Source organism: Erythrobacter sp. W302b (genome assembly GCF_046452395.1).
Lineage (GTDB): Bacteria > Pseudomonadota > Alphaproteobacteria > Sphingomonadales > Sphingomonadaceae > Erythrobacter.
The window spans coordinates 1-52,021 of sequence record NZ_JBKFDH010000004.1 but is presented as its reverse complement, the minus strand read 5'-3'; the positions used below and the strand labels follow the sequence as shown (position 1 = coordinate 52,021).

General features: G+C 62.7%; 66 protein-coding genes and 1 pseudogene. 24 read left to right on the top strand and 43 right to left on the bottom strand.

Translation table 11 applies throughout. From position 1 onward, the window contains the following. Positions 1-59: 59 nt before the first annotated feature. The 3 genes from ACLBKT_RS16230 to ACLBKT_RS16220 all read left to right on the top strand — a co-directional run bounded on the left by ACLBKT_RS16230 (position 60) and on the right by ACLBKT_RS16220 (position 1,341). Positions 60-233, top strand: coding sequence for a hypothetical protein (locus tag ACLBKT_RS16230; protein WP_410184025.1), 174 nt, complete (start codon positions 60-62; stop codon positions 231-233). 476 nt (positions 234-709) lie between these two features. Next, the gene (locus ACLBKT_RS16225) at positions 710-955 is read left to right on the top strand and encodes an AbrB/MazE/SpoVT family DNA-binding domain-containing protein (protein ID WP_410184024.1); all 246 of its coding nucleotides are present in this window, start codon (positions 710-712) and stop codon (positions 953-955) included. After that, complete coding sequence (locus tag ACLBKT_RS16220) at positions 952-1,341, top strand: type II toxin-antitoxin system VapC family toxin (protein WP_410184023.1); 390 nt, start codon at positions 952-954, stop codon at positions 1,339-1,341. The genes ACLBKT_RS16225 and ACLBKT_RS16220 overlap by 4 nt, the downstream gene beginning before the upstream one ends. A 229-nt stretch (positions 1,342-1,570) precedes the next feature. Here the strand turns inward: ACLBKT_RS16220 and ACLBKT_RS16215 are convergent, their stop codons facing one another. Continuing rightward, positions 1,571-2,320 carry an SDR family NAD(P)-dependent oxidoreductase gene (locus ACLBKT_RS16215; RefSeq protein ID WP_410184022.1) on the bottom strand — a complete coding sequence of 250 codons (750 nt, stop codon included), beginning with the start codon at positions 2,318-2,320 and terminating at the stop codon, positions 1,571-1,573. Between the two features lie 90 nt (positions 2,321-2,410). On the opposite strand from ACLBKT_RS16215, the gene ACLBKT_RS16210 reads away from it, so the two are divergent. The 5 genes and pseudogenes from ACLBKT_RS16210 to ACLBKT_RS16190 form a co-directional block, all read left to right on the top strand. Next, positions 2,411-2,761, top strand: a complete 351-nt coding sequence (locus ACLBKT_RS16210) for a winged helix-turn-helix transcriptional regulator (RefSeq protein ID WP_410184021.1) — start codon at positions 2,411-2,413, stop codon at positions 2,759-2,761. Positions 2,762-3,064: 303 nt separating this feature from the next. After that, the gene (locus ACLBKT_RS16205) at positions 3,065-3,637 is read left to right on the top strand and encodes an RNA polymerase sigma factor (RefSeq protein ID WP_410184020.1); all 573 of its coding nucleotides are present in this window, start codon (positions 3,065-3,067) and stop codon (positions 3,635-3,637) included. Continuing rightward, positions 3,609-4,595, top strand: coding sequence for a FecR family protein (locus ACLBKT_RS16200; protein WP_410184019.1), 987 nt, complete (start codon positions 3,609-3,611; stop codon positions 4,593-4,595). Before ACLBKT_RS16205 ends, ACLBKT_RS16200 begins: the two co-directional genes overlap by 29 nt. Positions 4,596-4,681: 86 nt before the next feature. After that, positions 4,682-7,156, top strand: coding sequence for a TonB-dependent receptor domain-containing protein (locus ACLBKT_RS16195; protein ID WP_410184018.1), 2,475 nt, complete (start codon positions 4,682-4,684; stop codon positions 7,154-7,156). 302 nt (positions 7,157-7,458) lie between these two features. After that, positions 7,459-7,677, top strand: a pseudogene (locus ACLBKT_RS16190) (integrase); the annotation flags it as partial. A 173-nt stretch (positions 7,678-7,850) separates the two neighbouring features. On the opposite strand, the gene ACLBKT_RS16185 reads toward ACLBKT_RS16190, so the two are convergent. Beyond that, the gene (locus tag ACLBKT_RS16185) at positions 7,851-8,579 is read right to left on the bottom strand and encodes a protein-S-isoprenylcysteine O-methyltransferase (RefSeq protein ID WP_410184017.1); all 729 of its coding nucleotides are present in this window, start codon (positions 8,577-8,579) and stop codon (positions 7,851-7,853) included. Positions 8,580-8,730: 151 nt separating this feature from the next. On the opposite strand from ACLBKT_RS16185, the gene ACLBKT_RS16180 reads away from it, so the two are divergent. The 6 genes from ACLBKT_RS16180 (at position 8,731) to ACLBKT_RS16155 (ending at position 15,587) form a co-directional block, all read left to right on the top strand. Further along, entirely contained in the window at positions 8,731-9,186 is a 456-nt protein-coding gene (locus ACLBKT_RS16180; RefSeq protein WP_410184016.1) for a hypothetical protein, read from the top strand. Between the two features lie 85 nt (positions 9,187-9,271). Continuing rightward, complete coding sequence (locus ACLBKT_RS16175; protein WP_410184015.1) at positions 9,272-11,437, top strand: TonB-dependent receptor; 2,166 nt, start codon at positions 9,272-9,274, stop codon at positions 11,435-11,437. 7 nt (positions 11,438-11,444) lie between these two features. Next, complete coding sequence (locus ACLBKT_RS16170; protein WP_410184014.1) at positions 11,445-11,714, top strand: hypothetical protein; 270 nt, start codon at positions 11,445-11,447, stop codon at positions 11,712-11,714. 19 nt (positions 11,715-11,733) lie between these two features. Then, complete coding sequence (locus ACLBKT_RS16165) at positions 11,734-13,335, top strand: PepSY-associated TM helix domain-containing protein (RefSeq protein ID WP_410184013.1); 1,602 nt, start codon at positions 11,734-11,736, stop codon at positions 13,333-13,335. Further along, entirely contained in the window at positions 13,332-13,646 is a 315-nt protein-coding gene (locus ACLBKT_RS16160; protein WP_410184012.1) for a DUF3325 domain-containing protein, read from the top strand. The genes ACLBKT_RS16165 and ACLBKT_RS16160 overlap by 4 nt, the downstream gene beginning before the upstream one ends. Further along, positions 13,647-15,587, top strand: a complete 1,941-nt coding sequence (locus ACLBKT_RS16155; RefSeq protein ID WP_410184011.1) for a TonB-dependent receptor domain-containing protein — start codon at positions 13,647-13,649, stop codon at positions 15,585-15,587. A gap of 12 nt (positions 15,588-15,599) precedes the next feature. On the opposite strand, the gene ACLBKT_RS16150 is transcribed toward ACLBKT_RS16155, so the two are convergent. Further along, positions 15,600-16,442, bottom strand: coding sequence for a LytTR family DNA-binding domain-containing protein (locus ACLBKT_RS16150; protein ID WP_410184010.1), 843 nt, complete (start codon positions 16,440-16,442; stop codon positions 15,600-15,602). 183 nt (positions 16,443-16,625) lie between these two features. On the opposite strand from ACLBKT_RS16150, the gene ACLBKT_RS16145 reads away from it, so the two are divergent. Next, the gene (locus tag ACLBKT_RS16145; protein WP_410184009.1) at positions 16,626-17,915 is read left to right on the top strand and encodes an acyl-CoA thioesterase/BAAT N-terminal domain-containing protein; all 1,290 of its coding nucleotides are present in this window, start codon (positions 16,626-16,628) and stop codon (positions 17,913-17,915) included. Here ACLBKT_RS16145 and ACLBKT_RS16140 read toward each other — a convergent pair. Beyond that, positions 17,876-18,325, bottom strand: coding sequence for an Lrp/AsnC family transcriptional regulator (locus tag ACLBKT_RS16140; RefSeq protein WP_410184008.1), 450 nt, complete (start codon positions 18,323-18,325; stop codon positions 17,876-17,878). The genes ACLBKT_RS16145 and ACLBKT_RS16140 overlap by 40 nt on opposite strands. A 111-nt stretch (positions 18,326-18,436) precedes the next feature. Here ACLBKT_RS16140 and ACLBKT_RS16135 point away from each other — a divergent pair, with 111 nt between their 5' ends. Together ACLBKT_RS16135 and ACLBKT_RS16130 are read left to right on the top strand one after the other, a co-directional pair. Further along, the gene (locus ACLBKT_RS16135) at positions 18,437-18,919 is read left to right on the top strand and encodes a toxin-antitoxin system YwqK family antitoxin (protein ID WP_410184007.1); all 483 of its coding nucleotides are present in this window, start codon (positions 18,437-18,439) and stop codon (positions 18,917-18,919) included. A gap of 3 nt (positions 18,920-18,922) precedes the next feature. Then, positions 18,923-19,882 carry a hypothetical protein gene (locus tag ACLBKT_RS16130; RefSeq protein WP_410184006.1) on the top strand — a complete coding sequence of 320 codons (960 nt, stop codon included), beginning with the start codon at positions 18,923-18,925 and terminating at the stop codon, positions 19,880-19,882. Between the two features lie 629 nt (positions 19,883-20,511). Here the strand turns inward: ACLBKT_RS16130 and ACLBKT_RS16125 are convergent. The 13 genes from ACLBKT_RS16125 to ACLBKT_RS16065 form a co-directional block, all read right to left on the bottom strand. Further along, positions 20,512-20,982, bottom strand: coding sequence for a hypothetical protein (locus tag ACLBKT_RS16125; RefSeq protein ID WP_410184005.1), 471 nt, complete (start codon positions 20,980-20,982; stop codon positions 20,512-20,514). Beyond that, positions 20,979-22,172, bottom strand: a complete 1,194-nt coding sequence (locus tag ACLBKT_RS16120) for an NERD domain-containing protein (protein WP_410184004.1) — start codon at positions 22,170-22,172, stop codon at positions 20,979-20,981. Before ACLBKT_RS16120 ends, ACLBKT_RS16125 begins: the two co-directional genes overlap by 4 nt. Continuing rightward, positions 22,153-22,989: a CsgG/HfaB family protein gene (locus tag ACLBKT_RS16115; RefSeq protein ID WP_410184003.1), complete on the bottom strand. Its 837-nt coding sequence runs from the start codon at positions 22,987-22,989 to the stop codon at positions 22,153-22,155. Before ACLBKT_RS16115 ends, ACLBKT_RS16120 begins: the two co-directional genes overlap by 20 nt. Then, on the bottom strand, positions 22,982-23,287 hold the full coding sequence (locus ACLBKT_RS16110; protein ID WP_410184002.1) for a hypothetical protein: 306 nt from the start codon (positions 23,285-23,287) through the stop codon (positions 22,982-22,984). The genes ACLBKT_RS16115 and ACLBKT_RS16110 overlap by 8 nt, the downstream gene beginning before the upstream one ends. A gap of 39 nt (positions 23,288-23,326) precedes the next feature. Beyond that, complete coding sequence (locus ACLBKT_RS16105; RefSeq protein ID WP_036802364.1) at positions 23,327-23,530, bottom strand: hypothetical protein; 204 nt, start codon at positions 23,528-23,530, stop codon at positions 23,327-23,329. 53 nt (positions 23,531-23,583) lie between these two features. Continuing rightward, entirely contained in the window at positions 23,584-24,228 is a 645-nt protein-coding gene (locus ACLBKT_RS16100) for a hypothetical protein (RefSeq protein ID WP_410184001.1), read from the bottom strand. Next, positions 24,225-24,557, bottom strand: a complete 333-nt coding sequence (locus ACLBKT_RS16095) for a helix-turn-helix transcriptional regulator (RefSeq protein ID WP_410184000.1) — start codon at positions 24,555-24,557, stop codon at positions 24,225-24,227. Before ACLBKT_RS16095 ends, ACLBKT_RS16100 begins: the two co-directional genes overlap by 4 nt. Then, on the bottom strand, positions 24,554-24,910 hold the full coding sequence (locus ACLBKT_RS16090; RefSeq protein ID WP_410184094.1) for a DUF2726 domain-containing protein: 357 nt from the start codon (positions 24,908-24,910) through the stop codon (positions 24,554-24,556). The genes ACLBKT_RS16095 and ACLBKT_RS16090 overlap by 4 nt, the downstream gene beginning before the upstream one ends. A gap of 104 nt (positions 24,911-25,014) precedes the next feature. Beyond that, positions 25,015-25,788: a hypothetical protein gene (locus ACLBKT_RS16085; protein WP_410183999.1), complete on the bottom strand. Its 774-nt coding sequence runs from the start codon at positions 25,786-25,788 to the stop codon at positions 25,015-25,017. Next, positions 25,788-26,069, bottom strand: coding sequence for a hypothetical protein (locus tag ACLBKT_RS16080; RefSeq protein WP_410183998.1), 282 nt, complete (start codon positions 26,067-26,069; stop codon positions 25,788-25,790). Before ACLBKT_RS16080 ends, ACLBKT_RS16085 begins: the two co-directional genes overlap by 1 nt. Before the next feature lie 2 nt (positions 26,070-26,071). Next, the gene (mobF, locus tag ACLBKT_RS16075) at positions 26,072-29,185 is read right to left on the bottom strand and encodes a MobF family relaxase (RefSeq protein WP_410183997.1); all 3,114 of its coding nucleotides are present in this window, start codon (positions 29,183-29,185) and stop codon (positions 26,072-26,074) included. Positions 29,186-29,187: 2 nt separating this feature from the next. Next, complete coding sequence (locus tag ACLBKT_RS16070) at positions 29,188-31,647, bottom strand: type IV secretion system DNA-binding domain-containing protein (protein WP_410183996.1); 2,460 nt, start codon at positions 31,645-31,647, stop codon at positions 29,188-29,190. Beyond that, positions 31,634-31,930: a ribbon-helix-helix protein, CopG family gene (locus ACLBKT_RS16065; protein WP_410183995.1), complete on the bottom strand. Its 297-nt coding sequence runs from the start codon at positions 31,928-31,930 to the stop codon at positions 31,634-31,636. The genes ACLBKT_RS16070 and ACLBKT_RS16065 overlap by 14 nt, the downstream gene beginning before the upstream one ends. A gap of 495 nt (positions 31,931-32,425) precedes the next feature. Here ACLBKT_RS16065 and ACLBKT_RS16060 point away from each other — a divergent pair, with 495 nt between their 5' ends. Next, entirely contained in the window at positions 32,426-32,644 is a 219-nt protein-coding gene (locus tag ACLBKT_RS16060) for a hypothetical protein (RefSeq protein ID WP_410183994.1), read from the top strand. A 103-nt stretch (positions 32,645-32,747) separates the two neighbouring features. Here ACLBKT_RS16060 and ACLBKT_RS16055 read toward each other — a convergent pair whose 3' ends face one another. From ACLBKT_RS16055 to ACLBKT_RS16045, 3 genes are all read right to left on the bottom strand, one after another. Beyond that, a complete protein-coding gene (locus ACLBKT_RS16055; RefSeq protein WP_410183993.1) occupies positions 32,748-33,308 on the bottom strand; it encodes a hypothetical protein in 561 nt (186 codons plus the stop codon). A 532-nt stretch (positions 33,309-33,840) separates the two neighbouring features. Continuing rightward, a complete protein-coding gene (locus ACLBKT_RS16050; protein ID WP_156440675.1) occupies positions 33,841-34,071 on the bottom strand; it encodes a hypothetical protein in 231 nt (76 codons plus the stop codon). Positions 34,072-34,410: 339 nt separating this feature from the next. Continuing rightward, positions 34,411-35,439: a DUF2493 domain-containing protein gene (locus ACLBKT_RS16045; protein WP_066542480.1), complete on the bottom strand. Its 1,029-nt coding sequence runs from the start codon at positions 35,437-35,439 to the stop codon at positions 34,411-34,413. A 672-nt stretch (positions 35,440-36,111) separates the two neighbouring features. Here ACLBKT_RS16045 and ACLBKT_RS16040 point away from each other — a divergent pair. Then, the gene (locus tag ACLBKT_RS16040; protein ID WP_410183992.1) at positions 36,112-36,597 is read left to right on the top strand and encodes a hypothetical protein; all 486 of its coding nucleotides are present in this window, start codon (positions 36,112-36,114) and stop codon (positions 36,595-36,597) included. Between the two features lie 136 nt (positions 36,598-36,733). Here ACLBKT_RS16040 and ACLBKT_RS16035 read toward each other — a convergent pair whose 3' ends face one another. Together ACLBKT_RS16035 and ACLBKT_RS16030 are read right to left on the bottom strand one after the other, a co-directional pair. Then, positions 36,734-37,102, bottom strand: coding sequence for a hypothetical protein (locus ACLBKT_RS16035; protein ID WP_410183991.1), 369 nt, complete (start codon positions 37,100-37,102; stop codon positions 36,734-36,736). Positions 37,103-37,112: 10 nt separating this feature from the next. Continuing rightward, complete coding sequence (locus tag ACLBKT_RS16030) at positions 37,113-37,517, bottom strand: VOC family protein (RefSeq protein ID WP_410183990.1); 405 nt, start codon at positions 37,515-37,517, stop codon at positions 37,113-37,115. A 40-nt stretch (positions 37,518-37,557) separates the two neighbouring features. Between ACLBKT_RS16030 and ACLBKT_RS16025 the strand changes: the two genes are divergently transcribed. Then, a complete protein-coding gene (locus tag ACLBKT_RS16025) occupies positions 37,558-37,857 on the top strand; it encodes a helix-turn-helix domain-containing protein (protein ID WP_410183989.1) in 300 nt (99 codons plus the stop codon). Between the two features lie 576 nt (positions 37,858-38,433). Then, positions 38,434-38,673: a hypothetical protein gene (locus ACLBKT_RS16020; RefSeq protein WP_410183988.1), complete on the top strand. Its 240-nt coding sequence runs from the start codon at positions 38,434-38,436 to the stop codon at positions 38,671-38,673. A 32-nt stretch (positions 38,674-38,705) separates the two neighbouring features. Here ACLBKT_RS16020 and ACLBKT_RS16015 read toward each other — a convergent pair whose 3' ends face one another. From ACLBKT_RS16015 to ACLBKT_RS15975, 9 genes are all read right to left on the bottom strand, one after another. Further along, complete coding sequence (locus ACLBKT_RS16015) at positions 38,706-39,050, bottom strand: hypothetical protein (protein ID WP_410183987.1); 345 nt, start codon at positions 39,048-39,050, stop codon at positions 38,706-38,708. Then, positions 39,047-39,313, bottom strand: a complete 267-nt coding sequence (locus tag ACLBKT_RS16010; RefSeq protein ID WP_410183986.1) for a hypothetical protein — start codon at positions 39,311-39,313, stop codon at positions 39,047-39,049. Before ACLBKT_RS16010 ends, ACLBKT_RS16015 begins: the two co-directional genes overlap by 4 nt. A 59-nt stretch (positions 39,314-39,372) precedes the next feature. Next, positions 39,373-39,708, bottom strand: a complete 336-nt coding sequence (locus ACLBKT_RS16005) for a single-stranded DNA-binding protein (protein ID WP_196490270.1) — start codon at positions 39,706-39,708, stop codon at positions 39,373-39,375. 646 nt (positions 39,709-40,354) lie between these two features. Continuing rightward, a complete protein-coding gene (locus tag ACLBKT_RS16000) occupies positions 40,355-40,597 on the bottom strand; it encodes a hypothetical protein (protein ID WP_410183985.1) in 243 nt (80 codons plus the stop codon). Between the two features lie 85 nt (positions 40,598-40,682). Continuing rightward, positions 40,683-41,411, bottom strand: a complete 729-nt coding sequence (locus tag ACLBKT_RS15995; RefSeq protein WP_410183984.1) for a hypothetical protein — start codon at positions 41,409-41,411, stop codon at positions 40,683-40,685. A gap of 50 nt (positions 41,412-41,461) precedes the next feature. Continuing rightward, positions 41,462-41,875, bottom strand: a complete 414-nt coding sequence (locus ACLBKT_RS15990; RefSeq protein ID WP_410183983.1) for a hypothetical protein — start codon at positions 41,873-41,875, stop codon at positions 41,462-41,464. Next, positions 41,862-42,137 (bottom strand): hypothetical protein, encoded by a 276-nt coding sequence (locus ACLBKT_RS15985; protein ID WP_410183982.1) that lies wholly within the window; start codon positions 42,135-42,137, stop codon positions 41,862-41,864. The genes ACLBKT_RS15990 and ACLBKT_RS15985 overlap by 14 nt, the downstream gene beginning before the upstream one ends. 116 nt (positions 42,138-42,253) lie before the next feature. Then, positions 42,254-42,502 carry a hypothetical protein gene (locus ACLBKT_RS15980; RefSeq protein WP_410183981.1) on the bottom strand — a complete coding sequence of 83 codons (249 nt, stop codon included), beginning with the start codon at positions 42,500-42,502 and terminating at the stop codon, positions 42,254-42,256. A gap of 139 nt (positions 42,503-42,641) precedes the next feature. Then, positions 42,642-43,094, bottom strand: a complete 453-nt coding sequence (locus ACLBKT_RS15975; RefSeq protein ID WP_410183980.1) for a DUF736 domain-containing protein — start codon at positions 43,092-43,094, stop codon at positions 42,642-42,644. Positions 43,095-43,491: 397 nt separating this feature from the next. Between ACLBKT_RS15975 and ACLBKT_RS15970 the strand changes: the two genes are divergently transcribed. The 3 genes from ACLBKT_RS15970 (at position 43,492) to ACLBKT_RS15960 (ending at position 45,030) form a co-directional block, all read left to right on the top strand. Then, positions 43,492-44,076: a hypothetical protein gene (locus ACLBKT_RS15970; RefSeq protein WP_410183979.1), complete on the top strand. Its 585-nt coding sequence runs from the start codon at positions 43,492-43,494 to the stop codon at positions 44,074-44,076. Between the two features lie 114 nt (positions 44,077-44,190). Then, entirely contained in the window at positions 44,191-44,406 is a 216-nt protein-coding gene (locus tag ACLBKT_RS15965) for a hypothetical protein (protein WP_410183978.1), read from the top strand. 42 nt (positions 44,407-44,448) lie between these two features. After that, positions 44,449-45,030, top strand: coding sequence for a hypothetical protein (locus ACLBKT_RS15960; RefSeq protein ID WP_410183977.1), 582 nt, complete (start codon positions 44,449-44,451; stop codon positions 45,028-45,030). A 20-nt stretch (positions 45,031-45,050) separates the two neighbouring features. Here ACLBKT_RS15960 and ACLBKT_RS15955 read toward each other — a convergent pair whose 3' ends face one another. From ACLBKT_RS15955 to ACLBKT_RS15900, 12 genes are all read right to left on the bottom strand, one after another. Further along, positions 45,051-45,569 carry a hypothetical protein gene (locus tag ACLBKT_RS15955; protein WP_410183976.1) on the bottom strand — a complete coding sequence of 173 codons (519 nt, stop codon included), beginning with the start codon at positions 45,567-45,569 and terminating at the stop codon, positions 45,051-45,053. A gap of 247 nt (positions 45,570-45,816) precedes the next feature. Continuing rightward, complete coding sequence (locus ACLBKT_RS15950; RefSeq protein WP_410183975.1) at positions 45,817-45,984, bottom strand: hypothetical protein; 168 nt, start codon at positions 45,982-45,984, stop codon at positions 45,817-45,819. After that, entirely contained in the window at positions 45,981-47,144 is a 1,164-nt protein-coding gene (locus tag ACLBKT_RS15945) for a phosphoadenosine phosphosulfate reductase family protein (RefSeq protein ID WP_410183974.1), read from the bottom strand. The genes ACLBKT_RS15950 and ACLBKT_RS15945 overlap by 4 nt, the downstream gene beginning before the upstream one ends. After that, a complete protein-coding gene (locus tag ACLBKT_RS15940) occupies positions 47,141-47,833 on the bottom strand; it encodes a hypothetical protein (RefSeq protein WP_410183973.1) in 693 nt (230 codons plus the stop codon). Before ACLBKT_RS15940 ends, ACLBKT_RS15945 begins: the two co-directional genes overlap by 4 nt. 24 nt (positions 47,834-47,857) lie before the next feature. Further along, positions 47,858-48,202 carry a hypothetical protein gene (locus ACLBKT_RS15935; RefSeq protein WP_410183972.1) on the bottom strand — a complete coding sequence of 115 codons (345 nt, stop codon included), beginning with the start codon at positions 48,200-48,202 and terminating at the stop codon, positions 47,858-47,860. Continuing rightward, positions 48,192-48,584 (bottom strand): DUF6915 family protein, encoded by a 393-nt coding sequence (locus tag ACLBKT_RS15930; RefSeq protein WP_410183971.1) that lies wholly within the window; start codon positions 48,582-48,584, stop codon positions 48,192-48,194. The genes ACLBKT_RS15935 and ACLBKT_RS15930 overlap by 11 nt, the downstream gene beginning before the upstream one ends. 3 nt (positions 48,585-48,587) lie before the next feature. Beyond that, positions 48,588-49,046 carry a DUF6878 family protein gene (locus ACLBKT_RS15925; protein WP_410183970.1) on the bottom strand — a complete coding sequence of 153 codons (459 nt, stop codon included), beginning with the start codon at positions 49,044-49,046 and terminating at the stop codon, positions 48,588-48,590. Next, complete coding sequence (locus tag ACLBKT_RS15920) at positions 49,043-49,549, bottom strand: hypothetical protein (protein ID WP_410183969.1); 507 nt, start codon at positions 49,547-49,549, stop codon at positions 49,043-49,045. Before ACLBKT_RS15920 ends, ACLBKT_RS15925 begins: the two co-directional genes overlap by 4 nt. A 52-nt stretch (positions 49,550-49,601) precedes the next feature. After that, on the bottom strand, positions 49,602-49,952 hold the full coding sequence (locus ACLBKT_RS15915) for a hypothetical protein (protein ID WP_410183968.1): 351 nt from the start codon (positions 49,950-49,952) through the stop codon (positions 49,602-49,604). A gap of 267 nt (positions 49,953-50,219) precedes the next feature. Next, on the bottom strand, positions 50,220-50,579 hold the full coding sequence (locus tag ACLBKT_RS15910) for a DUF3768 domain-containing protein (RefSeq protein ID WP_410183967.1): 360 nt from the start codon (positions 50,577-50,579) through the stop codon (positions 50,220-50,222). Further along, on the bottom strand, positions 50,573-51,538 hold the full coding sequence (locus tag ACLBKT_RS15905; protein ID WP_410183966.1) for a hypothetical protein: 966 nt from the start codon (positions 51,536-51,538) through the stop codon (positions 50,573-50,575). Before ACLBKT_RS15905 ends, ACLBKT_RS15910 begins: the two co-directional genes overlap by 7 nt. Then, on the bottom strand, positions 51,535-51,864 hold the full coding sequence (locus ACLBKT_RS15900) for a hypothetical protein (RefSeq protein WP_410183965.1): 330 nt from the start codon (positions 51,862-51,864) through the stop codon (positions 51,535-51,537). Before ACLBKT_RS15900 ends, ACLBKT_RS15905 begins: the two co-directional genes overlap by 4 nt. Positions 51,865-52,021 lie beyond the last annotated feature (157 nt).

Sequence of the window (52,021 nt, the reverse complement as noted above, 5' to 3'; positions counted from 1 at the left end):
GATGCCATGCTTAGTGAGTATGCCTTTTGGCGTCATCGCTCTCTTGGTTTCCACCTTGGTTGCTCGGACTTTCCGCGGCCATGTCTTTGCAGCAACAACAACCGTTGCCCTTCGCCATCATTTCGCAGCATGCCATCTTCTTTTCGGCTGCAGGGGCAGGCGAGCTTTTTGATGCCGGTGCCGATTGGGTAGCAACGCTCACTGCGATAATGGTAGATAAAATCATTACCTGACTCCTAGCCCTTTACGGATATCGCACGCGCGAACTTCTTCGGCAACAGGTCGTTTCCTGGTTGGCGTGTTTCAGGAAACGAACCAATAGCCGCCAACTTCAGTGCCCAGCAGGCGCCTGTCCCCTTCCGGCAATACCGGTCATTCGGCATGCCGTTTAGCAACGACGGCTTTGTCCCAGATCAAGCCATTCCGAGCCTTATCCAAGTGCGCGCGGGTGCTCAGTTTAGCAGATTGACTTGCCGGTATGCGGACGCGTGGTTGACTTCCGAAAAGGTGTCCGCACGGCGATATTGTCATCTCGGGGGGCGGATTTCTGCCAAAAGCGCCACACTGAGGCGCGTTGTAGCACTTATGGCATGCGAGCCTGAAAATAGCTCGGTTGATGAACTGTATCCCACTTGTCATTTCATTGAAAAATGTAGGTCTGATGGCTATGGTGCGCTCATCGGGCAATCTAGCTGGCGTAGGATCTCATATGACCGTTCAGGTCAACATAACGCCCAATGGTCGGACGAGTCTCCCGGCTGACATCCGCAAGCGGCTCGGGCTCGTCGGCGGCAGCGCGGTCTATCTGGTCGAGACGCCGGAGGGTCTGGTTCTCCGAACAGCCGCACAGGCGGTTGCCCGCGCTCAGGCTTTGGCGAAGCGGTACACCGAAGGGAAGCCGGACGGATCCGTCGAGGCGTTCCTTGCCAAGCGCCGCGAGGACAGCGGAGAGTGAGCGAGATCGAATTGGATGCGTCCGCCCTGATTGCCATGCTGAAAGGGGAGAAGGACGCTGACAAAATCGCTGCCGCGATAGCAGATGCCCGGATCTGCACGATCAACTACGCCGAGGTGCTCACCCACTTCATCCATCTTGGCATGCCGGAGCGTGAGGTCGACGCCATGCTCGATCCGTTGCCGATGACAATCGTGCCGGCCGATAAGGCCTCGGCGCAGATGGCCAAGCGGCTGCGCGCCGCCACAGCCGGTCACGGGCTATCGCTCGGCGACCGTTTCTGCCTTGCGCTGGCGAAGCGTGACGGCCTTCCGGCGCGGACCAGCGACCAGAGCTGGAAGGCGGTCGCTGATGCCGCGAAAACCAAGGTCGCTGCTATTCGATGATGCTCAGAAACGAGGGCGGGGTGGTTGCCATCCCGCTGGAGTTCCACCAACATGATCCTGTCTGGCGGCTTCAACGGGTATCTCGCCAAAAGCGGAAATTCGCAAAGCGACCCCAAGTTAGACAGCGAGGCCGACGACGCTGTCGTTTCCCATTTCGTCTCAAGCGGTCACACTCTTGGCAGCGTTACAATCGCTAGCTGTGACGCCACCAAGAGAGAGACGCGGTTGTTCAAACCTGTGCCGAACCTCCGTCAACGAAGACCTCAGTGCCGGTCATGAAGCTGCTGTCGCCGCTCGCTAAGAACAGTGCGACACCTGCGATCTCTTCAGGATTACCAAGTCGGCCGAGCGGCGTTTGCGCTACGAGGCTTGCAATGAACGCCTCTTCCTGATCGGACGTGCTAGCGATGCCGTGAAGACCGGGTGTCGAGGTCGCCCCCGGCGAAAGCACGTTGACGCGGATGCCACTATCTTTGAGATCAAGCGCCCAGCTTCGCGTGAAGTTACGGATTGCAGCTTTGCTTGCACTGTAGACACTGAACGCCGACGTGCCCTTTGATCCGGTCGTCGAGCCAGTGAGAATTATCGATCCTCCCGCCTTCATCAGCGGTAGTGCCTTCTGCACAGTGAACAGCGTGCCGCGGACATTGGTGTCGAAGATGCGGTCGAAATGCTCTTCCGTAATCAATCCTAGTGGTGCCACGTCGCCGATGCCAGCATTCGCAAACAATATGTCCAGACCGCCACGCTGGTCGCGCACGACGGTGAACAGTCGTTCGAGGTCTTCCAAGTTGGCAATGTCACCTTGAAGCCCCTCGATAGACCCGCCGATCTCGGCCACTGCTTTATCTAATTCGGGTTTTCGACGCCCGGTGATGAAGACGTGTGCGCCTTCCGTCACAAACCGCTTGGCGGTCGCAAGTCCGATGCCGCTGTTGCCGCCGGTGATGACAGCCGTCTTACCCTGAAGCCTACCCATGTGTTTCTCCTACAATTGCGAACGACGCTGAGGTAGACATTCACTGCCCTACGTTCCAGTATGCACCTTTTGGTAAGTACCGGAGGGAATATGCAAGACATTGTGTTCAGTTGCGGTCTGGATGTCGCGCTGTCGGTGATAGGCGGGAAATGGAAGCCCCTCATCCTGTACCATTTGGCACATGGAGCGTGTCGCTATGGCCAACTCAAACGTATGGTCGGTAGCGTAAGCGACAAGGTGCTTATTCAGCAGCTTAAGGAGCTTCAAGCGGATGGCGTGATAGACCGCCGCGACTATCAGCAAGTTCCCCCAAAGGTTGATTACTCACTGACGCCATTCGGGATGACTCTGGCCGATGCGCTTGCTCCACTATGCATTTGGGGCACCGAACACTCCGCAAAGGTTGGGCAACTCATCGCAAGTCGGACCGCCGCGAAATGAACGTCGCGGCGAGCTCAATCACAGTTGAAGGTCGGACACACATGGACCTCTAAGCAAACGCTTGTGAGCCAGTCGGGCGCCGGATGTGAATTCTTCGCAAGACCCGCCCTCCCGCTCGCCACCCACGAGCGGTCGTACACGACCGCGCTGCGCGGTCCCGAAAGCTGTCCGGCAGGTCCAAGGGGTTTCTCGCCAAAAGCCGAATTTCTCAAAGCGACCCCAACGCGGTCATTACGCTGCTCGCAGCGTTCATGTCATGAAGAATTCTTTCCACCGCGCCAACGCTAGGGGCGGAGGCTGTTTTTGAGCGCAAATCCTCATGATCGTATCAAATGGGTCGCCCGTTACATCATCCCGGCCGAACCGCAGGTGCGCGCCAGCCTGAGGGCTTCTGGCACGGCGCCGGATGTGATCGACGATCTGATCCAGGACGCTTATTGCCGGATCGCCGGTCTTGCCGGCTACGCACAGATCGAGAAACCCGCCGCCTACTTCATGCAAACCGTCAAGAACCTGCACCGGGATCGGTTGAGGCGGGACAAGATCATCCGGTTCGAACAATTTACGGAAACCAGCGATCCGTTCGTCAGTCATGTTGGTCTGGATATGGAGGCGGAGATCGGCGCGCGCTGCGAACTGCGGATGGTGGATGACGTTCTGAACTCCCTGCCGATACGGTGCCGCGAAATCTTCCGGCTCAAACGGATCGATGGGCTGAGCCAGAAAGAGATTGCCCGGACCTTGAACGTGACTGAAACGATCGTGGAGAACGACGTGCGAAAGGCGGTAAAGGCCTTGCAGGCGGTGTTGCGCGGTGATGACATGATGGAGGGAGCCGGACGATACCGTGCAGCCGACCGAGAACGAGCAGGATAGCGACTTGGACAGCGAAGCCGCCGCGTGGGCCGCGCGCCTTGACGCCCGTCCGGGCGAAGCCATGCCAGAGCTGGAGGCATGGCTCGCCCGGGACCCGCGCCGGACCGGCGCCTTGCTGCGCGCGCAGGCCATTCTGGCCGCGCTGGCGGGCGAAGCTGAAGACGCCGAGCGTGCTGTTCAACCAGGCAGCGACAGCATGGCACCACCCGCCATGCACGGGATCGCGGGACGGCGGTGGCGTGCTGCGGTCGTCGGCGGCCTGACAGCGATCGCGGCGGCGGTGGCGTTGTTCCTGATATGGCCTGGCACGATGCAGGTGTATGAGACCGAAACCGGCGAGATTAAGCAGATCGCGCTCGCCGATGGATCGGCGATGGCGATCGATGCGCGCTCGCGGCTTGAGGTTGCCTTCGATAGCAACGTGCGCCTGATCCGCCTGAACAATGGGCGCGCGATCTTCCGTGCGACCAAGGGCGATCGGCGCCCCTTTGTGGTCAAGGTAGGCACGGTAACGATCACCGACATCGGCACAGAATTCCAGGTGCTGGACGATCCTCTTTCCGACACGATTGAAGTGCTGGTGACCGAAGGCGTGGTGGAGGTCGACAACGGCGCGCAGCGCATGAACATCGTGGCGGGCCAGCGCCTGCGGGTTGGCCGAAGCACGCAGCAGACTGCGCGCCTCAGCCCTGAAGTGCTTGCCTCCCGCGACATCGTCCGCATGATCGCGTGGCGCGAAGGCCGTCTTGAACTGGATGGCGAGACGCTGGCCGAAACGGTCGTCCATCTCAATCGCACCAATCGGGTGCAGATCAGGATTGCCGATCCTTCACTTGGCAAGAAAGCGCTGTTCGGGACATTCCTCGCCAGCGATCCGCGCGGTTTTGCGGAGGCGGTTGCAGTCAGCCTCGACACCCGCATGTCCGAGAAGGACGGGGTGATCGTACTCGGTTCCTGATTTTTTGCCGGGCGGCATACGGAAATCGCATCGTTGCCCGTCAGGTGGGCAGAGACGGCTCGTCTCTGTCACCAAAAGGGGGAACCATGATCAACCTCGCCCGCGCGCTGTGCATCAGCGCCGCCGTTGTCGCTTGCACCGTGCCCGCAATCGCTGCAGCCCAGACCGCCGAATTTAACGTCCCACGCGAACCGGTCTCGCGCGCGATCCGCAAGATCGGCCAGCAATCAGGTGTGCAAATCATCGTGTCAGGCGATGCCGCGCGCGGCAAGACCGGTAATGCGATCAGCGGAACCATGGGCGTGGAACAGGCGCTCGCCCGGCTGCTCGCCGGGACCGGGCTTGAGGCGCGCAAGACCGGCGATCGTACCTTCGTTCTGGTTCCGGTGGCGGTAGGTGCAGAGAATGCCAAGACACCCGAAGTCGGGGAAATCATCGTCACCGCCGAAAAAAGAGAGCAGAAGATCGAAGACGTGCCGATCGCAGTCAGCGTGATCAGTGGAAGCGAGGCGGCTGATCGCGGGGTTGCCAGCTTTTCCGATTTGGTCAACGAGATACCCGGCCTCTCGATCAATTACGCGTTCGGCGGGGTAAATTACCCTTTGCTGACGATCCGCGGCATCGGCGGCGCGGATGACTACAAGCCCAACGGCAACCCATCGGTGGCGTTGCATGTCGACGGGGTTTACCAGACCTCGAACCTCTATCTGTCCACCCCCCTGTTCGATCTGGAACGGGTCGAAGTGCTCAAGGGCCCGCAGGGCACGCTTTACGGGCGCAACACCACGGCGGGCGTCATCAACGCCATCACCCGTACCGCCGGGGACACCTTCGAGGGTGAGGTGCAGGTTGAAGGCGGCCGGTTCGATTTCTGGAGCGTGCGGGCGGCGGCCGGCGGTCCGCTTACCGATCGGATCGGGCTGCGTGTTGCGGTGCTTGCCCAGGGCGGCGGCGGTTTCATGGAAGGCCAGGGTGCAGGATTGCTGAGCGGCTTCCAGCTTGCCGTGGGCGGCGTGCCGCAGCTGCAGGTTCCCCGGATTACCGATCCTGGCCGCCGTTCAGGCTGGGGCGATACCGATATCTTTGCCGGACGCGTCACGCTTGATGCGCAGGTTACTGACAGCACGCTGTTGACGCTCCGGCTGTTCGGCAGTCGCAACCGCGGCGAAACCCAGCCCTATGACCGGATCGAACGCGCGCGCGACAACACCGTGTTCAATGCAGGCGAGGACAGCGATCCGTTTGCGTTTTTCACCAACCGCTATGTGCGGCACGCGATCGATATCTACGGGGCCTCGGGAACGCTCGAACAATCGATCGGGGACAATGTGCTCTTGACCGTGCTGGCCAACACGCAGCGCGCCGAACAGCAATCGGGCGGCAATGGCGATGGCACGCCGTTTCCGCAGTTCCAGTTCGATTTCGACGAGCAGCTGCGGCAGTCATCGGTCGAGGCGCGTCTTTCCAATCGCAGCGGCGGGCCGATCGACTGGGTGGTGGGGGCATTCCATGTTGACGACACGATTGATTTCGACAGTCTCTGGACCAGCTTCTCAGTGCGATCCGTCTACACCTCGCCCTATCGCCAAACCCGGCAGAGCAGCGCTGCATTCGGCCAGATCGACGCCGATATCACCGATTGGCTGCGCGTGGGCGGGGGGCTGCGGTATACGCGCGACCGCGCCAGTTTCGAAGGGGCGAACATCGATCTGAACCCGTGGGGGATCAGCACATTCAACCGGACCTTCGCGACCACCAGTCCGTTTCGCTGGAGCGAACGGTTCGCGGATGACGATTTGTCGGGCCGTGGGACAATCCAGCTCAGGCCGACTGACACGATCCGGGTGTTCGCCTCGGCAGGCAACGGCTATCGCGGGGGCGGGTTTGACGGGACTTCGATCTTTACCCCTGAGGAAACCCTGCCATTTCGTTCGGAACGGGTCCGCGCGTTCGAAGCCGGCGCGCGCTACACCATTGACCGGTTGCGACTGTCATTCGACGCCTTCGATTACCGCTTCCGTGATCTTCAAGCGACCACCCGGTTGTCCAACGACACCAACGGTCGGACAAACGTGGGCCGGGCGCTGGTGCGGGGCCTTGAAGGCAGCATCGCGGCAACCCTGTTCCGCAGCGAGACTCAGACGCTCGATCTCAACGTGGGGGTGACCTATCTGGACACACAAATCCTCTCGTTCATCTCGAACAGGGTTGCGGATGTGACCTCGACCGTGGGGGATCCGCTTCCCGGCGCGCCCGAATGGACGCTCAACGCCGCGCTTGAGGCCGCAAACGACTGGGGCAATGGCTGGCGCAGCCGGGCGCGGTTCAACATCGCCTATCGCGACGAGGAATCGAACCGCCTCAATGCGCAGCCGAATAATATCTCGCCCGCCTTCACCCTCATCAATTTAAGGGTCGACTTGACCACGCCCGCCGGTTTCGATGTCTTCGCGTATGGTCGCAATCTGACCGATGCGGTCTATTTTCCCGAACTCAACGGTGCCTCGCGACTGGTCGGCGCGCCGCTGACGTGGGGCGTTGGTGCGACGGTCCGATTCTGACGAAAAAGTTCAGAGAAGGAACTTCTGATTGGGAAAAGGCACATCGCTGGAGGCAGGGCAATATCTGCGCTGTCTCCAGCGACCATCCATAGCAGGCACCGGAGCTTGAAGTGGACGCGCGGCTTCCCAGCCAGACCTGGTCATGAGCGGGCGCGCGCCGGGATCCCGAAAGCTGCCCTTTTGCCTGCGCTGGCCTGAGGTGGCGGAGCCTGCTTTCAAGCTGCCTAGGCACGGCAAGGGCGACGTTGCTGGGGCGACACCCGTTCTTTCTCCTTGGCCAATCAAGGCTATGGAGAATGATGATGACCTACTCTCACCTCGACCCTGCCATGCAGAATCGGGTCTCGTGGAATGCTGGCAAGACCGTCGGCACCAAGCGGCTGCTGACACAAAAGCAGATTTGGGCGATCCGCTTCTTCCTCGACCGCGAGGAGCGGCTCCGGGACCGTGCCCTCTTCGACCTTGCGATCGACAGCAAGCTGCGGGGGTGCGATCTGGTCAAGCTCAAGATCGGCGACCTCGGGGCCCAGCGGTTTGAGCGTGGCGTAGAGCGCTGGCTGCGCATTCCCCTCTGCCGTGCGCGCTGCATGCCAGCGCCGCAGCAGCCGCGCGATGGTCAGCGGACTCGACGGTGCGACGGGCAGTGCGGCCGGGCTCACGACCACATCGCCTTGGGAGAACGCGGCGCAATACATCACCGGCGCGCCCCTCGTGGCCACAGCCTCCCGGTGCGCGCCATGTAGGCCTGGTAGGCCTCGCCGAACTCGCGGTTCAGCATCGCCTCCTCGCGCGGCACGCGGATGATATACATCGCGGCGAAGGCGAGCAAAACGAGCGCACCGCCAAGCCAGTTCTGGATCAGCAGGGGTTGCGACAGCGCATTCAGCCAGATCGCGGCATACATCGGGTGCCGGATGCGGGCGTAGATGCCGGTCTCGACGATGGCGTGATCCTCGCGCGTTTCCAGCCCAGGCGACCAGTTGCGACCGAGATCGCGGTGCGAGCGCCAGAACAGCCACCAGTAGCCGATCTGCAAGGCAAGCCCCGGGGCGATCACCCATGCAGGCAGACGATAGGCAGCGAAGTCGAGCAGCGGGGTCGCGATGGCGATCAGCGGCGGCACCATCATGGCGAGGAACATACCCGGAAGCAGGATCCGCTCGGACAGGTCATGCGCGCTTGCGGCGATGCGATTGGCCCGGTTCGCCTGCGCGTGCGGCCAGCGGATCGCGAAGGTGATCGCAAAGCCGGCGAGCCAGACGAGCTCGCCCAGCGGCGGGACCGCGCCGCCGAGCACCAGCGCGCCTAGCGCTGTAAGGGTGATGATGCCGAGCGCCACCGGCCAGGGGCCGCTCGATCCGATGATGCCGGTGGGCGAAGGGGCAGGAGCGGTGGCAGGGGCAGGGGGCTGTTCGGTGGGCATGGCGTTCTCCCGTCGCTGGCAGGGCGGCCGAGCGGCTGCCTGCGCTGCACATTGGGCATAGCTTATTCGCTATTGCGAGTCGATTGCATAAATGCCATGCCGTGCACAGCCAGTGTGGGCACGCCCCGCACCTTTATCCGGAGAGCCCGCCATGTATGCCTATTGCGATCAGCCTGTGCGACACCTCGACAGCGGCAGTCGCTTCGTCCTTCACGCCATGCGGGTGTGGGTCGATGCCGTGCAGCACAGGACCTGCCCGCCGCGCGCGCTGATGATCGCGATGCCGCAGCGCGAACTGGTGCCGGTGATCGGCGATCTGCATGGCATGATGCTGCGGCTCCACAGCCACGGTAGCACCCCTATGCCGTTTGGCGAACTCAAACACCCCGCCATCACCGAAGGCGAGGCGATGATGCTCTCGCTCTGGGCAATGATCGCCGCCGACGAACCTGAACACAGCCGCGCGTCGATCGAGGCGCTGGTCAGCGAGACCGCCGCTTCCCCGATGCAGGCGGCGATGGTTCGGGCGGCAGCGTGCCTGTCAGCGGTGGGGCTGGCGCCGGTCGGGCGGATGGCGGTGGGCACGGCGAGCGGAGCGGGGGAGTGATGTTGTGCAGAATAATTGCGATTGACTCGCAAATGATACGTTGTAGTGCGCGGTGCAAGTAATTCTTAAGAACAGGGACGATTTCATGAACCGGGCCATCCACGCCGTCTCCACCCTCGCCATCACCGCTTTCATCGCTTGGAGCGCGCCGGGAAGGGCGCAAGAGCCCGAGCGCGAAGAGAAACGCGACGAAAGGACCGCCGCAGAACAGATTGTCGTTACCGGCGTGCGCGAAGGCAGCTTTCCTAACGGGATTTCCAAGGACGCCACCATCGGCGTGTTGGGCGAGCTCGCGCTGATCGACACGCCGATTTCAGCCAAGTCTTTCAACGACACCTTCATCGCCAACCAGATCGCCCTGACCTCGAACGATCTCGCGGCGCGCGACGCCTCGTTCTCGGCGACGACGGCCACGGGCCTGACCGGGTCTGACAGCGGCACGATCCGCGGGTTCCGGGCCGCGGTGTTCGAAAGCAGCTATGACGGCTTTGCCAACGTCATCGGCCGTCGCCTGCCGCTCGAGATCGTCGATCGTGTGGACATTCTCAAAGGCCCAGCCACCTTCCATTCCGGCGTGCGCTTCTTCGGCGGCGTTGGGGGGACGATCAACTACATTTCTAAGAAGCCGGTTGATGCACCGCTGACCCGCGCGCAGGCGCTGTTCAGCGGCAGGGGGCAGTTGGGCGGCCTTGTCGATGTCAGCCGCCGTTTTGGCGCGGATGACGGCTTCGGCGTTCGGGCGACGCTTGCCTACCGCGACGGCGAGACCGCGATCGCGGGCGTAGACGAAGAGAACCGCGTCGCACACCTGTCGTTCGGATGGCGAAGCGATGCCTTCGACGTCAATCTGCAATATGGTCACACCAGCGGCCGGGTGGACGGCTACACCGACGGGATAAGCTGGGCACGCGGCGTTGCAATCGGTGAGGTGCCGGACACCAGCACATTCCGGGGCCCGGACTGGTCCTTCGGTCTTTACGACTATGACTTCGTGCGAGCGACCGCCAATGCCAGACCGACCTCGTGGCTGACGCTGTTCGCCTCCGCGGGCGCAAGTGCCTATGAGGAAGAGTTCCTCAACCTTCAGGTGCAGGCGATCAACACCGCCGGGGATTTGGAGGCGACCTATTATCCGCAGTTCGGACGCGCCGATTGGGGCGATGTCTGGAACCTCGATGCCGGTGCCCGCGCCAAGTTCGCAACCGGCGGTATCGCGCATACGCTGACGATCGCTTACGGCTATCAACGTTTCCAGGAAGATTTTCGCGGGGTCGCCTTCCCTGAGGAGGTGGTGACGGGGAATATCTACACCGATGATCTGCTGCGCGTGCCGCCTCCGACCCTGGTCGATGACCAAACCTACTATCTGCTCTATATCAACGAGGCGAACGGGCTTCTGATCGCCGATGAATTGGCTCTGTTTGACGACCGCGTTCTGGTGACGGCGGGCCTGCGCTACACGCAGATCAGCCAGGAGAACTTCAATTTCGCCGCGCCCACTCCGGGCGGCATCCCGCTCAGCACCTATGACGATAGCCGCTGGACGCCCAATTTCGGGATCGTCGCCAAGCCGGCCAAGAACATCTCGCTCTACGCCAATTACCTCGAAGCGGTCGAGCGGGGCGCGGTGGCGCCGGGCAATGCGGTGAACGCGGGCGAGGCGACGCCTCCCGGCGTTTCGCGGCAATACGAGATCGGTGCCAAGGCTGAATTCAATGGCTGGGGCGCAACCATGGCGTTGTTCGACATCGAACGGCCTTCAGCGTTCCTCGACCCCGACACGCGGGTGTTCGGCCTGTTCGGACAGGCGCGCCACCGGGGTATGGAAGCCGACATCTTCGGTGAGCCGCTGACCGGCGTGAGGCTGTTTGCGAGCGTCATGGTTCTCGATGCGACAATCGAAGCGAGCGCTGGAGGCGTGCTCGACGGCAATCGGCCGATCTCGGTTCCGGATTGGTCGCTTGCCGCCGGGTTTGATATCGACGTGCCGCCCCTGCCGGGGCTGGCGGTGCTTGGCAATGTCCGGCACACGGGCGAACAGTTTTTCGATGCGACCAACCTGCGTGCTATCGACCCGTTCACGGTGTTCGACGTCGGTTTGCGTTACGCCTTCAAGGCAGGCGAGACACCGCTGGTAGCGCGCATCAACGTCAACAACGTGTTCGACAATGATTACTTCCAGTCGGCGTTCTTCACCACGGCGACGGGCGCGCCGCGCACGGTGAGGGCCACGCTGACTGCCGAGTTCTGACGCGGCTGTGTCGGCGCCGATCCCCCGCATCCTGCTCGCCATTTTCGGCGGCTACGCCTGCGCGGCGCTGGGCGTCGCGGCCGTCGGTGCGGTGGTGCCGGGGAGTGCGGATGCGTTGCTGGCGGCGGTGCTGCTTGCCTTTCCCTTGTGGGTGGCGCTGGTCGTGTGGGTGTTCGCGGCGCGCGACGTGCGGCGGGTGGCGGTGGTCATGGCGGGAGCGTGCGCGGTGTGCGCGGCGATCATCTTTGCGCTTCCCGTGGCCGGACCTGTGAGCTAATCCTGCAAGGCATTCGCACATGACCACCGCCCCCGCATCCCTCCCGTCCCCGCACCTTACGCTGCGGCAGTCGATGGCCGTGCTCCACACCTGGGTGGGGGTGGCGGTCTCGGCGATCCTCTTCGCGATGTTCTGGATGGGCACGCTCTCGGTGTTCGACCGCGAGATCGATCGCTGGATGATCCCCCAGACCCGGCTCGAGGCGAGCGCCGCACCGGCCTCCTTCGACCGGCAGGCGCTCCCCGCCTTCCGCGCCGAAGCGCCCGATGCGGCGCGGTGGAACTGGCAGCCCCCGCGCGAGCGCCAGCCCTTGGCCACGTTGGGGTGGGACGATCCGGCAAAGGGCTACCAGACCCGCCATCTCGATCCTGCCACCGGAACGCTGCTCCCGCCGCCCGAGAGCCTTGCGGGGACCGGGTTCATCTTCCCGTTCCACTTCAGCTTTCACGCGACGTGGATGGATATCGGCTACTGGATAGTTGGGTTCGCCGCGATGGCGATGCTGGTGCTGATCGTCTCGGGCGTGATCATCCACCGCAAGCTCTTCGCCGAATTCTTCGTGTTCCGCCCCAGGAAGCACGCGCGGCGATCGACGCTCGATCTGCACAACATGACCTCGCTGGTGGCGCTGCCGTTCCACATCATCCTGCCGCTCAGCGGGCTCTACATCTTCTTCGGCATCTACCTGCCGTGGTCGGTCGCGGTGCCGTTCGGCGGCGACGCTGCGGCGATGGACGCGGCGGTTTATGGCAGTTACTCGCGCCCCGCACTCTCCTCCCCCACGTCCGCACAGGCAAGCATCGATGCGATGATCGCGGACGCAGAGGTGCGCTGGTCGGCCCGCCACGGGATCGCGGCCCGGGCCGATGTGGTATCGGTCACTCATCCTGGCGATGCGGCAGGCTTCGTCACGGTGCGCCGGGTGTTCCCCTCGCGCCAGGTGACGATGGACGCCGATGTCATCACCTATGACCTTGCGAGCGGCGCGGTGCTCAAGGACTGGAGCGCGGGGCCGGTCCGCCGCGCGCATGGCTGGCTGGCGGGGCTGCACTTCATCCAGTTCGATCACTGGCCGCTGCGCTGGCTCTACTTCCTCGCCGGTCTGTCGGGCTGCGCTATGATCGCCACCGGGCTCTTGTTCTGGCTGAGGGCGCGCGAGGGCAAGCACACCCCCGGCTCGGCGAGCTTCCGCACGATGGAGGCGCTGACGATCGGCGGGGTGACCGGCATCATCGTCGCCACCGGAGCCTTCCTCGTCGCCAACCGCCTGCTCCCCGAAGGCGCGACGCTGTGGGGCGAGAGCCGCGCGGGGCTCGAGGTCTGGGCGTTCTGGCTGGTGTGGCTGGCGACGTTCCTGCACGCAGCGGTGCGGCGCGCGGCAGCCTGGGCCGAGCAATGCGCGGCCATCGCGCTGCTGGCGATGGCCGCAGTGCTGCTCAATGCCGCGACCACCGGCGATCACGTGCTGGCGGCGGCGGCGCGCGGGCAGTGGGCGGTGGCGGGGATGGACCTGATGCTGCTCGCGGCGGCGGGCATGGCCGGATGGGCGATGCTGCGGCTGCGTCCGGCGCGTGTCGCCGAGGCCGCGCTACCCGATCCCGCGCTCGCGCCCGCCGAATGACCGCGCTCCTGTTCACCTGCGCCATGCTGACGGCGATCGCGGGCTGCGCATGCCTCGCGCTGTCGCAGGAGCGGCACTGGAAAGCTGTCTCCGGCACCGCGCCGCACGCCCGGCGGACGCTGCGCGTTGCAGGCTGGGCGCAGCTCGGGCTGAGCCTCGCATCCTGCATCCTGTGTGACGGGGCGAGCTTTGCCGCGCTGCTTTGGCCGCTGCTGGTGATGCTCGCCGCGCTCGTCATGGCGGCGGTGCTGACCTGGCGGCCGAGGCTGCTCCACCCGCTCGCTCGCCTGCTGTCACCCAAGGCAGGGTAGGTGCGCGCCGCCCCGCTCTGGATCGCAGCGGCGCTCCTCTGCCCGGCGGCGGCGAGCGCGCAGGATGTCATCGAGCCTCCGCAAGTCGATATCAGCCCCGCCACCCAGGCGAGCGGCGCGCCGCCGATCGGCGATGCCGACAACGCTTATGGCCTGCGGGTGGGCAATGAGGAGATCGGGCTCTACGACACCGAGAGCATCCGCGGCTTCGCGCTCGATGCGGGCGCCAATTACCGGCTCGACGGGGCATATTTTGCCTTCATCGCCGAGCGGTCAGGGCGCGTCGACGCTTCGGCCGCGATCCAGGCCGGGCCGAACCTGTTTGCCGCGCGCTTTCCCTCGCCCACCGGGGTGGTCGACATCGGCACCGACAACGAGGCGACGCCCCGCCGCAACCTGATCTTGCGCGGCGATGGCTTCGGTTCGGTCGAAGCGATCGGACGCATCGCGGCGCCTATCGCTGGCGGCACGGTCTGGGGCGTGGGCCAGCTCTCGCGCCTCGACAACTGGCACGGCGGGCGCGATGCCTTCAGCTATGGTGCAGTCGGTGGCGCGGTCGAACGCGGGTCATGGCAGGTTCGCGGCGGGGCATCGGTGGGTCATTACCGCAACACGCCGGCGCTGTCGGTCTTCCCCGCCACCGCCACCGCCACCGCCCCCGCCGATCTGCCGACCTTCCGCCCCGGCGACGCCGCCGCCCCCGATTGGGCCGCGACCGAGGGGTGGGAGCTGCTCAGTTGGGGCCAGGTCGAGCGCCGTCTGGGCAATGGCTGGACAGCCCGCCTCGCGCTTGCCTACGGCCGGTTCACCACAGAGCGCGAGGCCTTCGTCTTCCTTGATGGGGTCGATGCGAGCGGGCAGGGGACGCTGGGTGCAAGCGTGTTCGGCGCGACCAGCGGGTCTGCGATATCGGGCGAGGGGCTGATCGAACGCCAGTGGGACGCGCGCCACGGCCCGGCGCGGATCAGCTTTGCGATCATCGGCCGCGATCAGCACTCCAATCTCGCCAATGCCGACGACCTCACGCTCGGCCCGGCACGGATCAACGACCGCGTGCGACCGCGCGACCCCGGCGCGTCCTCCGGCATCGCCGCCACGGACCTCATCCGCGAAGGCCGCCTTGCTGCCTCGGCGAGCTACCCGCTCACGCGCTGGCTGCTGGTCTCGGGCAGCGTCCAGCGGGTGCATTACACCAAGGACTACACCCCGGCAGGCGAGGCGACGCCGCAGCGCACCGATCGCGAATGGGCCGGGCACCTCGCCGCGACCGTCGCGGTGGCGGAGCGGCTATCGTTCTACGGCGCGTGGGTCACGGGGCTGGAGGAAAGCGGCAGCGCGCCCGCCATCGCAGTGAACGCCAACGAGACCCTGCCCGCCCTGCGCGCCAGCCAGCGCGAGTTGGGGGCCAAGTGGAAAGTGACGCCCGATGCGACGCTGCTGGTGTCCGCCTTTGACATCACCAAGGGCGCCCCGGGGTTCGACAGCGTTGGCCGCTGGGTCCTCAACGGCTCGCGCCGCCATCGCGGCATCGAAGCCTCGCTGGTCGCTCCCGTCGGCCCGGTGCAGGTGGTGGCGGGCGCGCTCTATCTCGATGCCGCTATCCGCGAGGCGGGAGGCCTTCGCGCCGAAGTTGTCGGGCAGCCGCGCTGGCGCGGGTCGGTCAATGCGCAGTGGCAGGCGACGCCGAGGCTCGCGGTCGATGCCGGAGCCTATATCCTCGGCGATGCGCCCGCGCGCCGTGACGGCACGACCACCATTCCGGCGCGCGCGGACCTCTCGCTCGGGATCACCTGGGCGCTCGGCAGCACCGATACCGCGCCCACACTGCGTATCGCGGGCAGCAACCTGCTCGACAATCGTGGCTGGAACGCCAACGACGACGAGAGCCTGACCCCGATCGAAAGCCGCGCGGTCAGGGCCTCGCTGGCGTTTGCGTGGTGAGGCGTCCCCGCGCTAAATGACCCGATCCCGCAGTGCGCGGGCCCCGGTGCGGCTTGCCTCGACCGATTGGCCGTTGCTGAGGTGCAGCGTCATGCGCCCGGAGCCCGCAGGCTCGGCACGGTCCAGGTGGCGCAGGTTGACGATCACTGAGCGGTGGATGCGTAGGAATTCATCGGCGGGCAGGCGTTGCTCGAATTCACCCAGCGACAGCCGCACCAGATGCCGCCGCTGGGCGATGGTGGTCACCTCGGCATAATCCTGCGCGCCGGTGATGGTGACGATGTCGCCGACCGCAATCGGCACCAGCTCGTCGCCCTGCCGCGTCAGATAGCGCTGCATCGGCCCCGACGCGACGATCTGCACTGCGGCCGACTGCCGGCCACCGCGCAAAGCATAGGCACAGGCGGCGACCAATGCATAGAGCACCACGCCCTGAAACAGCTGCCAAACAAGTGCGACACCCGAGAAGGTCCCGAACGCCATCTCGCCGCGCTCGATCGCGCGCAGCAGCATCAGGCTCACCAGCACTAGCGCATACCAGCTGAGCGCGAAGACCGGCGCGAGCACGATGTGCCAGGTCCCTTGCGCGATAACCGAACGCGGCAGCACCGCGCTGTGCAGGATGAGGTAGAAACCTGCCGCGAGCCCCGCGAGCGGCACGACATTGGCGATGGCGGTGCTCAGTGCGCCCGGCCAGCCTGCATCCAGCGTCACTGCAAAGACGATAGTGTAAAGCGCCAGCAGCAGCGCGATCCCCATGGCATAGACCGCCGCGACCGAGGGCAGTCGGTCGCCCGCGCGCTTCGCTGTGGGGCGATCGGACGGCTCGGCATCCTCCGCCGACCGCAGGGGCAAGCCTCTTGCCGGTTTTGACGTGTCATTCATCGCTGCAAATGTCCGTTCACGGCTTTTTGGGAAGAGCTGGCCGGCGTTACGGCAAGGCGGAACGTGACCCGATCAATCATCCGGAGATTGCCAATCATGCGCACTGCATCGCTTCTTTCCTGTACCGTCCTGCTGCTGGGGGCCGCCGCAGCCATGCCTGCTTATGCCCAGCAGGTGGACCTGCCGCAAACCCTTACCGATGCCGAACCCGTGACGGTCGGCATGCTCGGCTTCACCCCGGGGGAGCGAGTCGAGATCGAGGCTGTACGCCGCGATGCGGACGGCACCTATCGCAGCGCTGCGACCTTTGTGGTCGGCCCGGACGGCGCAATCGACCTGGCGCGTGATCCCGCGATTGCCGGAAGCTATCAGGGCGTTGATCCGGCAGGGCTGTTCTGGTCGATGCGGCCCATCCGTCCGGGCACAGCTGAGCCGGCAGGCATCGCAGTGCGGGCGCTTTTCAAGGGTAAGAAAGTGGCTGGCGACGAAGCGGCGCTCGCCGAACTGCCCAATGGCGTCGTGATGCGCCCGGTGGCCGAATTTGTCGGCGCGCGGCTATATCGCCCGGCGGGCACGGACCGTCTTGGCGTCATCATCGTGCTGGGCGGGTCGGAAGGCGGCGCAGGCTTTGGGCGTCGCATGGGGCCGGTCTTTGCCGCGCGGGGCTTTGCCGTGCTTGCGCTGCCCTATTATGCGCCGAGCTGGGGAAGCCAGGACTTGCCCGGATTGCCCGGCGCCTTTACCGACATCCCGGTCGACCGACTTGAGGACGTGCGGCGCTGGATCGCGGACCAGCCCGATCTCGACCCGGCGCGAATCGGGCTTCACGGCATATCGAAAGGCGGTGAATTCGCGCTGATCGCGGCGGCCCGGATGCCGTGGCTGCGCGCGGTTTCCGGGATTGTGCCGAGCGATGTGGTGTGGGAAGGGTGGGGCAGCGAAGCGCCTTCAGGCACGGCTTCGTCCTTCTCGTGGGATGGACAGCCTCTGCCCTTTGTCCCCTATCGCGGGATGGAGGAAGCCATCGCCGCGCTCGCTCGCGGGGAGCGGCGCGCGCTTACTGTGCCGCATCTCGAAGGCCGCCGTGCCCATCCCGACAGGGCGGCGGCAGCCCGGATCCCGGTCGAGCAATTCAAGGGGTCCCTGCTGATCGCGGGCGGCGACCGCGACGCCACCTGGCCTTCAGGCGAGATGGTCCGCGCGCTGGCCGAACGGCGCGCCGAGGCGGGCTTGCCGACCGTCGCGCTCAGCTTCGCCGAGGCCGGGCATTCCTTGGGCGGTACCGGGTGGACGCCAATGGACTATGAAGGCCGCCCGGTCCCGGCGCGCATCGACGCCGCCGCGCAGAGGATCGTCCATGCCGCCGTAATCGACTTCTTCCGGCGCACGCTGGCCGAGGGCGATCAGAGCGGGATCGCGGTTTCGAACTTCACGCGGCGATAGACGACATGAGTGGTTGACCGAGAGATCGCGGCGTTGGTGAGGATCCGCGTGTTGATCCAGTCATCGTAGCTCACCATGTCGGGAAAGTGGCCAATCAGGATAAAATCCTCGTCCCCCGTGACGGTGTAGCACTGGGTAATCTCGGGCGTGCGGGCGATTTCCTGCTTGAAGGCGTCGTAGGTTTCGCGGCTCTCCTTGGCAAAGCGGATCGCAGTGATGACGGTGATGCCGATCCGCGCGGGATCGATCAGGCTGACGTCAGCCCTTATGTAGCCATCCTTGCGCAGCCGGGTCACCCGGCGGCGGGTGGCCGGTTCGGACAGGCCAACAGTCTCGCCCAAATCAGCCATCGACTTGCGGTTATCGCGTTGCAGCGCGGCGAGCAGTTTGCGGTCCAGAGTATCGAGCATGGCACCGTGTAACGCTTTTCGCCGCAAAAGCATCCCGGATTGATTGAACCCGATTGTCAGATGTCCGGTTTTTGATCGGACGGTTGAGCGATGCCGGGCTAGATTACGGCCATGAACAAGTCCGCGATTCTCCTCGCCGCCGTGCTGCTGACCTTGCCAGGCACCGTGTTTGCTGACGAACTGCCCGCTGGGCCCGGTGCAGCCGCCGTATCCATGTCACAGCTGGAAAAGCAGAGCGACCGTCTCCTGCTGAATGGCTCTCCCTTCACCGGCACCGTGATCGAAACCTGGCCAGACGGCACGCGCAAGGCGCGGTTCCAAGTGGTTGAGGGCAAGGCCGATGGCGCATGGGCCGAATGGTATCCAGACGGCGCGATCCGCTTCTACAGCGAGTGGCGCGCGGGCAAGGGCCAAGGGCCGTTCGTTTATTTTCACCCCAATGGCGAAATCAGCGAGCGCGTGACTGCGCGCGACGACATCTGGGACGGGGTGGCCGAAGGCTGGCATCCGAACGGGCAAAAGGCGTTTGAGCGGGTCTATCAGGCAGGCACCGCCCTGTCGGAGCGACGGTTTCCTGCCAGTGGAGAAGAATAAGTTATGAAGACAATCTGGCTTGCCTTGATGGCCGGCGCGGCGCTTGTTGCCACCATCCCGCTGTGGGCCGCCGCCGATCCGGTGCGTGATGCGCCAAGCAAGCCGCGCTTATTCCTGCCCGAAGTACTTACCCCCGCCGGGCGGATCACGCTCACCCCCGGCTTTAGCCCGGACGGGCGCACAATGTACTTTGCGCAGACCGAATGCACCCCAATTTGGGAATGTCCGCAGCGCCTGAAACGGATCGTGCGAAAGGATGATGGTTGGAGCGCCCCCGAACCCGTGCCGCTGCCGCAGGATGCGCGGGTCGATTATCCCAGCGTCACACCTGACGGGCGTTACCTATTGTTTTCGTGGGCGGCCACCCGGCCCGAATATGCCGGGCGCGACATTTACGAAAACTTCGATCTGTGGCGGCTCGACCTTACTGACCCGGCAGCCACACCCCAGCCCCTGGATGGTCCGGATCTCAACCGTATCCGCGAGGGCGCGATCAAGAAGTTGCGCTTCGTCCACAACGAAACCGCGCCAATCCTGACCGTTGCCGGCGACCTCTATTTCTGGAGCGAGCGCCTCGACGGGATGGGCGACCGCGATGTCTACCGAGCTCGGCCCGACGGAAAAGGCGGATTTCGGCGACCAGAACTTTTGCCCGCGCCGATCAATTCGGTCAAAGGCGATGACGGGGCGTGGATTTCGCCCGATGGGAAGACAATGCTCATCACATATGCCGACCGCGGCGGGTGCGGCGGCAGCGACCTTTTCATGGCGCAACGCAAAGGAGAGGGCTGGACCAATCCCGTCAATCTTGGCTGCGACATCAACTCGCCCTTCGATGAATATGCTGCCACCCTGATACCGGGTACGCGCAGCATCGTATTCCCTTCAACCCGTCCGTTTGAAGGCGCGTCCGAGTATGACGTAGCGTTGTGGATTGCTGAGCTGCCAGTGGCAAAAAACTGAGAGCCTGCTCGTGACCCACATCGGCGATTGGCAGCCTTTAGGGCAAGTCCAATTGCTGACGCGCAGCAAAGGATCCTTCTCTGGCAGCAATCTTGAAACGCTTTTGCAGCTCATTTTGAGCAGTATGGAACAGGCCCGCTAGCAGCTTCCGGCAAGCTCGTGTTAGGTTTCTGCCTGCACTCCCATTGCGATGGGACGAGGCGCGATTTCGGACGAGTGGGGGGAAAGACCGTTGAAGACCATCAAGATGGAATCCGCGATTTGCGCGATTGCCCTCCTGTCTCTCGGCGGTGGCGCGATGGCCCAGGAAACTGCAGCTACTCTGGACGGTGCCGTCCGAGAGACGATGGAGCAGACTGGTGCCAAGGGCTCGCTATAGCGTCAATCGATGATCTCATAACCGGGCGCGATCGGATTATGGAAGAAACAAAAATGGGCGGTAGGGCGCAAATTGCGGAACAATTTGGGAGTTAGGCATTTTTAAAGCAGTCTCACGATCCAATATTTTACATAATGTTTATTATCAATCTGGGATTTTTGATTCGCTGTAGGGCATCAGTTACAAGATAAATTAGATTTTGGCCGCGTTCAAATGGATCCTGGCAAAGCCTAACAATACACTCTGTCTATCACATCTCGGTTGTGACGCTCGCCCAGACCACAAAGCCGACGATGCCCACCATGAGGCAGATCAACCCGATGGTAAGTCGCGCGACAGTCTTCCAAATCGTTGTTTTTGGACGGTCAATAATGAAATTGCTCATTGGCCCGCGAGCCCGCATGGCGAAGGCTTCCTGAATGACGTGGGCGGCACCGAAAGCGAGCAAAGCGGTGGCCACCATGAATATGGCTGCCCGTATGCCGCCTGGTATTGCGGCGGCCGAGATGATCGCGGCCACGGTCACCAGCGAACCGGCGATCCGAACCAATTCCGCCACCGGGATGATCCGATAGAGTCTGAGCTTCCGGCTTGCCCTCAAGCGGATGAGCGGCGCGCCGCACGACGCACAGACGTGTGTCAGTCTCGGCTCAGTCCAATGGCCGATTGAGCGGCGGCATTTCGGACACTGAGCGCTGCCGATCCCGGCTGCCATGTTCATGTGCGTTCTCCTGCTGGCTGCGTGCCCAGGGCATGGCGAATCTCTTCTGCCCGCTCTGCACTGCACAGCCAGTTGCGAAAGCGTGGGTTCCAGATCGCCCGGCCTTTGCAGACGCCAGTCAGCTGCTCGGCCGCGGGGGTGCCGGGTTGGGCAAGGAAGGCAATTCGCCCGTCAGGTAGAACGCGCTCGGAAATGCCCTCGATCACTGTAACGAGCACGCTCGCTTTGGCGCCGTGCTTCCTAGGGTTTGGAGCCGGTTCCACCTCCTCCTGATCCGTTGCGCTTTGATCTTGCGGCTCTGGTCGGGAACCGGTCGCTGGTGCCGGCTCCGCGAGTGGCACGCCGTCCTGACCTTCTGGGGGAACCGTCACAGCTTCGCTCAGTGTTTCGGACCTAGTTTCGAGTTCGGCCTCTGGTTCGGCGGACACGTTCGCTGGTTGAATCTCCGGGCGGGGCGTAGATGCGACCGCGCGGTTCGGCATGTCATTAATCCCGAACCGCCGTCGCCAGGCATAGTCGGGTTGCACGTGCTGAGAGGCCAGTTGCATCCCAACGGCGCGAAGTTGTCCAACGCTAAGCCCTGTGAGAAAGCCAGTCGCATCGGAGAAACTGACGTCCTCGATCCATCGCTCATGGAAGTTATCAACCTTTACGATGCGCGTGCCGGTACCGATGCGCGTGCGATCGATCTTGCATGTCGGAGGGACGATCACCCACCCTTCAACGCGGCGGAACGCCGCCGAATGCTGGTGCGCCTCGAGCCATAGCTCCAGCAGCCGCGCAGCGCGGTCGGCCTGTGCGACCGGGTTGGGTATTTCGGTGGGTTGCCGCCTGTTCGGATACCAGACGCACCATTCGTTGTGCTCGTTCTTGGAGATGCGACCGCTGAAGTTCTTGGTCTCGAGCACGGCGATCCGCTTCAGGACGCGGTTCAGCAGGAGGTGGTCAAACTGCACGTAACCGTTCAAACCGTCAGGTAGCCTGAGGTCGTGGATCACCGCCACACGTTCAGAATGGCCATAGATGCGGTCAAGGATGTGGGCGGTTTCGCGCTCGCCCTCTGCTCCTTTTCGTATCGTATAGAGTTCCGCCTCGATGGCGCGGCGCTGGTCGGCGGTGATCTCTCCCTTCAGCAGTGATTCCAGTACTTCGATATCACCGGAACGTCCGTCACTGGCCTTGAGGATCATCCACCGCCCCCTGCGCTTGGTCAGTGGCAGCTTGGGCCGTGGGTTGCGAAGCTGATGCGGTCTGCTGTGGCAGTCGGGCCTGAGCTTCGAGGATCAGCTTGCGGAAGGCATCGAGGACTGCGATCGAGGTGATCTTCCCAATGTCGGTCGAGCCGTAGGTGCCTCCCAGAGCGCCAACGCCGAGCCCCAGCAGAAGTCCGCCCCCGATCACGCCAACGTCCTTCTTGCGCGCGGAGCCGGTCGCCACGGCCTCCTGAAGGCCCGTATCGACATCGATCAGCGAGAGGAGCACCTGGCTTTCGAGAGTCTTGGTCTTGAGGCCGACCGCGCTCCCGAAGGCACCGCCGATGCCGCCGCCGCTTTCACGGCTCTTGGCATCCGAATAGAGCACCTGCGCGCTGATGAGGTAGTCGGCCTTCACCAGTGACTGGGACGGTGCCGCGCCGGTCATGGCGCGCTCACGCTCGAGCGCGCCCATCGCCGCGCCGCGATCGGCAACGCGGAAGCAGTTGGAGCGTGCAGCCATGAGCTTGATGAGCGGGAGAGCATCGACCCGCGCGGTTCCCCCGCCCTGCTGCGCCTCGGCCATTCGGAGCAAGGCCGCCATTCCCGGCGACAGTTCGCCGGCGAGGCCGTCAGTCGGGCTTGGAGCCTTCTCTTCGACCAGAGCGACCACTCCGAGCGGCTGCGCGCAGCGGGGCAGTTCGGTGTTCTCGTCGACGCCCGTGCCGCCCTTGCCTGCGGTTTGGGCCAGAACTGGGTCGCCCGCGAGGGAGACCGACGCGAGCGCTCCTGCAATGATCGCGGTCCTACGCATGGCGGTCAGCTCCCTTCCCTGCGACATCCGCCGGCTCATCATCACATTCCTTGCAAGCCTCACAAGGGGCACAATTGGCACAGTCGTCGCAGTCCTGCGCTTCCCCGGCTTCCTTGCGAGCGAGGTAGCGTGCCTGCTTTTCGGCTGCCCGTGTATCAGCGTCCGCCCCGGCGGTGTTTTGTGCATAGCTCGCCATGCTTGCTGCCACATCGGTGGCCGGAGCAGCCTGTGCAGTTGCGGGGACGCTGATTGCGGCTGCCACGACCGGCAGGCCGATCATCAGATGTCTGTGTGTCATTGTGCTTCCCTTCCCGCATTACCTGATACCAGTTACCAGTTACCATCCCGTCCTGCGGCCGTCGCGCAGATCGGTCTGCGCGCGGCTGTCGCCGAGCGAGGATCGCCGCACCTCGAGCCGGACGCCCTTCCCGCTGGCGCTGGTGCGGATATCGCGCAGGTCGATATCGTTGCGCTTGGCCCAGCGTTCGGCGGCGGCATCGTCGGCGAAATCGCCCATGTCTTCGAAATTCCAGTTGCTCATCGTCTTGTCCTTTCTTCAGCAGGTTGTGGTGCGCGCGCCGGTCTTCTGTGGGTTCATTCGAATGTCCGGAATTCGATCTCTGCGCGCAGGCTGTGCTCCAACGCGTCTTCGATAAGATCGAGTGTTTCCGGGTTCGCGAGGGCGACGACAATGTCCTGATAGGGCGCATCGTTGCCGTGAATGTCTCTTCCCAGAACCATGATCGACCGGCGGTAGGCGCTCATCGGATGGTCGTTCATGGTTGAACAGCAGATGGTCCACCAGTTGGGCATGATCCTCAAGGACCGCATGGCGTCTTCGAATTGCTGTTCGGCCATCAGGATCGCATAGTCGCGGCCACCGGAGCGCAGGTCGATGTAATCGTGGGCCGGTCGCAGCAGATCGATCTGGAACACGTGAAACCAGGCCGTGTCAGCGTAGTTGGGGTTGGCAAGTTCCCTCAGCGGGACGGCGTCTGGCCTATGGTAGTAAGCCTCGAAGCCGCCAGGTCCCCTGATCCACAGGAAGTCATTATTGATATCGCACGCGATGCGCGCAGCCGCTTCTTCGTCCGTCAGCTGGTGCCAGCAAACCGAGACAAGGCGGTCCGAATAGTCCTTGTAGGTGCGCTGCGGCGACCGCAGGTGATCTGGTTCGGACCACGAAGGTTTTGCTCCCGGAGAGATCCTTGACCGCGTGAACATGGACATCAAACTCATGGTGTCTTCCTCGTGAATTCGGTCGGGTTTGATCGTCCCGGATTGATGCTGGCGGTCGATGCGCGGCGTGACAGGTCGTAAGGGTACACCTCTTGCGCGATGCGGAAGTCAGACACTGGCTTGAGATTGCCGCCCATGACGATCCATTCTGGATCGACGTTATACAGCATTCTCAGGGGCTTGAGAATCGCAATTGGTGTTTCTTCGATCGCCGCTTCCCAGTTGAGGAGCGCGCGGCGGGTGAAGCCGAGGCTCCGCGCAATGCGATCTTGTGAAAGGCCCGACCTAAGCCGCACGGCACGGACCCGCTCGCCGACGCTGATCGTCATGCCAGTACCTCCGCCAAGGCTTGGCGCACGGTGGCGAAGGTGTGGCGGATCGGGCCAAGCCGGATAGTGAGGTAGCCCGCCCGGGAAGTCATACGGTCGCGTTGCCGGTCGGCCGAGCGATTGTGCGTGCGGTCGTCGAGCTCGACGATAGCGATGATGTCGCCACTTGCCCGGTCCTCGAGCACGAAATCGACCCGTTTGGAAGAGAACCGGTTGCGCACGCTGGTCGAGCGCGATCGATCAAGCCCCGCAGCCGGCCGCAGGATCGCGCCCATTGAGACCTGAGCATGGACCCGAGCGCAAGGGACCGCGCGCTCGATCATTTCGCAGACGATACGCTCCCGCTTCGTCATAAGTGGGGCCGCACGAACAGGGAGCGAGCCTATGCCGCGTTTCTTGGACATGAGCATCGCCACGAAAACCACCAAGGCAATTATCGCGAGAAGTCCGAGCTCATTCATAGCGGCTCTGGCCCCACGAGCATTTGTCGTGTCTTCAGGTTACCGTCGATCCGCCGGTGGAGGTCGATGCCGTTCCCGCGCGAGTGCCCGAAGTCCATCAGTTCGGCCACGGTTTCGTACTGGGTGTTGGGACCGAAGAATTTGGCATTGCCATGCCATTTTTGCCCTTCGATCACACGCATGCGCCAAATCCCAACTGGGGCGGGGATTGTTACCTCGCTGTTGGCCGCGACGAAGACGGAGATCACATGGCGTTCTGTCTCAGGGTGGACGAGCTGTACAACGGCGTTGGAATCGCTTGTCACCACCGTGAGTTGGCTGCGCACAATTTTCATCGGGAGATCGCTTGCAACGCTCACGCTGCCGGTTTCGGGGAACGGGATGCCGGGCTCGGTGTCGGGCAGCCACCCTCCCCGCCTCAGGTCGGCCAGGATCGGAATGACGTAGGTGGCAAGACACAAGATCGGTATCGCCCATGAAGCGAAACGTCTGGTCCCCGTCGACACATGTCGAAGTGTTTGTTTCGATGTTGTTCGTCCGTGCTTCCCGCGAGGCTGGTTCCTTATCCGAGAGAACCCAGCTGCAGCTGTGCGGTCGTACTGGTCGAAACTGGTGTTTTCTCCGACACGGCTCGCCCCTCCCGGCGGATCCTCGGCAGCCTTTCTTGCCGCATCACGCTCAGCCTTGTTGAAGCTCCATCGGGACGGCCCCTTTTTGCCCTGCCGCTCCCAATACTCACCCTTCATGTAGTCGCGATCATCGATGCCCATTAGACCGGCTCCACAACCGATCCGGAGAATAGTGTTTTGGCGCCGGATGGTGCCATGCGCACGCGACGTAGCTTGGCCCCCCAGAGCAAGCCGGATATGATCGTGATGCTCATCGCGATCATCATGGAGAGGGCGACGTCGGCGAACGCAGCATCGGCCGTGATGGTCGAGTGCTCGCGCATCGCCAGCTCCTCGCAGCGCGTCATGCCCCGTGCTTCGACGTTGCACCAATGGATATGGTCGCCGTGGATGACGTAGTCGTAATTGACCGAAGGGTGCATGATCAGATCTCCAGGCTGATGTCTTTTTCGGGGAACGGCTTGTCGGGCACGCGCGGTTCGACCGCGACGCGGTGCTTGCTGAGATCCATGCTGTTGGGCTTGGCGAGGTCGGCAGGCACCTCGGGATTGAAGGTCTTGTCCGACTTGTCCCGCCCGGCCCCGCTGTCTCGCGGCGCATCGATCTCGAGGCGGCCGACCGTCTCAAGGGCGCTGGTCTTGTTGCCCTCGTTGCGCTCGATCGCGCTGATCAGGCGCTCCTTGTTGTCGGTGTGGAGGGTCAAATCGTCGCGCACGCGGGTGACGGTGACGTTGAACAGTCGCTGGTTGGAGAGGTTGCTCTCTGAGCCGCTCATCACCGCGATGCCCTTATCGGTGGTGACGCCCTGCGCCATGTGCATGTTGATCGCGTAAGCAAGGCCCAGGCGTTCCAGCATGGGGTCGCCCTGCTTCAGATGTAGCATCTGGTCGTCAGCGGTCTTCACGCTGATGCCGGTGGGGCTGACCCCGGTGACCTGCGCGAGCGAGGCATTGTAGAGCCCGCGCTCCTTATCGTTTGCAGTCCAGCGGATCTGGTCGTTCTCATGAAGCTTGATCTCGCTGCGCTGGGTAAGGCCGAGCGCGTCGCGCTTGTCGTTGGGATCGATCTTCTGCGGGTCGAACCGCACAGTGCGGTTCCCGATCTTCAGTTCAACGCGGCCCTTGGCGTCGACGCCTAGCACTTCGTAGCTGCCGCGCCGCAGCCCGATTTCCGACACCGTCCTTGCGACCTCGAGCGTCTGCCCGGCCCGGTAGGTCTGGGGGTAGCGCAGTTCCTCGCGCGTGGTGTTGACCCCCTCGAGCACGCTGAGCGTGACGCTTTCCTTGCCCAGGGCTCCGTCGGCACGCAGGCCGTCCTGGATGCGCTGGTTGAGCTCGGCGCGGGCGTCCCGGCCGGAGGCAAACACCATGGTCCGGTCGCGCTCATCCTTGGGAAGCCCCAACCATTGGTCCGCTGCCGATTTGATGTGATCGGGGCTGGCCTTCAGCTTGTCGCCCAGCACTTCCATGGCCCCGCGAACCTCGCCGCGGTTTGCGAGCGCTGCGACCGTGCGGAGCTGGTCGGTGCGCTGGCGCAGGTTCTCGTCCATGCGCACCATGGCAATTCCGTCGGCTTGCGCCATCGCGAAGGCCTTGCCGGCGTCGATCGATGATAGCTGTTGGCGGTCGCCGATCATGATGAGCTTCTCGACGCCGAGCGCATTGGCGATGCCGACCAGATGCTTCATCGGCTCGCTGCCGACCATTGAGGCTTCATCGAGCACCAGCACGGCACCCTTGAGCGCACCGCGCGCGGCTTCGTACGCTTCGCCCCGTCCTGCGAGGGCTGCCTTGGCAAAGGCATTCACGAAGGACGACACGGTCTGTGCTTCGATCCCGGCACCGTCCCTGAGGTCGCCAACCATTTTGTTCTGGAAGGCGAGCCCGAGAACCTTGTGACCCTCCTGCTCGGCAACACGAGCCACTGCGGCGATCATGGTCGACTTGCCGGCGCCCGCGACCCCTTGCACGGCGACGATCCGGTCGTTGGACGAGAGGCCAAGCACGGCAGCGGCCATCTGGCCTGTGTTGAGCTGCTTCTCGCCGGAGACGGCATTGATGCGCGCGACAGCGTCGCCGGGCGCAACGATTGGCGTTGCAGCTCCCCTGCCCTTATCGATCTGGGCCAGGATCAGGGGTTCCGTAGCAAGGGCTTGCGGCGTGGTGACATGAGTGAGCGCGTTGTCGATCCGGTTTGACTGTCCGGGGATGAGCTTTCCACTCTCAAGCAGCTGATCGACGCGGGCATCGGTCTTGTCAGCTGTGACGCCCTTGAGGCCGAGATCCAGTGCGGTTTTGGTGATCTGGGAGACAGGGAAGGCCGCTTCGCGCTGTTCGAGAATGCGGATGGCCGAAGCAACTGCCGCCTGCGCTCGCAGGTCGTCGGGCGAGAATTTGAGGCGCTCGAGCCCCTGAGTGACCAGCGGGTCCTTCTCCATGAAGACCCCACCGAGCGCCGTTACGATGTTCGCTATCGTCTCGCTGAGGCGCTGTGTCGGTGTAGTGAGCCGGTCAGGTGTCGTCCCGGCCGCGCGGGATTTCGCTTCCTCGATGACCTGCTTTCCGTCGAACCCGATGGCGGCGGCGCGCTCTCGCCAGTCGGCAGCGAGTTTCTCGCGGTCCTCAACATTGAGCTTGGGATCTCGGGTGTTGGTGGTCACCTTGTCGATCGCCGCCGGAGAAGAGAGTCCTAGCTCCTTCGCCTTCTCGACGATCGCTTCGCGCCGTTTGCTGAACTCGTCTATCGCCTCTTTGGGGACTCCGTTGATCTCAAACTGACCGTGCTTGCCGGTTATTCGCGTCTCGTAGCCAAGCTCAGCCAGCTTTTCGCGGAAAGCAGCATGGTAGGCGGCCCCAATGACCGAGTTGTTCTTCCATAGCTGGCCATTGTGAAGCGCCTGCCAGGCTCCGTTTGCCATGCGGGTAAGGTTGGCGATGACGACATGGATGTGGGCCTGCGGATCAAGCGCGCGGCTCGTGTCGTGGGCAAACATTCCGTAGACGAGATTACCCGTGCGCACCGGCGCGCCCGACTTCGTTCGCTCATAGGTTCGCCCTTCGGCGAACTTGCCCTCGACCCAGCGCATGGTCTCGCGCACCGCGCTCCAGTGCGCCGCCAGAATGCGGTCATCCCCTGATACCAGTGCCAGGATGCTGGCTGATTTCGGCATCGAGAATGTGAGGTCCATCCCCGACTGGCGGTTGGGCACTTGCCCGACCTTCTCGCCATTGGGCAGCTCGCCATTGAGGATCTTCTCGAAGGCATCCTTGGTGACCTCGCCGCTGAGACCAAGCATCTCAGCGCCCTTCCCTGCCCATCCGGTCTCAGGGTTGTCGTTCGCTGCTCCGCGTACTGCGTCCCCGGTGCCGCCGCCGGGTCCACCGCCACCGCCCAGCCCTTCTCCGCCGCTCCCGGGGACGCCATCACCGCCCCCCGCGCCGCCGCCTTCGCCGAGGTAATAGTCAGCCGGGTGCTTGTCATCTTTGGCGAAGTATTCTGCAGCTCCCGAAGCAGATTTGACCGATGCGACCGAGAGCATGATCAGTCTCCCAACCCGAAGTCGTCGTCGATCGCTGGCGTGTCGTGTGAGGCTTCCCTGTTGTGATTGTGGCCCTGATCCTTCTGGTCAGTCCCTGCACCCTCACGCGTTTCGCGCGTGATCTGCTCTTCAGGCCGGGCGCGATCCTGTTTCCCGAGGGTCTTTTCGGTCAGGGCCTCCTTGGCCTGTTCGCGATTGATTTCGGTCTGGTCGGATGTGATTTGCGTCAACCGCGCCATCGACGAAAGACCCGCCGTCCGCGGCTGCCCATCATCGGCATCGCCGTCCTTTGTGGGGCCTTCCGCACGGTTGTCGTTGCTGGGTGCAATCGTCTTGGCGACTTCGCTCTGAACGAACATCGCATCTGCAGCTTTCTCCGCCTCAGAGCGTCCGTCAGCCTTCTCAGTGCTCTCCGCCTTTGCCAGCGCCTCGGTGGCCTCCTGCTCCGTTTCTTCGACCTCAGCGCGCCCTGTTGGAGGCAAGGATTCTGGACCACCCTCGCTCCCCCCTTCCGCGCTATCAGGCCGGCTAGCCGGCCGTTTGGTCTCGGGCGGTCTGTAGGGCGTCGGCTCCATGCTGGTGACCCGCATGAATCCTGGGGCAACCTCCGGGTAATCCTTCCACTGAAGCTTGATCCGCGCCGCCGGAAACCCATCGGGAAACTTGATAAACCCGTGCATCGACGGGAGGTTCGTAATGTCGTCGGGAATGACCAGCGGCTCGATTGCCTTGCGCGGCGTCAGGGTCGATGCATCGCGGGTGTTGTTGTACCCGTAGCTGTAGGCTTCATCCATCTGGCGAACCTCGCGGTTGCCGATGAATTCGGCGCAGCGTTCAGCAGATTGGTAATCGGCCGTGGCGAGGATCAGCTTGGTGCGCGCAAGCCCGGCCAGATTGGTCGCGCCTTTCTCGCCGTAGGTTTCCTCCAGCTTGGCAAAGGAGTGGATGCCGAGAACGAAGGCACCGCCGTAGTTTCGGGCAGTCTGGAGGCCATTGCCGATGGCAGGAAGGGCATGCAGAGCGTTGACCTCGTCGAACAGAAACCATGTCCGAAGATCGCGCGTGCGCGGTAGCGTCATCTGGGCGGTGACGGCCATGTCGGTCCAGAGCGTCAGCAGCATCCGGGTGAAGTTCATGTCGGAATAGCTCGACGTGATGAACAGGATCGAGCCGGGCGCCGAGGCCTTGACCCATGCCTTGATCGAGAAGCTGTCAGGCTTCTCGGGCGAAGGGTCGGGGATGTAGCGAATGGCGTTGGCGTTCGTGTTGAATACCGACCGGATTGACTCCGCCATGCGGGCCGCAGTTTCGGCCGTCAGGGGAGCCGCGACCGTGTCCTTCAACTTGGCATGGATCTGCTTCAGGTTGGCGGTCATCAGGTGATGGGCAATGGCCGCGTTTGACATCTCGCCGTCGGCTTTGAGCTTCATGCAGATTTCAACGAACAGCGTTCGTGCGGCATTCTGCCAGAAGGGCTCCTTCTCATCCGGGTGCGACGGGATCAGGGCGGTCGCGGCCGTCAGAAAATCGGCGTAGATTTCGCAGTCGTTGAAGATAGTCCAGGGCACGCACCGTTGATCCATCGGATTGAGGATTGTGTCGCTGTTCGGGTTGTAGAAGGCTTCGACAAACGCGCCGGTCAAATCGAAGATCACCGCGTTGTGCCCGCGCTCCCGCAGCTGTTGGACCAACGATCGCAGCTGGGTGGTCTTACCTGCCCCCGTTGTGCCGATCAGCATGGTGTGGCTTTGCTCAAGTCGCCACGGGTAGGGAATACCTGCAATCACGTAAGGCTGGTGGATTCCCTGCTGGCGCTTTTCGGAACGACTGAGAGCAAGAGCCTCTTGCGGATCCATAGGGGGATCGAGCCGGGAACATTCGTAAGCGAAGCGGTTGCCATTGTGAGCCCGCACCTCGCTACTGAGAACGTCACGTTCGACCAGCATGGCACCACGCTCATGGCGTTCCTCAAGGATCGATTTGCCGCGCCTCCGGGAGAACTCAATGAACCAGATGCTGAGAGGAGCCGCGATAAAAACTGCCATGAACGCGGAGCCAAGAAGACAGCGAAGTGCCTTTGCCGAGGCAGAGGCGACGTAGGGGTCATAAGGAACTGCGCCCATCAGTGTGGGGCGGATCATGCCGTTTGGAAGAGTGAGGTGAACTACCTTCGACGGGTCGAGAAGCATCCATGACCAGAGACCCGAATATATGCGCATGATGACGAGATGAATCTCGGGTGTGCTGAGAGATAGGCTGACGGTCGTCGCAAGGGCCAAGCTGAAGACCAGAAACCAGATGAGCAGCGGCACTTTTGTCCCAGCGAACCACATCCAGAATTCGTGTGTGACGAGCTGTGAGCCTCGGGTGAAATTGCCGGCATTTCGGGTCACCTTTCCGCGTGCGGAATGATGCTGGATCGTGGCGCCCTTGCCGCTGAATCGGATGTCATCGCGACGCATGGAATTCCTCCATGCGCTCGTGGGCAATTTGCTCGAGCCCAGGTGCAAGATCGCTGTGCTCGCGGTGGACGATGAGATCGACCGCAGCCTGCGTGTATTCCAGGAGAAGGATGAGGCGCCGTGGGTCGATCGAATAGCCGTCGAGCACACCCCTGGCCCCGGCGCGTATCGCTATGCGAACTGCCTCGTTTCGAGAGCAGTTTCGTTGCAGCGCAATTGCGTCGATCAACGCGAGCTCGTCGCTGTTGCACCGAACGCCGATTAGGCTCGTTGTTTTTGACATCACACATCCACTTTTGGTGGATGGTGGGGGTTTCGCGACGATCTTATAACACGAGGCTCAAGCCTCTGGAAGGCCCGAGGTGTAACAATTCGTCGTGAGTTTAAGATATTGAACTATCGGGCTAATTTTGCTACTTATGTGTGATGGTACAGAATGTTACGCGGTTACCGATCGTTACAGCACTGAAAACCAATGGTTTTCAACACGCGGGTGCCGCATAGGGTGTGCATTCTTTAGGGACTGCGACCGGGCCTTGGTGCCGTCGTGGTCTTCGATCCTGATGTGAGTCTGGAATTCCTGTGGGGGAGCCGCTGCGCGGGTCGTTCGGCTACGTGACGATTGGGCTGAGCGGAGCGATCCCGCCCCAAAGCGCCAAGCCTTGGCGAAGGCGCTTTCATCATCAATCGCTGTTCAGCGATTGGACATTCGCTGCCGTCTTGATCCTCAGAAGGATAGCCCTATGCTTTGCAGCGCAGGGCGATAAGGGAACGTGTGATGGCAGCTAAGATCGAGAAGGAACGAGCAGCAATTCGCGAGGAAGAATTGAAGCTCGTAGAGCGCAAGAAGAGGCTCGCGGAACGCGAAGCCGAACTGCGCGCATCGGCGATGATAAAGAGCGTTCTTTCGAAGCTCGATTCAGATCGTCTTGAGGCTCTCCTGAGCCGTATGAAAGCGCTCGGAATCGAAGAGGTCGAGAAGCGTCTTCTTGCGTAGCAGGAGTGCTTCGAAACCGCGGCAAGAATTCTCGAAGCCGTGAAGGCAAATAAAGAAGGGCGCTGACATGGTCAGCGCCCTTCCTGTTTGGTCTGGCTGAAGGCTATCGCCAGACGAGTTGTGGATCGGCTGACAGGCATGCGCGAAGCATCCTGTCGAGCTGTTCGAGGCATGTTTCCATTCCGCCCCATGTGAGATGTCGGCGGGTTGGTGGATCATTGATAGCTTGGCTCAAATCATCGGCGTCAATCGACCCTGTCGGAGCGTTGCCCATTCCGATTGCGTCAAGCAGAAGCTGACCATTGGTATCGCTGAGATTGATCGGAAAGGCACCGTCTGGAGTCGAGGAGACGCCCATCATAATTTGAGCATCAGCGCTTTCTCTCCAGATACGGACGTTCAGGCCGAGAAATTGCGCTTCTTCGATGACGCTGATTACCGCTTCCTGGTTCCCAAAAAGTCGGGCTAGGGTCGCCCAGCTCCATGGGCACACGCGGGCATCGAAGCCATCTGCCAAGTATGAGAAATTGGATTCATCAAAGATGCCGACAAGTTGTCCGTGCGATTGCGCGAAGGCTCGGAAGGCAGTCAGTTGCTGAAGCGTTATGCATGCCGGTTTCGAGACTGGAGCAACCTTGCTCTGCAGCTGAAAGGTCATTGTCATGGTCAAGCACTCCTCAATGGAACGCTCGATCAATCCCCCTCCCCTCTTGCTGTGAGCGACATGTCGCGAACGGCAACGATGGCGACGATGAAATGATGGCCCTGCCGGGTCGCGTAGCAGGGCCATCAAGGTTGGTCTCGTAAAAGACCTCGGGCTGCTTGCAGCTTACTCCATTGGGTGCTGCTACACGGAAGCTAAGACGTTGGCGAAAGCCATTCAAGAATTCTAGCGGATGTTCCACGCATGTGCCGATGCACTGGCGAGCAGCGCCGCGCCGGGATCGGGCGCACGGCAGACCGCGCGAAGCCGACGCGGACGAAGGTCCGCAAGGCCAGCAAGGGACTGCCGGTGCCCGCGCGCATACGCTCGCCCCGGCCCGGGCCGACGACGGCCCGTCGAAGCGTCGATCACGCGCTGCGGCAGGCGCGGCGGCGATGCCAGCGAGGCACGCATGTGCCGATGCGCTGGCGAGCAGCGCCGCGCCGTCCGTTTGCAGTGAGTGCGATGAAAAAAGGGGGCCGAAGCCCCCGGATCATTTCAGGATGAAGGCGACATAGCCGCCAAGGCTGGCCGAGATCGTCGTCACGATGAGTAGAAAGCCAAGCACCCAGCGCTGGCTCTTCAGCTCGCCGACGAGTTCCTTGTTGGCTTCGGTGATCTTCATGGCGATGTGGCTCTCGAGGTCTTCGACGACCTTTTCGGCGTCGGTCGCGGGCACCTTAACAGACCGCAGTGCCTGATACAATGTGACTTGGATTCCCATGTGAACCTCCTGTGTTTGATGGGAGCTCCCGAGGGACGGTGCTCGCCAGCGGGTCAGGGACGTTCCTTCAGGAACGCCGCGGCAGCGGGCGCCGGGGGAGCCGATTTGCACAGCAAATTGGGGGACCGGCGATCCTTGACGCGCGCCAGCGGGCAACCGTCAGACTGGGACGACACGAGACACTCCTCCTGGCCCCGTACTCCCCCACCCCCCTCTCCTTCTCGATCTTCAGATCGAGCGTCCCCGACGGGCGAAGGGGGTTCGATGCCCCCTGAGCCCGTGTCAGCGCGACAGAAGAGAAAGGGAGGCTCCGGCGAACGCCGGAGCCTCCCAGGGTGCTCAGTGAGCCTTGCGCGCTGTGCTGGCGAGCTCGTCAGGGCGCTGATCTGCAAGGCGCAGAACGTGGAGCGGTACTCCGGCGTCCCGAAGCTTCTGGGCGAAGTTGGCCTGAATGCCCGAGCCCTGGCAGACGATCGCCTCAACCGGCTTCAGAGCGACGATCCGGTCGTTGCGAACGAACCCGGCGCTCCTGCCCTTGCTGGTGTCGAGCTTGAACTCGACAAGCTTGATCCCGCGCGAGGCCGCCCAGCAGCGTGCGATGGTGTCGCAGCCCTTGTTCTGAGCGGTCGTGACGAGGATCATGTTGGGGATGCGCTTCGCGATGTTGTCCAAGCGGGTCCAGATGATCGCGTCATCGTGCCATTGTGCTCCGCCCGAGAAGGCAACGACCGGGCCTTCGGGTGCGTATTGCTCGCGGCGGCGCTGGGCGCGTCCGGCGAGATAGTCGCGGGCGTCGACCACCGAGGCGGTGAGTTTGCTCGAGACCCTGCTGCCCCGGACGGTGGAGAACGGCCGGCCGGTTTCGACCCGGTAAACTTCGGCGGCGTGATCGCGCATGCACTCGAGCGCTGCGCGGATGCCTTCGAGCGTCTGGCACAGCTGCTGTGTTTCCTCCAGCTCGGTCGCGTAGATTTCTGAAGGGTCGAAATTGCGGGCGAGCTCGCCGAGCTTCTTGGCGGCGTCGTCTTCGCGTCCTTCGATGCGCTTGGCGACCATATGGAAGCTGTTGCAGAAGCCCCAGGCGAGATCGGCGGCGCACTCCTGCATCCTCGTATCGCGCAGGACATCGAACATCGTCTTCATCATCAGTTCGACGGCGGCGGCAGACATTTCCGGATCGGGCATGTCGGCATGCTCGGGCTCGGCGACGATGCTGAGCTTCGCCATCTCGCTCGTTTCGATGAACGCGGCGCTGTATTCGCCATTGTTGGCGTGGCCGAACTCATTGGCGATGTCTGCTTCGATCTGGGAAGCGCGCATCTCGGCAGCGAGGATCGCGAGGTCGGACAGGTTCGAAATCTTGGTCATAAAAGCCTCCAATTAATTGAAATCGTTCCCACAACGGGAACCCCGAAAACCCATCAGTCGGGAGGCGTGCAGTCAGGGACGGCGCGCTTGTCGCGCCGCCGCCCTGCGGGCGCGGGGGAGCCGATTTTCTGCCGGGTGGCCGGCGCGCAGCGACACGGTCACCCGGCGGAAAATTGGGGGGACCGCGATCCTTGACGAGCGCCGAAGACTGATATGTTTCGGCAGGTGTTCCTGTGTGTGTGGAAGAGACGTTCCCGCCCCGGAGCACGAGAGACGGGAGGCAGACGGGCCAGCCTGCTGGCCCGCCCTCCCGGCCCGGCGAACGGGTTAACAGCGGGAACACGTCCAATCTTGAAAGCCGTTCAGCGTGGTTGGTCGGCAGATGACGGACTGTCAGGGATGATGCCGCGCAGCCGGCATCACCGCTCCGCGGGCGGCGCAGCCGATCCTTGACCGGCCGGAGGATGCCGAATGCCTCGCTTTCGCGCGCACGCGCGAATTTCGGCTGTAAAGCTCCGACCGCGAACGCCTTCCTGACAAGGAAAGGCGCGTTCGCGGGTAAGGGGCGCTGCCCTGCCCGGATGGGCGGCAGCGCCGGGTTCCGGCAGAACAGGTCCCGAGCTCAACGAATGAGACCATTGTCGGACACCGCATTGGCGCTATGTTCGAGTGATGGCCGTCTGGCAGTTCGTGATCAACCTGATCCCTGCTTCTGCGGCGCGTATCGCAGGGGTCAACGCTGCACGCATGAGCCGCGCCCAGCTCGACCAGGTTGTTCTGGCGTTGCCCATTGCAGCGGCGGATGTTCTGTTTGCGAACCTCGACATGTTGCTGCCCGAGAAGCCGCGATCGTACACCGGTCTCCGGGTATGGGGTGACGAACCTGCGGACGACATCCAGGTGAGCTTCGATGAGCAATACATCGAAGAAATCCAGGTGCGCTTCGATGTGGCAGATATCTCTCTGCCATTGATCGGCGGGGTCTGCGAGCTCGCGCGGCATTTCGACTGCGTCTTTGCAACGCCGGAGGGTGCGATCATTCAGCCAAGCAGGGAAGCTGTCATCAGGACAGTTCTTCAATCAGACGCAGCGCATTTCGTGCAAGACCCGCTCGGCTTCATCCAAAAGGCGGTCCGTCTGGATCGTGAGGACCACTAAGGCTAGTTGGCAGAGCCCGGTCACATTCGGTGAGGAGCTGGAGGCGTACTGAAAGCAGACCGGCAGCTTCATGCATTTTGCCGCTGAAAGCTGAAATTCGCAAAGCGACCCCGAAGTGGTCATATCCGGCTGCAACTCAAGCGCGCTTCAATCGCATTGCAGACCAAACACTATCGAATGCAATCTGGCTAACAATCTTCATGCCGTGATCTGATCCTATACGCCGAACGGTCTCGCGGTTGAGATCACCAGCAAGAGGTGAGCCGAGCTTGGGGTAGGCGACCCAAAGGATTGCCGACGGTGTGATCGAAGTCAGCAAATCTGGAAGCTTGATTTCCAGAGCTGCGCGATCAAACGCGAAGAGAACGGCGACGTCTGCCGTGTCCAGTTCGGCACGGCGATCCATCGCTCCGATCGCCCAATCCAACGGTTCAGGCGCATCAATCAAGGCCAGTCGCCGCTCGCGCTTGACTTCCAGGCGTTCTGCTATGGTTTTGTCCGACATCGGCGGTCTCTCAGTGCCTTGAAGACAACACGAAGCGATTGCCTTCGGAGTCCACCATAACAGCAAAGGTCCCCCATGGCTGGCTTGTTGGCGGCGTCTCGAACGTGACACCCCGTTCGCTCAATTGCCGATAGGTCGCCTCGACGTCGTCGCAGGCAAGCGCTCCGCTGAACATTTGCCCCAGCTTTTCCGCATCACCCTCAGGCGTGAACAGGACGAAGCGCGTCTCGGAATTGCCGATCCGCAGTTCGATCCAGCGCTGCTCCGGGCTGAATGGCTGATCGGTGATAAGCTTGAACCCCAGCTTCTCGGTGTAGAATTTGAGCGCGCGGTCCTGATCCTTGCTGGGTATGCTGATGAATTTGACACCGATGATCATGGGACTTCCTCCTGCTGTTATGGGCGCCATGATCATGCGGCTTGCGAGGCACAATCGTTTCAAGAATACTATAGTCATGATGACCAATAGACCAGTCATGCTCGACCCATATGTGATCGACACCCTGATGGCGGATCTGGTCGGCCATGACCGCAAGCCTGCAGCCTATATCGTTTACCTTGCGCTTTTGCGCCTAAGGGGAGCTTCGGGTGAGACGGCGATCAGCTTGCAGGGGCTGGCGACCGCGACTGGCCTGTCGAAGTCGGCAGTCCAGCGGTCTGTGACGCATCTCATCAGAAGGGAGCTGCTTGGCATCCAGCGCGGCTCTGCTACAGATGTTCCCCGCTATCGTTGCCTTTCTCCCTGGCAGCGATAAGCCTGACTAGGCCTTGACTTGCCGCCATTCCGCAATCCACCCAGACCCGGTCATTTGACAAACGCACCGGACCCACCAGAAGCGGACGTGTGGGGTGAACTGACGTCTTTCAAAGACGTCCACACCGGAAAACGGCCCCCGCAGGAGCCGCACCAGGCACGCGCGGGCAAGTCGGGGATTGAGGCGGCGGCGCCAGTCGTCGGCCGGTCCCCGGCTGCTCGCGCGGCGCGCGGCGGGACCGAGGGCCGGCGGGGCCATCAAAAACGCAAGGCCCGGGCGAAGCCCGAGCCGCTGGAAGAGCCCCGCTCATCATGGCCGCAGCGCGTAAGCGCGGTGCGCGGCTGAATGCGTCAGCGATCGTCACCCGCAGGGCCGAGACCCCTCGGGGGGCTCGGTGAAGCGAGGCGGGCACGCGAAGCCCTTAGCGAAGCTTCAGCTGAGCCAGGGCCGCGGCGCCGAGCGCAATAGAGCGCGGTCCCGGCCGAAGGTCGGGAGACGGCCATCGATTTCATTTGTGTCCTAAGAATTGACAGCCGACGGTTGACCATCATGTTCTCATGATGTTCTACGGCATCCATGGGAATGAAGCGCATCGATACTGTGGCCGATTTGGTTCGGTATGGGCTCAATGCGCAGATTGAATGTCGGAAGTGCCGCCGCGTGGTTCTCGTTCCGGCATCGAAGCTTCGGGATCAATGCTTCGCCAAGTCGATTCCGATGAAGCTCGACATGGTCGCACAGCACTTGAGGTGCAGCTGCGGCCATCGCGGGGCGAAGATCGACGCGACGGGAGCAATCCTTGACCGGCAACGGTGATTGCGGTGACGCGTTCAAGGGCAAGAATCACATCAGCGCCATTCGGGCGGCCACAGGACGTTGGTCGGCGCACTGTTGAACATCGGCTCGATTTGCTCGCAACGATAGCCAGCGAGGCCACAGCCTATGGGCGTCAGCTGGAATGCGAGGTCGGGGCGAGAGTGCGCGAAGGCGAGGAACGTGCCGACGTGGCGCTCGATGACAGCAAGCGGCAGCGTGCGGAGCTGGTCGTCCTTGCTCGGAATGGCGTAGCTGTTGCCTTGCAGACCCGTGCCCTGCCCGTAGATTGCGCCGCGGTGCTGACGTGCCCAGAGGGCTGCGCCCTTGCCGTGGCGGCCTGCAAGATTGCTCCCGAAGACGAAAACGGGTTCGGTCATAGCGCGCTCCCCGGGATCAGAATGGCGTCGGCATATACCCAGGCAAGCACCTGGTCGGAGCCGCTGTCAACGAGGTCGTCGCCGGACAGTTCGCGCCACGGCGCAAGGGGGCGATAGGCGGGCATATAGCGGGCGGTTACGATCTCGTACTGGCAGCAGCTGTATGACGATGGGCGCAGGGCGAGCACCGGACGTGTATCGCGCGGCAGCTGCTCGGCAGCGAAGGCGAAGCCTGCGTTGAGGATGGGCGCAAGCGATGACATGACCGTTCTCCAATCGAAGCGAAGCGAGGGGCGGCACTGCGGTGCCGCCCCCTGCGAGGTCAGATGAACATCACGTTCTCGGCGATGATCTCGGTGCCGTAGCGTTCGGTGCCGTCGGCGTCCTTCCAGCGCGAGTAGTGGATGCGCCCGGTGACGGCGAGCTGGTCGCCCTTCTTCTTGTGCTCGCGGAGCGGCAGCCCCATGCCGTTGAAGACGGTGACCTTGTGGAATTCGGCGTCCTTGAGAGCGTAGCCGCTTTCGGCATCCTTCTGGACCTTGCCGTCGCGGATGACGGGCCGCTCGGTGACCAGGATCAGCTCGGTGACGCGGGTTTCGCCGGTGTCGCGGGCGACGGGGTCCTTAGCGAGACGGCCGACGAGATTGACGTTGTTCATGATGAAGCCTCCTTGTGGCCGGCGGCTCGTCCGCCGGTGCCCTTATCGAGCCTCGGCGGGAGTGGTGGGACACCGCGCGCATGCGCGGGAAACCTCGAAAATCGAGGTGGTGCGGGCAGCTCGGCTTGCCGAGCAACACGGCTCGCATTTTCGCAGGTTGGCCCTAACCGCGACCAGAGAGGCAGGGGCACTGGCGGCGGACGGGCTGTCGGACACGAGGGGCCTTGTTTGGGCTGAACAGCGCCAAGCTCGTCGTGCACAGGCTCGCCGCGGGAAAACCCCGCCGCCCGCGACACCGGACGGAAACGATACGTGGAGCCGATCCCTTGTCAGCGGGTGGCCCGCTGCGGCGGTGGTCGAAGGGTGCCGGAAGTGGCCGCGCCGGACGTCTGAATTTCGTATGTCACAGGCTTCGGCATGGGGCTGCCTGCTATCGCAGCACGCAAGGGCGGCCGGCTCGTCGGTATCGGGCATTCCAACACGCTGGAAGGCGGCGGCAGCGGATGGAGCGGCGCTGGTCGTCAGTTCGAGGGCGAATTATCCGTCCATTACAGGGGCGGCGCTACGGTGCTGCCACTGGTTTGCTATACAAGGAGAGGTCGGCGATCGGGCTGAGGAGGCCGCCACCGCCGAAGGCGGTGCATGATCAGTGCATGGCGGGCCGGATCGCGCGGAGCGTGGCTCGGGCGGACCGGACGACTCCCGGCGGTGCCTCATCGAGCCCGTCTGCATAGTGGTTGGCATCATTGGCGAGTTCGCCGATGGCAGGGTCTCGGGGATCGATGAAATAATGGGACGCGGTTTCTCGAATGATCTTTGGCGTCGGGAGGTCGCGCTCAAGATGATCGTCGAGGAAACGCTTCGGGATGCGGATCAGGTTGTCGCGCATTGCAGGGCTCCATTAGGCGGCACGAAGCGCGCCGCGGTCCTTGGTCAGGACGCTCGGCTGCTCACCGGTCAGGTGTTGAGCGTAATTAGCGATCTGTTTGTTGCCTGAGTTGGCGAAGCCAACGCATCGGACTGTGTGGCGGGACTTTGTCGGTATCGGTCTCGACGAATTCGATGAAGTCCCGGATCGCGATGTGAACGTCCTCCTCTCGGACCAGAATGTCTGCCGTGTGTTCAAGCTCGTTAAGTGCGCGTCGTCCGGCTTCTCGATCGCCCTTGCCGAGGATGAACTCGTAGGTCGTCTTGAGGGGGACGAGCGTGCCGGGATCGAGATAAAGCAGTTCGTCAAGCGTTTCCGGGTCCGCGTAGCGGGCATCGGGCGATGCTGGGATTGCCAGCTTGGCAATGTCCCGCATGTCGATTGTGAATCCTGGAGTGCGCTTGCAGAGTGCGATGAATTTTTGGCGGTCGGTGAGAAGCGAGAACGGTCGCATGCCCCCGTTCAGGCGGTAGTAGTTCTCGAGAAACTGGATGTCGGCATCACTCAGGCCAAGATAGGCAATTACATCGTCGACTCTCTCTTTTGCGGGGCCGACATGAATCGCGCCCGGCGGAATGTTCCATTCCCGTCGGAGCTGCTCGGGTGGACCGTTTTCGAGAATGAACGCGGCTGCCCGTGATGAAGCGAAGAGGTGGTTTGGAATACGCGTGCCGTCGGAGGCCCGTACCTCCCGCCAATGTCTCGCGATTGCGAAAAGGTAGACAGCAAGGTTCGCGGTCATGCGTCGCCCGGCGGTGGGGTTCTTGTCTGACATGGCGTTCTTCTGGGACAGAGAGCCTAACGGCAGTGATGGACGGATGTCATTCAGGGACGGAAGACGATGTTGCAGGTGCGCCCGGTCATGGCGTCGGCGATTGCGTTCAGCAGCTGCTTCGAGGCTCGGCGAGGCCGGACGAGGCTGCGATCGGCCTGCGGCTCAAGGTGGGGTCCAGGCCATAGAAACACGTTCGCTTCTTCAAACACGACATCGGCCATACTATCGAGCCCAAGCGCTGCGCGTTCGGCAGGTGGGATGCTGACCCGTGCGCCGGTGGCGCCTGAGATGATGGGTAGCACAGCCACCAGCTGAAGCGTTTCGATCGCTCGGACATTCCAGATAAGGCATGGTCGAACGTCGGGCATGCTCTTGGCCGGGTCGTTCCCATCATTGTGCCCAAGATAGCGGAAGTCGATGATCGCGCCCGTCTCAGGCCGATGCGATGTGTCATTGTGCTGCATCGTCGTACCTCTCGGGCGAATGCGGATGCGCGCCGGGCCTTGCCTCGGTCAAATCCTTCACGATGTCCGCCACAGCACTCGACTGCATAGCGCGTCCGACAAAGGCGCGCAGCGAAGCGTATTCGTCAGCCGGAACGAGCACGGTCGATATGGTACCCTTCTCCTCGAGCCCGATGGCGCGCGTAGCGGCGGCCTTGAGCGTTTGTTCGAAGTTCTTGCGCAGGGCGGTCGTGGCAATCGTCTCGGTGAAGGGGTTTTCCATGTGGATGTCGCTCCTTGGATGCTTGGATTGCGGCGAACAGGATAGTTTGAAGCAGTCTCTTCCCGCAATCGGCTTTTCGGATTTTCCCTTGCGGGAGCGGCACTTGAGCGCCTGCGTCAGGCGATTTCGATGGCGATGGTCTTGTCGAGGGTTGGGCCGAATCCGAGTGCGCTGAGCTCGTCGAAGGTCAGGTCGCGGTGCGTGCCGTCGGGTTCCTCGATTTCCCATGTGATCCATGGGCGCACGCGTCGGCCGTCAGCGAGCTTGATGCCGCCGATGGTGCCTATGGGTGTGAGTTCGATCGTTGCGCTGCCCGGTACTCCGGTGTGTTCGCGGACGTCGACTATAGCGGTGATGATGGTCATGTAGCCTCCTTCGGAAGGGCACGGCCCCGGGCCGTGCCTGCAAAAGAAAGGGCCCGTCTCTCGGGGGGAGAGAGACGGGCCCGAAGGTGCGCAAGACGGCCGGAGGACTGGGAGCCGCCTAGCGCTGGGGGAGCTGGTGTCAGCTGGCGAATTCGGCCGTGGATTCGCCGAGACCGTCGCTGGCTGCGCCGCTGGTGCCGGTGCTCTCGTCGCCCATGTCGAAGGCGGGCATCTCGTCCTGCTTGGCTGCGAGCTGCGAGGTGACGTCGCGGCGGCGCGTGGGGCGCGACCAGACGATGTTGTAGCTGCCATCGTCCTGCTGGAAGGCGGAGATCTGCAGCGGGGCGGTCATCGACGGATCGTCGATCTTGCCGTTGAGAAAGGCCTCGCCGGTGTTGTTCGAGAACAGCTCGAACAGCGCGCCGACCTGGATCCACTTGCGCGCCGGGGTCAGCGCATGGATCTCGAAGCGCGGAGCCTTCGGATTGTTGCTGTTGACCGGCTTCAGCGCGATCGTCATCGCGACAGCCATGGTGTCAACGCGGCCGATGAAAACGCCGCTGTCGTTCTGCTTGATGGAACCGATGTTCATGATGCTTCTCCTGAGATTGCGTCTCGGACACCATCGTCCTCGACACCCTTCTCAATCCCCCTCCTCTCCTCGGCCCGCCTGCGGGACGAGCAGGCGCGCGTGCCGCGCGCCCTCCATTGGCCACGCTTCTGGCGTGCCAATGGGATCGCTTCAGGGAGCTCTGGGGGCTTTGGTTATGCGGAGCGGAGGTCGGGCACTCGGGAAAGCAAGCTCAGAAGCCGTGCCTGTTTTCATTGCGCCGACCGAATAGTTGCCGGAGGGCCGATGAATTCGCGAAAGGCTAAAATGACGCGCCGGTCCATGCGCCGCAGACGGGTAGGAAAAAAAGTCCCGGATTGACCCCACTGGGGGTGCGTGGGATTTTCTTCATCCTGGTTCCAATTGCCGGTTGCTCGATATGGTCTCAGTCGCAATCTATCCCCCGCCTCGCGTCGTCGCGCTTCGTGCGCGCAGGCTTGAGCACCGCGAACGTCGTGTCGCGATTCAGGCTGCGATCGAGGAAGAGGGAGAAGCTCTGGCAACTCAGGAGGAAGCCGAGGAAAACGCCATCCATTGGGAAGAGCTTCGCCACGAGAGCGAAGCGCTGCGGTTGCAGCAGGCTCTTGTCGAGGTGCGTGCGCGCCGGGCGTGGACCCCGGGGTTTCTGATCCCTCCGCTCCTCGCCGGGTTGCTGGCGATTGGCGGTGTTGGCAGCTTTGTGTACTTTTCGAGCAATCCGGTCGGCGCGCATTACGGGTCAATGCTGGGGTTGGCGATACCGACGGCGCTGTTGATGGCGCTCTGTATCGCTGGACCCTGGGTCGTCCTGTCGCTAGGCCCCTGGTTGGGACGAAAGCGTGACGAGGAAGTTACGCTTCGGCAGATCGAGCAGCTCGAAGATCGAAAGCAGGCGCTCGCGTCAGACAATTTTTGGTTCGATTGGTACGAACACCCTGACGGTGAGGAATATTGCAAGATCAACTATGATGTGAGCACTGGCTGATGCTCATGTCACAGCGCTCAGTATGCCTGCGGTTGTCATGGGTCGGTCGTCGCCATCGAGCGTCATCTGCGCCGGTTCAAGATTGCTGATCGGATGGGACGGCGACGATTGGTGATGGATGAGGACCATTACGTACTGGAGCGCCTGGTACATGGGATCGAGGCGCTTTCAGAACTCGAAGATGCCACCGTCGAAATGGATGAGAGCTTCGCTGATCGCGAGCGGCTCAACGCTGCACTTTTGTCACTGCCCCCACGTCTGGAGCGTGCGATCCGCCTGCGATATGGATTATGCGGCGCCGGTGGCGACGGCCCCATGACCTTCGCCTAGATCGGCGAAGTCTTCGGCCTTACACGCAATGGCGCGGATCAGATGGTCAGGAAGGCGCAGCGCAAGATTTTCTGGTACCTTCACGCAAGTGGTCGTGTCACGCCCGAGGAACGGGCCGAACTGAACAAGCAGCGCGCAGTCGATGAGGCGCAAGCCAGGGCCGCGCGTGAGAGGTATGCGGCATGGCAGGATGCACGCGCGGCGCAGGAACGGGCGGACCGGGAACGCAGGGCTGGCGAAATCGAGCAGGCTATGGTGGCGCAGTGTCGGCGCAATGCGGAAGAGTTGGCGCGCAGTCAGGAAAGGGAATCTGGGCGCTTGCCTGTTATCGAGGGGCTTGCAGGTTCTGATCGTCGCGTGGTTCGGTCAGACCATTCATTCGATGGCGTCTCTGACGATCGCTTATCGCCTCGTTGGGCCGTTAGCGTGGTCAAAAAGATCACTGAGATGATCGATCTTCGGTTTCCGCTCCTGATGCTTTGGGTGCCTGCTGTTGCAGGCTTGCTGCTGGTTTTGACACCTGAGGCTGCCGTCGTGTTCCTTGTCACATTCGTGCTGTTTATATGGCTGCCTTGGGAGCTCACTGTCTTTCAGCGCTTCGGGATGGCCCATCATCGCGTCTAGCGCGGCCGATGCTGAGAGCGTTAAAGGGGCCGATCGAGCAGCTTGCGGCGTGCGGCCGAGAGATTGTCGATGCTGGCCTGAAGGATACGGGCCGCGATGGAATCGGCCCCGGCCTGGCCGAGCGTGTTCCAGAATTCTGTGGAGCGTGCTTCGCAGGCTTCGACCAGCGCGAGAACCTCGTCGCTGGTCAGGCGGTATTCGCGGGCGCAAGCCGACATTTCGGAGCGGAGCGTCGCGAAATCCGCGAGGGCCTCTGGCACCGGGAAACCCTGGCGGTAGGCTTCGTCGACGCCGGCGCGGATCTGCTCGGCTCCATGCTGGCTTTCGGTCAGGATGGCGCTGCGCGAGTTTCCGAAGAAGGGCTTGAAAGGACCGGTGCGCGCTGTGATCGCGCGGGGCGGATTGCTTGCAAGGCCGATGATGCAATCGGTGGCGACGACGACTACCGATCCGGTGACGAGCTCGCCGTTTTCGCAAGCGCGCAGGGCCTCGCTTGTCGTGTCAAAGTGGTACACGATCTCCATGATGCGCCCCTTCATATTAGAGGGTTTGAATCTAAAAACGATTGCAGTGCAAGATCTTGTTGTGCCGCAGAGGGACATGTCCCGTATGGGGACGCGGACAAGCACAGCGCTGGCACGCGAATGCTGCTCAGCTGCCTGCGGGGCTGTGGTTGGTGGAACGAGACAGCCATGCGCGAATGGCTCTCTGTTGCCGCTCGAGCTTTGCCGTAAGTGCTCCGATTTCGTTGCGGCTGCGGTAGCGCCGCTCTGCCAGGGACGCTTGCTAGGCGGCTTCATCGCTTTTGCGCCATGCGCTGTCGCCGCGGTGCGCTGCCGAGGAGCTGATGGCGCTGCTGGCGGCCTCGCGGAGCCGCCGTTCCAGCTCCTTGAGACGCTTTTCTGTAGTGTCGCGCGCGGCGATCATTCGCTGGTATTCATGTGAGCGTGTCATGAGGGGCTTTCCTCGCGCGAATGGTCTGGGCGTTCGTTCTCGCGTTTCAGTGCGATGAGGTCCGCGAAGCGGGCAATCACCGTCTGTCCTGTCGGGAACCGGTTTTCGAGGCGGTGACGTTGCAGAATGGGTGCCCTGGCTGCGGCAATGCGGGTGGCCTCGTCCGGTGTAGGAAGACGTGGCGGCCATCCCCGCTGAAAGCGGAGGTCAGGCGGCATTGTGCTTTCCAGCTGGCGCCGCTCGCATGCGGCATGCTTTGCGCGTTCGATGTCGGCAGCGAGGGTACCGGTCAGGAGGTGGGGCGCACTATCGGCGAGCCAGCGCCCGGGTTGAAACGAGAACGTCGAGCGTGCTTCCAGCGCAACGAGATGGACGAAGGCCTGATGGTTTGAAGGCGCTGATGATGCCGCCTGCTGGTCGGCGAGCGACTGCAGGACGCAGTAGCGGCACGAGAGGCGGCTCGACCGGTAGCGGGTGTAGGCTTCATGCAGCGGGATGCCGTGCGTTTTGTGGAAGGCGAAGACATCGGCGGTTGCCCAGTCGATGACCGGATGCCAGATCAGCATTCGAGTGCCGGCGCGATTGCCTTCGGCTGCGAAGCGGCTGTCGCGCTTCCAGTCCGGTGCAATGGCCCGGGCGCTACTCTCGTCACGGCGGATTCCGATGACCTGAATTATGGTCTCGCCTGCCAGCTGGCGGGCGAGGTAAGGACCGATGACCTGGGCTTTTTGCTCCGAGGTGCAGAACCGCAAAGATGCCGACGACCAGGGTCCGATCAGATTGTAGGTCGAGAGCTCTTCGTAGCGCGCCTTGCCGGACTCGTAACGCTGGTGCCAACGGTCGAACAGGTCACCGCTCTGGCGTTGCCGGATAGTGAGCGCGATGTCGGCTCTTGCAGCGATGGTTGCGACGGTTTCGGCGGTGCTGTCCCATTCGGCCCTGCCGAGGTCGGCATGGATGGCAATGCGCCGTTCACGCGGGTGGCCGAGTGCATCGAGCACGGGCATCGCGGCAAAGAGTGCGGCTGACGAATCCTTGCCGCCGGAGAGGTTGAACACAATCCAGGCACCTGCGCGGATGGCGGCCTCGATTGCGGGCGGCAACGCGATTGGCGGTTGGACGAGTGAAGAGCGGACGCGGTATGCGTTTCGAGAACTCATGGCATGCCTGCCGGGCAAGCGAGCCATTCGGGTTCATCAAGCGCGATAGGGACGTCGAAACCGGCGGCCTCGGCTTCCGTGAACAGCGTTGCGGAAGCGAAATTGCCGAATCCGGCTTCGTTGTTCCAAAACAGCAGGCCATGCTCCGCATCGCGGGTCGTCAGCACAAGGCGGGCGGTTTCGGCATGGGGTTGAGCTGAGAGCGCATTGCTGACGATGGCGTGGGTGCTGGGATAGGCGATCCCGTCAGTCTTGATGATGACCGCGCCGCCGCCGAATTCGTCATTTCGAAGCTTGTCGCAGGTGTAAGCGTATTCGAATCCGATCGGCAGCGCCGATTTGGCACAGGCGAAGAGCAGGTTCGCCACCTGTTCGATGCCGAACTGGTCGCCCGAGAACGTCACAACCCTGGTGGTGTGATCTTGGCCGTCGTCGATGGTAATGGTGGCATCAAGGCACGGGAAGTCTTTGTCCGGGAAGATCGGCATGAACCCGGAGAACGGGTCGTCGCTGATCGGCGGAAAGGCATCGGCAAATGCCGGCCCAAGCGCGTTGTATGCCTCGCGCCGGTCTTCACCTTGAAGATCCTCCTCGATGGCATCGATGGCGGTTTCTGCTGCTGCGATCAGCTCGGCTTCGGACGATGTGATGGTCACCGCGAATGCGGCATGAATGTAATTGTTGGCCATTGGAGTTGTCCTTGGATTGGCTGATTAGGCTGCCATGAGCGATTGCAGCGCGGGCTCGATCGCAAAGCCGAGCTGGCGGGCGAGAGTGACGGCTCGGGACATCGAAGCTGGTTCGACGCCGAGCGAGGTCGCAAGCTGGTCGAAGGTGTCCCCGGCCTTTGGGGCGACCTGATGCAAATGGCCGGGCTCGGCGGTGACCGCGAAAGGCCAGGTCATGGCGACGCCGACTACGGCCTCGTCCATTATCAGAAGCAGATCGCCGGTCGCGATGCGATCATCGGTTTGAACGGCGTCATAGGCATTGCCGCTCGTTTCGAAGACATGGATCCGGTAGGGCACGAAGGCGAAACGCTCGCTGTCAGTCAACATGATGGAGCTCCCTTCCTCTCGGGGCAGCGACTGACGGATCAAGCCCCGGCGAGCCCTTCGGATTGGCGCGCAGCATCCACGCTTCGGGACGGATGGCGCGGGCCCAGTCAGCGAACGACGGGATATGGCCGAGATCCTCCAGCACATGTTGTTCGCCGATGAGGCGAACCGGAACGACGCGCCTGTCCCTGTTGGTTATGGTCTGGCCGAACAGCGCTTCGAGCATGAATATGCCTTCGGCATGGTGCCGCAGTGCACGGTGACGCGGGTCAGCGATGATCGCCTTGGACTGGTCGAACCAGTCGTGAAGCGGCCGGTAGTCGTCGACGCACCCGCCCCAGCGCTTCACCGATGAGAGCGCGTGATAGTAGCAGTGGGACATGGCTCAGCACTCCCATTCATAGGCAGTGCTGTCGTAGGAGACATATCGCGTGTTGTGGTCGTGTGTGGCGCGGCCGGCCTCGACATCGATGATCACCTCTCCAAACGCACCCTCGCCGTTTTCCCACCCGGCGTGGTTCTGCGCGATCAGTTCATAGCCGAGATCATCGAGCGCGCTTTCGAAGGTCGATTCAATCGCGACAGCGTCGCCGCGGTATGGCACCGTCCATGTAGAACATGGCACATTTGGCATGGCGATTTCGGGTGCCTGTTGGCCCTCCTCACCTGCAGTGCCGGTCAGAGTCACTCCGTCGATGGCGCCTTCGTCGCCGCTCCCGTCGTAGCTGATGGTGATCGTCGCGATTCCGTGCAGCTTCGCGCAGGCGCAGATCGCAGCGAGCATCAGCTTGGGGGCTTCTTTGCGACCGATCGTTGCGCGGTTGGATTCCACCAGCGTCGTCATGCGAGTTCCCCCTGAAGAGCGGCAAAGCGGGCGGCCTCGGCTTCGTAGGACGCAGAGAGGTTGGCGTGGATCGTTGCGAAAGCCGGAATGCGGAAGTGGCCGTCATCATCGGGCCGCGTGCTCATCAGCACGCCGAACACGACGTCAGATGCGGTACGCTTGTGCCAGCGCGCGATCCCCTCGCGGTAGGTGATGGGAGGCGCCATCGCGGCCTCGGTCCAGTTGCCAAGACCGCTTTCGACGGCTGCTATGTAGGCATGTGCGGCGCTGACAGAGGCCTCGTCCGAAACGATCAGCGTCAGCGAGCAATAGCTGCCGAAATCGTGGTGGCTGCTTTTGGGCTCCAGACGGCAGCCATTGGGCGGCGCGCCATGAACGGCGATGATCGCCGCGCGGTAGGCAAGCACCTCGAGGCGGTTTGCTGCGCCAAAGTCGGGGGTGATGCCGAGCTGCGCACAGTCTTCGTTCGCCGGCGCAACGCCGATATCGATGATAATGGGCATGGGAGTTCTCCTTCGATCCTATGTTGGATCGAAAGCCCCCTCCCCCTCCCCTTTAACTGCCCGGCTTTGGCCGGGGTGGTTCGGCCTCGCCGATGATGAAGGCGCGCTTTGCGGCTTGCTGGTTCGGGCCATCAGCCTGCGCGAGGGTGGCAAGGCGATCGGTCTCCAGTTGCCTTGCAAGGTCTTCGGGCACATCGCAGTAGTCCTCGATCAGCGCGATCGCGCTGCGCGGGGTCGGCAGTTCGCCTGGATATGTGCCCTGCCAGATCACGCAGTCTTCTTCGCCGTCCGCATCGATGGCGATGGCCTGCGCAAAGAAGGTTCCGAGGGGGCGGTCATAGCCGACGACCACTCGTGAGATGTGGGGGCTCCTTTTGTTGATGGGGACTTCGCGTCTGCTCATTGAGTATCACCTATGTGTTATGGACTAAGTGCTGACAGGGGCCGTGGTGGAGGAGTTGAGTTAATCAGGCATTCCCGTTTGTACGCGCGTGTCGCCGCTTTGCGTGTCGAACCGCTCCTTCGGCACTCTTGATGGCCGTTTGGATTGCCGCGAGGGTTTTCGGAGAGTCTGCTTTTCGTGCGAAGTTTCGTCCCTCGCGAAGTGCGGTCACGGCGTTTTTGGCTGCCTGCATCTGGTCGGCTCGGGCGGGTCTTATGTTGGACATTGTCAGTACTCCGTAGCGAGCATGATCGTCACCACGCGCGCGGTGATCGACGCATCGGCCGGATCTTCGGACCCGTACTCGAGGTTCAGGTCATAATAGTCGATCTTGAAGAAGACGCGCTCTCCCCTGAAAGTGAACGCGCCGAAGTCGCGTTCGCCGTAGGTATCCTCCTCGAACCGGTGGCGCCGCATGGTTTTGATGAGCTCGGCCTGCGCGACAAGCCCGCTCGGGGTGTCGCCATTGCAGAACGCGTCGAGGCAGCCGCGTGTAAACATGATGCGAGCGCTGGGGTCGAAACCGGAGCGTGCCCGATCATTGAGTTTGGCGATCTGCTCGGCTCGTCCGATTGGTTCGGTCAGCATGGCGTTATCTCCATTTGTTGCTGGAAGCTTTCGATCCAGTCGGCAAGGTGCGGCCGTTCGGGGAGCGGAATTTCAGCTGCGGCTTCCTGGAACAGTTTCAGGGACGTGGGCGCGTCGGCCTCGATCCGGTCAATTTCCGCATCGGGAAGTAGGCGCTCGGCGCGGATGAAGTCGGTCATTCGGCCGGGCCTGGTGCGCGTTGAAGATCGCCAGAGGCCCTCGACCGTTCGGAGCCTCGGTGCGGCGCGGGCCTCCACCAGCACGATGATCCGGAAGCACCATGCCGGAAGATCGCGGATTTCTTCGCGCTTCGAGCCACAGCACAGGAAGCATGCCGACTTCGGCGGGACCGGAAGGCCTTCGGCCTCGATCCGGGCGATGCAGTCATCGCGGGTCCAGCCCCATTCCCGTAGAGGGTAGCGGCATTCAAACCGCTCGCTGGGGATCGTCAGAGCGTGCGCATGCCTGCGGGTGTCGGCCGGCGAAGCGTCGTAGCCGATAAGCCGGACGACCTTCTGGCCGCGGCCCCATGCGTCTATGGCTGGTCGCCATGCCGCGATGAATTTGTCCTGGGGCGCGATCTTCCATTTCAGGCTGCATGAGTGGCGGCCGAGCGAGATCGACGGAAGTGTCGCATTCGTGAGGACGTTCTCGATCAGCGTCGCGTATGGTGGCCAGTGCTTGAAGCGCTGGGGCTGATACCGGCAGATCTGGAATTCGATACCGTGCCCTTCCATCCATCGCCGGATGATGTCGAGATAGGCATAGGTCGCGGGCTTCTCGGAACCGGTATCGGCTGTCAGGACGAGATCAGGCGTTTCGCCTCGCGCGACAAGCTCGATGAGCATTGCTGTGGAATCGACCCCGATGCCGTAAGCGAGCACCACTGGTGCTTGCGGAAGGTCGAGGAGGTCGCGGGCGCGGGTTGCTGCCGTGGCGCAGCGCGGTGCAGCGATCACGACATTTCCCCGGTTGCTGCGCCCCAGTCGTATTCGGGCAAATCGGCGACGATCGGCGCGTCGCAGTCCCACATGATCCATTGGCAACGCAGTTTGCGGGCGACATGGAGAGCGGAGCGGATTTCGAGGGGAACGTCTGCGGCCTCGGTGACGCCGACATCGTCACAGACATACATGAACCAGCCCCATTCGCCCTTGGCGAAGCAGGCCCAGGGGCATCGGGGCATCCAGTCAGCCGCAGTGCCCGGCGACATGTGAGCGGTGCTCAGGGCAAGCATCAGCGCGAACTCATGCGCGGCGACCTCTGGGTTCGTTACGAGGCTCACAGCACGACCTCCTTGGTTGCGGGCGCATTGGCTTCGATGCGTACAGCGCCGATTTCATCGAACCCGTTGACGATGCGGCTGCTGTCATAAGCGTCCTTGTCGACCAGCCCGTGGATGGGATCGCCTTCGTAAGCGGCGTGACCCAAGGCATCGACAC

Excerpts from the sequence above, each read along its gene's own strand:
- ACLBKT_RS16160 (WP_410184012.1), top strand. The coding sequence starts at position 13,332 with ATGACCGCGCTCCTGTTCACCTGCGCCATGCTGACGGCGATCGCGGGC.
- ACLBKT_RS15955 (WP_410183976.1), bottom strand. The coding sequence starts at position 45,569 with ATGAAGGGGCGCATCATGGAGATCGTGTACCACTTTGACACGACAAGC.
- ACLBKT_RS16070 (WP_410183996.1), bottom strand. The coding sequence starts at position 31,647 with ATGCGTCGCGATGACATCCGATTCAGCGGCAAGGGCGCCACGATCCAG.
- ACLBKT_RS15980 (WP_410183981.1), bottom strand. The coding sequence starts at position 42,502 with ATGACCATCATCACCGCTATAGTCGACGTCCGCGAACACACCGGAGTA.
- ACLBKT_RS15940 (WP_410183973.1), bottom strand. The coding sequence starts at position 47,833 with ATGGCCAACAATTACATTCATGCCGCATTCGCGGTGACCATCACATCG.
- ACLBKT_RS16035 (WP_410183991.1), bottom strand. The coding sequence starts at position 37,102 with ATGTCGGACAAAACCATAGCAGAACGCCTGGAAGTCAAGCGCGAGCGG.
- ACLBKT_RS15985 (WP_410183982.1), bottom strand. The coding sequence starts at position 42,137 with ATGGAAAACCCCTTCACCGAGACGATTGCCACGACCGCCCTGCGCAAG.
- ACLBKT_RS16210 (WP_410184021.1), top strand. The coding sequence starts at position 2,411 with ATGCAAGACATTGTGTTCAGTTGCGGTCTGGATGTCGCGCTGTCGGTG.
- mobF (WP_410183997.1), bottom strand. The coding sequence starts at position 29,185 with ATGCTCTCGGTCGCATCGGTCAAATCTGCTTCGGGAGCTGCAGAATAC.
- ACLBKT_RS16050 (WP_156440675.1), bottom strand. The coding sequence starts at position 34,071 with ATGGGAATCCAAGTCACATTGTATCAGGCACTGCGGTCTGTTAAGGTG.
- ACLBKT_RS16020 (WP_410183988.1), top strand. The coding sequence starts at position 38,434 with ATGGGAATGAAGCGCATCGATACTGTGGCCGATTTGGTTCGGTATGGG.
- ACLBKT_RS15910 (WP_410183967.1), bottom strand. The coding sequence starts at position 50,579 with ATGCTGACCGAACCAATCGGACGAGCCGAGCAGATCGCCAAACTCAAT.
- ACLBKT_RS16000 (WP_410183985.1), bottom strand. The coding sequence starts at position 40,597 with ATGCGCGACAACCTGATCCGCATCCCGAAGCGTTTCCTCGACGATCAT.
- ACLBKT_RS16215 (WP_410184022.1), bottom strand. The coding sequence starts at position 2,320 with ATGGGTAGGCTTCAGGGTAAGACGGCTGTCATCACCGGCGGCAACAGC.
- ACLBKT_RS15935 (WP_410183972.1), bottom strand. The coding sequence starts at position 48,202 with ATGTTGACTGACAGCGAGCGTTTCGCCTTCGTGCCCTACCGGATCCAT.
- ACLBKT_RS16065 (WP_410183995.1), bottom strand. The coding sequence starts at position 31,930 with ATGTCAAAAACAACGAGCCTAATCGGCGTTCGGTGCAACAGCGACGAG.
- ACLBKT_RS16025 (WP_410183989.1), top strand. The coding sequence starts at position 37,558 with ATGATGACCAATAGACCAGTCATGCTCGACCCATATGTGATCGACACC.
- ACLBKT_RS16195 (WP_410184018.1), top strand. The coding sequence starts at position 4,682 with ATGATCAACCTCGCCCGCGCGCTGTGCATCAGCGCCGCCGTTGTCGCT.
- ACLBKT_RS16030 (WP_410183990.1), bottom strand. The coding sequence starts at position 37,517 with ATGATCATGGCGCCCATAACAGCAGGAGGAAGTCCCATGATCATCGGT.
- ACLBKT_RS16175 (WP_410184015.1), top strand. The coding sequence starts at position 9,272 with ATGAACCGGGCCATCCACGCCGTCTCCACCCTCGCCATCACCGCTTTC.
- ACLBKT_RS16135 (WP_410184007.1), top strand. The coding sequence starts at position 18,437 with ATGAACAAGTCCGCGATTCTCCTCGCCGCCGTGCTGCTGACCTTGCCA.
- ACLBKT_RS16010 (WP_410183986.1), bottom strand. The coding sequence starts at position 39,313 with ATGTCATCGCTTGCGCCCATCCTCAACGCAGGCTTCGCCTTCGCTGCC.
- ACLBKT_RS15945 (WP_410183974.1), bottom strand. The coding sequence starts at position 47,144 with ATGAGTTCTCGAAACGCATACCGCGTCCGCTCTTCACTCGTCCAACCG.
- ACLBKT_RS15915 (WP_410183968.1), bottom strand. The coding sequence starts at position 49,952 with ATGAGCAGACGCGAAGTCCCCATCAACAAAAGGAGCCCCCACATCTCA.
- ACLBKT_RS16145 (WP_410184009.1), top strand. The coding sequence starts at position 16,626 with ATGCCTGCTTATGCCCAGCAGGTGGACCTGCCGCAAACCCTTACCGAT.
- ACLBKT_RS16045 (WP_066542480.1), bottom strand. The coding sequence starts at position 35,439 with ATGACCAAGATTTCGAACCTGTCCGACCTCGCGATCCTCGCTGCCGAG.
- ACLBKT_RS16115 (WP_410184003.1), bottom strand. The coding sequence starts at position 22,989 with ATGCGTAGGACCGCGATCATTGCAGGAGCGCTCGCGTCGGTCTCCCTC.
- ACLBKT_RS16060 (WP_410183994.1), top strand. The coding sequence starts at position 32,426 with ATGGCAGCTAAGATCGAGAAGGAACGAGCAGCAATTCGCGAGGAAGAA.
- ACLBKT_RS16105 (WP_036802364.1), bottom strand. The coding sequence starts at position 23,530 with ATGAGCAACTGGAATTTCGAAGACATGGGCGATTTCGCCGACGATGCC.
- ACLBKT_RS15960 (WP_410183977.1), top strand. The coding sequence starts at position 44,449 with ATGGTCAGGAAGGCGCAGCGCAAGATTTTCTGGTACCTTCACGCAAGT.
- ACLBKT_RS16225 (WP_410184024.1), top strand. The coding sequence starts at position 710 with ATGACCGTTCAGGTCAACATAACGCCCAATGGTCGGACGAGTCTCCCG.
- ACLBKT_RS16005 (WP_196490270.1), bottom strand. The coding sequence starts at position 39,708 with ATGAACAACGTCAATCTCGTCGGCCGTCTCGCTAAGGACCCCGTCGCC.
- ACLBKT_RS15990 (WP_410183983.1), bottom strand. The coding sequence starts at position 41,875 with ATGCAGCACAATGACACATCGCATCGGCCTGAGACGGGCGCGATCATC.
- ACLBKT_RS16185 (WP_410184017.1), bottom strand. The coding sequence starts at position 8,579 with ATGCCCACCGAACAGCCCCCTGCCCCTGCCACCGCTCCTGCCCCTTCG.
- ACLBKT_RS16130 (WP_410184006.1), top strand. The coding sequence starts at position 18,923 with ATGAAGACAATCTGGCTTGCCTTGATGGCCGGCGCGGCGCTTGTTGCC.
- ACLBKT_RS15995 (WP_410183984.1), bottom strand. The coding sequence starts at position 41,411 with ATGTCAGACAAGAACCCCACCGCCGGGCGACGCATGACCGCGAACCTT.
- ACLBKT_RS16015 (WP_410183987.1), bottom strand. The coding sequence starts at position 39,050 with ATGACCGAACCCGTTTTCGTCTTCGGGAGCAATCTTGCAGGCCGCCAC.
- ACLBKT_RS16140 (WP_410184008.1), bottom strand. The coding sequence starts at position 18,325 with ATGCTCGATACTCTGGACCGCAAACTGCTCGCCGCGCTGCAACGCGAT.
- ACLBKT_RS16100 (WP_410184001.1), bottom strand. The coding sequence starts at position 24,228 with ATGAGTTTGATGTCCATGTTCACGCGGTCAAGGATCTCTCCGGGAGCA.
- ACLBKT_RS16085 (WP_410183999.1), bottom strand. The coding sequence starts at position 25,788 with ATGGGCATCGATGATCGCGACTACATGAAGGGTGAGTATTGGGAGCGG.
- ACLBKT_RS16095 (WP_410184000.1), bottom strand. The coding sequence starts at position 24,557 with ATGACGATCAGCGTCGGCGAGCGGGTCCGTGCCGTGCGGCTTAGGTCG.
- ACLBKT_RS15970 (WP_410183979.1), top strand. The coding sequence starts at position 43,492 with ATGGTCTCAGTCGCAATCTATCCCCCGCCTCGCGTCGTCGCGCTTCGT.
- ACLBKT_RS15965 (WP_410183978.1), top strand. The coding sequence starts at position 44,191 with ATGGATGAGGACCATTACGTACTGGAGCGCCTGGTACATGGGATCGAG.
- ACLBKT_RS16180 (WP_410184016.1), top strand. The coding sequence starts at position 8,731 with ATGTATGCCTATTGCGATCAGCCTGTGCGACACCTCGACAGCGGCAGT.
- ACLBKT_RS15930 (WP_410183971.1), bottom strand. The coding sequence starts at position 48,584 with ATGTCCCACTGCTACTATCACGCGCTCTCATCGGTGAAGCGCTGGGGC.
- ACLBKT_RS15950 (WP_410183975.1), bottom strand. The coding sequence starts at position 45,984 with ATGACACGCTCACATGAATACCAGCGAATGATCGCCGCGCGCGACACT.
- ACLBKT_RS16090 (WP_410184094.1), bottom strand. The coding sequence starts at position 24,910 with ATGACGAAGCGGGAGCGTATCGTCTGCGAAATGATCGAGCGCGCGGTC.
- ACLBKT_RS15925 (WP_410183970.1), bottom strand. The coding sequence starts at position 49,046 with ATGACGACGCTGGTGGAATCCAACCGCGCAACGATCGGTCGCAAAGAA.
- ACLBKT_RS16080 (WP_410183998.1), bottom strand. The coding sequence starts at position 26,069 with ATGCACCCTTCGGTCAATTACGACTACGTCATCCACGGCGACCATATC.
- ACLBKT_RS16055 (WP_410183993.1), bottom strand. The coding sequence starts at position 33,308 with ATGACAATGACCTTTCAGCTGCAGAGCAAGGTTGCTCCAGTCTCGAAA.
- ACLBKT_RS16040 (WP_410183992.1), top strand. The coding sequence starts at position 36,112 with ATGGCCGTCTGGCAGTTCGTGATCAACCTGATCCCTGCTTCTGCGGCG.
- ACLBKT_RS16120 (WP_410184004.1), bottom strand. The coding sequence starts at position 22,172 with ATGATCCTCAAGGCCAGTGACGGACGTTCCGGTGATATCGAAGTACTG.
- ACLBKT_RS16110 (WP_410184002.1), bottom strand. The coding sequence starts at position 23,287 with ATGACACACAGACATCTGATGATCGGCCTGCCGGTCGTGGCAGCCGCA.
- ACLBKT_RS16125 (WP_410184005.1), bottom strand. The coding sequence starts at position 20,982 with ATGAACATGGCAGCCGGGATCGGCAGCGCTCAGTGTCCGAAATGCCGC.
- ACLBKT_RS15920 (WP_410183969.1), bottom strand. The coding sequence starts at position 49,549 with ATGCCCATTATCATCGATATCGGCGTTGCGCCGGCGAACGAAGACTGT.
- ACLBKT_RS16165 (WP_410184013.1), top strand. The coding sequence starts at position 11,734 with ATGACCACCGCCCCCGCATCCCTCCCGTCCCCGCACCTTACGCTGCGG.
- ACLBKT_RS15975 (WP_410183980.1), bottom strand. The coding sequence starts at position 43,094 with ATGAACATCGGTTCCATCAAGCAGAACGACAGCGGCGTTTTCATCGGC.